The organism is Paraburkholderia sp. GV068 (assembly GCF_003058125.1).
GTDB lineage: Bacteria > Pseudomonadota > Gammaproteobacteria > Burkholderiales > Burkholderiaceae > Paraburkholderia > Paraburkholderia graminis.
Window position 1 is genome coordinate 1 of the sequence record NZ_QBUB01000018.1, and the last position, 57,671, is coordinate 57,671.

The 57,671-nt window shown below is 59.1% G+C and carries 51 protein-coding genes and 8 pseudogenes (1 of these 59 running past the window's edge); 39 read left to right on the plus strand and 20 right to left on the minus strand.

What is annotated here, in order from left to right:
• Positions 1-1,009: 1,009 nt before the first annotated feature.
• The 6 genes from C8K18_RS27865 to C8K18_RS27890 all read right to left on the minus strand — a co-directional run bounded on the left by C8K18_RS27865 (position 1,010) and on the right by C8K18_RS27890 (position 8,464).
• Complete coding sequence (locus tag C8K18_RS27865) at positions 1,010-2,206, minus strand: M24 family metallopeptidase (protein WP_107710526.1); 1,197 nt, start codon at positions 2,204-2,206, stop codon at positions 1,010-1,012.
• A gap of 128 nt (positions 2,207-2,334) precedes the next feature.
• Complete coding sequence (locus C8K18_RS27870; protein ID WP_107710527.1) at positions 2,335-3,030, minus strand: dienelactone hydrolase family protein; 696 nt, start codon at positions 3,028-3,030, stop codon at positions 2,335-2,337.
• Positions 3,031-3,072: 42 nt separating this feature from the next.
• The gene (locus C8K18_RS27875; RefSeq protein WP_107710528.1) at positions 3,073-4,149 is read right to left on the minus strand and encodes a porin; all 1,077 of its coding nucleotides are present in this window, start codon (positions 4,147-4,149) and stop codon (positions 3,073-3,075) included.
• A 14-nt stretch (positions 4,150-4,163) separates the two neighbouring features.
• Entirely contained in the window at positions 4,164-5,450 is a 1,287-nt protein-coding gene (locus C8K18_RS27880; RefSeq protein WP_165919867.1) for an MFS transporter, read from the minus strand.
• Positions 5,451-6,671: 1,221 nt separating this feature from the next.
• Positions 6,672-7,433, minus strand: coding sequence for a class II aldolase/adducin family protein (locus tag C8K18_RS27885; protein ID WP_258196204.1), 762 nt, complete (start codon positions 7,431-7,433; stop codon positions 6,672-6,674).
• A gap of 29 nt (positions 7,434-7,462) precedes the next feature.
• A complete protein-coding gene (locus C8K18_RS27890; protein ID WP_107710532.1) occupies positions 7,463-8,464 on the minus strand; it encodes a 4,5-dihydroxyphthalate decarboxylase in 1,002 nt (333 codons plus the stop codon).
• A 168-nt stretch (positions 8,465-8,632) separates the two neighbouring features.
• On the opposite strand from C8K18_RS27890, the gene C8K18_RS27895 reads away from it, so the two are divergent.
• Positions 8,633-9,931, plus strand: coding sequence for a citrate synthase (locus C8K18_RS27895; RefSeq protein ID WP_181324952.1), 1,299 nt, complete (start codon positions 8,633-8,635; stop codon positions 9,929-9,931).
• A gap of 177 nt (positions 9,932-10,108) precedes the next feature.
• Positions 10,109-10,798, plus strand: a pseudogene (locus tag C8K18_RS27900) (IclR family transcriptional regulator); the annotation flags it as partial.
• On the opposite strand, the pseudogene C8K18_RS34170 reads toward C8K18_RS27900, so the two are convergent.
• Both C8K18_RS34170 and C8K18_RS33870 read right to left on the minus strand, forming a co-directional pair.
• Positions 10,795-11,179, minus strand: a pseudogene (locus tag C8K18_RS34170) (alpha-hydroxy-acid oxidizing protein). The pseudogenes C8K18_RS27900 and C8K18_RS34170 sit on opposite strands and share 4 nt — an antisense overlap.
• A gap of 54 nt (positions 11,180-11,233) precedes the next feature.
• Positions 11,234-11,692, minus strand: a pseudogene (locus tag C8K18_RS33870) (alanine racemase); the annotation flags it as partial.
• A 1,355-nt stretch (positions 11,693-13,047) separates the two neighbouring features.
• Between C8K18_RS33870 and C8K18_RS27915 the strand changes: the two are divergent.
• Both C8K18_RS27915 and C8K18_RS34175 read left to right on the plus strand, forming a co-directional pair.
• Positions 13,048-13,803, plus strand: a complete 756-nt coding sequence (locus C8K18_RS27915; RefSeq protein WP_165919869.1) for an IclR family transcriptional regulator — start codon at positions 13,048-13,050, stop codon at positions 13,801-13,803.
• Between the two features lie 112 nt (positions 13,804-13,915).
• Positions 13,916-14,164 (plus strand): porin, encoded by a 249-nt coding sequence (locus tag C8K18_RS34175; RefSeq protein WP_107710537.1) that lies wholly within the window; start codon positions 13,916-13,918, stop codon positions 14,162-14,164.
• A gap of 146 nt (positions 14,165-14,310) precedes the next feature.
• Here C8K18_RS34175 and C8K18_RS27925 read toward each other — a convergent pair.
• Positions 14,311-15,110: pseudogene (locus C8K18_RS27925) on the minus strand (transposase).
• A gap of 139 nt (positions 15,111-15,249) precedes the next feature.
• On the opposite strand from C8K18_RS27925, the gene C8K18_RS27930 reads away from it, so the two are divergent.
• Positions 15,250-15,534 carry a hypothetical protein gene (locus tag C8K18_RS27930; protein WP_107710538.1) on the plus strand — a complete coding sequence of 95 codons (285 nt, stop codon included), beginning with the start codon at positions 15,250-15,252 and terminating at the stop codon, positions 15,532-15,534.
• Between the two features lie 275 nt (positions 15,535-15,809).
• Here the strand turns inward: C8K18_RS27930 and C8K18_RS27935 are convergent, their stop codons facing one another.
• The 3 genes from C8K18_RS27935 to C8K18_RS27945 all read right to left on the minus strand — a co-directional run bounded on the left by C8K18_RS27935 (position 15,810) and on the right by C8K18_RS27945 (position 18,006).
• Entirely contained in the window at positions 15,810-16,301 is a 492-nt protein-coding gene (locus C8K18_RS27935; RefSeq protein ID WP_107710539.1) for a MarR family winged helix-turn-helix transcriptional regulator, read from the minus strand.
• A 319-nt stretch (positions 16,302-16,620) separates the two neighbouring features.
• Positions 16,621-17,607 carry a TAXI family TRAP transporter solute-binding subunit gene (locus C8K18_RS27940; RefSeq protein WP_107710540.1) on the minus strand — a complete coding sequence of 329 codons (987 nt, stop codon included), beginning with the start codon at positions 17,605-17,607 and terminating at the stop codon, positions 16,621-16,623.
• A gap of 27 nt (positions 17,608-17,634) precedes the next feature.
• Entirely contained in the window at positions 17,635-18,006 is a 372-nt protein-coding gene (locus C8K18_RS27945; RefSeq protein ID WP_107710541.1) for an antibiotic biosynthesis monooxygenase, read from the minus strand.
• A 578-nt stretch (positions 18,007-18,584) separates the two neighbouring features.
• Here C8K18_RS27945 and C8K18_RS27950 point away from each other — a divergent pair.
• The 6 genes from C8K18_RS27950 (at position 18,585) to C8K18_RS27975 (ending at position 23,903) form a co-directional block, all read left to right on the plus strand.
• A complete protein-coding gene (locus tag C8K18_RS27950; protein WP_132384625.1) occupies positions 18,585-19,064 on the plus strand; it encodes a flavodoxin domain-containing protein in 480 nt (159 codons plus the stop codon).
• Between the two features lie 10 nt (positions 19,065-19,074).
• On the plus strand, positions 19,075-20,346 hold the full coding sequence (locus C8K18_RS27955; protein ID WP_165919870.1) for an NAD(P)/FAD-dependent oxidoreductase: 1,272 nt from the start codon (positions 19,075-19,077) through the stop codon (positions 20,344-20,346).
• A 10-nt stretch (positions 20,347-20,356) separates the two neighbouring features.
• Positions 20,357-21,049, plus strand: a complete 693-nt coding sequence (locus C8K18_RS27960; RefSeq protein ID WP_165919871.1) for a dienelactone hydrolase family protein — start codon at positions 20,357-20,359, stop codon at positions 21,047-21,049.
• 9 nt (positions 21,050-21,058) lie between these two features.
• Positions 21,059-21,706: a hypothetical protein gene (locus C8K18_RS27965; RefSeq protein ID WP_107710545.1), complete on the plus strand. Its 648-nt coding sequence runs from the start codon at positions 21,059-21,061 to the stop codon at positions 21,704-21,706.
• Positions 21,707-21,768: 62 nt separating this feature from the next.
• On the plus strand, positions 21,769-22,281 hold the full coding sequence (locus tag C8K18_RS27970) for a hypothetical protein (RefSeq protein ID WP_132384626.1): 513 nt from the start codon (positions 21,769-21,771) through the stop codon (positions 22,279-22,281).
• A 455-nt stretch (positions 22,282-22,736) separates the two neighbouring features.
• Entirely contained in the window at positions 22,737-23,903 is a 1,167-nt protein-coding gene (locus C8K18_RS27975) for an OmpP1/FadL family transporter (protein WP_165919872.1), read from the plus strand.
• Between the two features lie 192 nt (positions 23,904-24,095).
• Here the strand turns inward: C8K18_RS27975 and C8K18_RS33415 are convergent, their stop codons facing one another.
• Entirely contained in the window at positions 24,096-24,260 is a 165-nt protein-coding gene (locus C8K18_RS33415; protein ID WP_165919873.1) for a hypothetical protein, read from the minus strand.
• Between the two features lie 146 nt (positions 24,261-24,406).
• On the opposite strand from C8K18_RS33415, the gene C8K18_RS27980 reads away from it, so the two are divergent.
• Positions 24,407-24,787, plus strand: a complete 381-nt coding sequence (locus C8K18_RS27980; protein WP_107710548.1) for a molybdopterin cofactor-binding domain-containing protein — start codon at positions 24,407-24,409, stop codon at positions 24,785-24,787.
• A pseudogene (locus C8K18_RS27985) lies at positions 24,699-25,734 on the plus strand (IS110 family transposase). The gene C8K18_RS27980 and the pseudogene C8K18_RS27985 overlap by 89 nt, the downstream one beginning before the upstream one ends.
• A 369-nt stretch (positions 25,735-26,103) precedes the next feature.
• On the opposite strand, the gene C8K18_RS27990 reads toward C8K18_RS27985, so the two are convergent.
• Positions 26,104-26,844, minus strand: a complete 741-nt coding sequence (locus tag C8K18_RS27990; RefSeq protein WP_308810923.1) for a helix-turn-helix domain-containing protein — start codon at positions 26,842-26,844, stop codon at positions 26,104-26,106.
• Between C8K18_RS27990 and C8K18_RS27995 the strand changes: the two genes are divergently transcribed.
• Both C8K18_RS27995 and C8K18_RS28000 read left to right on the plus strand, forming a co-directional pair.
• Positions 26,843-27,841, plus strand: coding sequence for an XdhC family protein (locus C8K18_RS27995; protein ID WP_107710549.1), 999 nt, complete (start codon positions 26,843-26,845; stop codon positions 27,839-27,841). The two genes, C8K18_RS27990 and C8K18_RS27995, sit on opposite strands and share 2 nt — an antisense overlap.
• A gap of 53 nt (positions 27,842-27,894) precedes the next feature.
• Positions 27,895-28,902, plus strand: coding sequence for a helix-turn-helix domain-containing protein (locus C8K18_RS28000; RefSeq protein WP_107710550.1), 1,008 nt, complete (start codon positions 27,895-27,897; stop codon positions 28,900-28,902).
• A gap of 233 nt (positions 28,903-29,135) precedes the next feature.
• On the opposite strand, the gene C8K18_RS28005 is transcribed toward C8K18_RS28000, so the two are convergent.
• Entirely contained in the window at positions 29,136-29,465 is a 330-nt protein-coding gene (locus tag C8K18_RS28005) for a hypothetical protein (protein ID WP_132384628.1), read from the minus strand.
• 455 nt (positions 29,466-29,920) lie between these two features.
• Here C8K18_RS28005 and C8K18_RS28010 point away from each other — a divergent pair, with 455 nt between their 5' ends.
• The 13 genes from C8K18_RS28010 to C8K18_RS28075 all read left to right on the plus strand — a co-directional run bounded on the left by C8K18_RS28010 (position 29,921) and on the right by C8K18_RS28075 (position 44,738).
• The gene (locus tag C8K18_RS28010; protein ID WP_107710552.1) at positions 29,921-31,072 is read left to right on the plus strand and encodes an iron-containing alcohol dehydrogenase; all 1,152 of its coding nucleotides are present in this window, start codon (positions 29,921-29,923) and stop codon (positions 31,070-31,072) included.
• Complete coding sequence (locus C8K18_RS28015) at positions 31,069-31,506, plus strand: thioesterase family protein (RefSeq protein ID WP_107710553.1); 438 nt, start codon at positions 31,069-31,071, stop codon at positions 31,504-31,506. Before C8K18_RS28010 ends, C8K18_RS28015 begins: the two co-directional genes overlap by 4 nt.
• 50 nt (positions 31,507-31,556) lie before the next feature.
• Positions 31,557-33,149 (plus strand): enoyl-CoA hydratase-related protein, encoded by a 1,593-nt coding sequence (locus C8K18_RS33525; RefSeq protein ID WP_207909695.1) that lies wholly within the window; start codon positions 31,557-31,559, stop codon positions 33,147-33,149.
• An 11-nt stretch (positions 33,150-33,160) separates the two neighbouring features.
• Positions 33,161-34,039, plus strand: coding sequence for a xanthine dehydrogenase family protein subunit M (locus C8K18_RS28030; RefSeq protein ID WP_107710554.1), 879 nt, complete (start codon positions 33,161-33,163; stop codon positions 34,037-34,039).
• Complete coding sequence (locus tag C8K18_RS28035) at positions 34,036-34,572, plus strand: (2Fe-2S)-binding protein (RefSeq protein WP_107710555.1); 537 nt, start codon at positions 34,036-34,038, stop codon at positions 34,570-34,572. The genes C8K18_RS28030 and C8K18_RS28035 overlap by 4 nt, the downstream gene beginning before the upstream one ends.
• Positions 34,569-35,330 carry an N-acyl homoserine lactonase family protein gene (locus C8K18_RS28040; RefSeq protein ID WP_107710556.1) on the plus strand — a complete coding sequence of 254 codons (762 nt, stop codon included), beginning with the start codon at positions 34,569-34,571 and terminating at the stop codon, positions 35,328-35,330. Before C8K18_RS28035 ends, C8K18_RS28040 begins: the two co-directional genes overlap by 4 nt.
• Positions 35,323-37,749, plus strand: a complete 2,427-nt coding sequence (locus C8K18_RS28045; protein WP_107710557.1) for a xanthine dehydrogenase family protein molybdopterin-binding subunit — start codon at positions 35,323-35,325, stop codon at positions 37,747-37,749. The genes C8K18_RS28040 and C8K18_RS28045 overlap by 8 nt, the downstream gene beginning before the upstream one ends.
• Complete coding sequence (locus tag C8K18_RS28050; protein ID WP_107710558.1) at positions 37,750-38,502, plus strand: SDR family NAD(P)-dependent oxidoreductase; 753 nt, start codon at positions 37,750-37,752, stop codon at positions 38,500-38,502.
• A gap of 79 nt (positions 38,503-38,581) precedes the next feature.
• Entirely contained in the window at positions 38,582-40,162 is a 1,581-nt protein-coding gene (locus C8K18_RS28055) for a class I adenylate-forming enzyme family protein (protein WP_107710559.1), read from the plus strand.
• A 25-nt stretch (positions 40,163-40,187) separates the two neighbouring features.
• A complete protein-coding gene (gene gabD, locus C8K18_RS28060) occupies positions 40,188-41,669 on the plus strand; it encodes an NADP-dependent succinate-semialdehyde dehydrogenase (RefSeq protein ID WP_107710560.1) in 1,482 nt (493 codons plus the stop codon).
• A gap of 58 nt (positions 41,670-41,727) precedes the next feature.
• Positions 41,728-42,327, plus strand: a complete 600-nt coding sequence (locus tag C8K18_RS34180) for a chorismate lyase (RefSeq protein ID WP_107710561.1) — start codon at positions 41,728-41,730, stop codon at positions 42,325-42,327.
• A 183-nt stretch (positions 42,328-42,510) separates the two neighbouring features.
• Entirely contained in the window at positions 42,511-44,166 is a 1,656-nt protein-coding gene (locus C8K18_RS28070; protein ID WP_107710616.1) for an MFS transporter, read from the plus strand.
• A 38-nt stretch (positions 44,167-44,204) separates the two neighbouring features.
• A complete protein-coding gene (locus C8K18_RS28075; protein ID WP_107710562.1) occupies positions 44,205-44,738 on the plus strand; it encodes a phenylacetic acid degradation protein PaaY in 534 nt (177 codons plus the stop codon).
• Between the two features lie 32 nt (positions 44,739-44,770).
• Here C8K18_RS28075 and C8K18_RS28080 read toward each other — a convergent pair.
• Positions 44,771-45,243 (minus strand): annotated as a pseudogene (locus tag C8K18_RS28080) (IS3 family transposase); the annotation flags it as partial.
• 221 nt (positions 45,244-45,464) lie between these two features.
• Positions 45,465-46,193, minus strand: a pseudogene (locus tag C8K18_RS28085) (IS3 family transposase); the annotation flags it as partial.
• Positions 46,194-46,273: 80 nt separating this feature from the next.
• On the opposite strand from C8K18_RS28085, the gene C8K18_RS28090 reads away from it, so the two are divergent.
• The 5 genes and pseudogenes from C8K18_RS28090 (at position 46,274) to C8K18_RS28110 (ending at position 50,536) form a co-directional block, all read left to right on the plus strand.
• Positions 46,274-46,753 (plus strand): transposase, encoded by a 480-nt coding sequence (locus C8K18_RS28090; protein ID WP_107710563.1) that lies wholly within the window; start codon positions 46,274-46,276, stop codon positions 46,751-46,753.
• The gene (gene tnpB, locus C8K18_RS28095) at positions 46,734-46,916 is read left to right on the plus strand and encodes an IS66 family insertion sequence element accessory protein TnpB (RefSeq protein WP_107710564.1); all 183 of its coding nucleotides are present in this window, start codon (positions 46,734-46,736) and stop codon (positions 46,914-46,916) included. Before C8K18_RS28090 ends, tnpB (C8K18_RS28095) begins: the two co-directional genes overlap by 20 nt.
• A gap of 28 nt (positions 46,917-46,944) precedes the next feature.
• Positions 46,945-48,717, plus strand: coding sequence for a recombinase family protein (locus C8K18_RS28100; protein WP_207909696.1), 1,773 nt, complete (start codon positions 46,945-46,947; stop codon positions 48,715-48,717).
• A gap of 8 nt (positions 48,718-48,725) precedes the next feature.
• Entirely contained in the window at positions 48,726-48,947 is a 222-nt protein-coding gene (gene tnpB / locus C8K18_RS28105; protein ID WP_107710566.1) for an IS66 family insertion sequence element accessory protein TnpB, read from the plus strand.
• 33 nt (positions 48,948-48,980) lie between these two features.
• A pseudogene (locus C8K18_RS28110) lies at positions 48,981-50,536 on the plus strand (IS66 family transposase).
• A gap of 151 nt (positions 50,537-50,687) precedes the next feature.
• Here the strand turns inward: C8K18_RS28110 and C8K18_RS28115 are convergent.
• Together C8K18_RS28115 and C8K18_RS28120 are read right to left on the minus strand one after the other, a co-directional pair.
• Positions 50,688-50,870 (minus strand): transposase, encoded by a 183-nt coding sequence (locus tag C8K18_RS28115; protein ID WP_107710567.1) that lies wholly within the window; start codon positions 50,868-50,870, stop codon positions 50,688-50,690.
• Positions 50,871-50,927: 57 nt separating this feature from the next.
• On the minus strand, positions 50,928-51,227 hold the full coding sequence (locus C8K18_RS28120) for a transposase (RefSeq protein WP_165919874.1): 300 nt from the start codon (positions 51,225-51,227) through the stop codon (positions 50,928-50,930).
• A 577-nt stretch (positions 51,228-51,804) separates the two neighbouring features.
• Here C8K18_RS28120 and C8K18_RS28130 point away from each other — a divergent pair.
• The 4 genes from C8K18_RS28130 (at position 51,805) to C8K18_RS28145 (ending at position 54,384) form a co-directional block, all read left to right on the plus strand.
• Positions 51,805-52,239 (plus strand): nuclear transport factor 2 family protein, encoded by a 435-nt coding sequence (locus C8K18_RS28130; protein WP_107710569.1) that lies wholly within the window; start codon positions 51,805-51,807, stop codon positions 52,237-52,239.
• Between the two features lie 82 nt (positions 52,240-52,321).
• On the plus strand, positions 52,322-53,407 hold the full coding sequence (locus tag C8K18_RS28135; RefSeq protein ID WP_107710570.1) for an FAD/NAD(P)-binding protein: 1,086 nt from the start codon (positions 52,322-52,324) through the stop codon (positions 53,405-53,407).
• Positions 53,368-53,763 (plus strand): hypothetical protein, encoded by a 396-nt coding sequence (locus C8K18_RS28140; protein WP_107710571.1) that lies wholly within the window; start codon positions 53,368-53,370, stop codon positions 53,761-53,763. The genes C8K18_RS28135 and C8K18_RS28140 overlap by 40 nt, the downstream gene beginning before the upstream one ends.
• A 72-nt stretch (positions 53,764-53,835) precedes the next feature.
• Entirely contained in the window at positions 53,836-54,384 is a 549-nt protein-coding gene (locus C8K18_RS28145; protein ID WP_181324953.1) for a glutathione S-transferase family protein, read from the plus strand.
• 146 nt (positions 54,385-54,530) lie between these two features.
• Here the strand turns inward: C8K18_RS28145 and C8K18_RS28150 are convergent, their stop codons facing one another.
• Positions 54,531-55,286, minus strand: coding sequence for a helix-turn-helix transcriptional regulator (locus C8K18_RS28150; RefSeq protein ID WP_107710572.1), 756 nt, complete (start codon positions 55,284-55,286; stop codon positions 54,531-54,533).
• A 131-nt stretch (positions 55,287-55,417) separates the two neighbouring features.
• Between C8K18_RS28150 and C8K18_RS28155 the strand changes: the two genes are divergently transcribed.
• Positions 55,418-56,794: an MFS transporter gene (locus C8K18_RS28155; RefSeq protein ID WP_258196205.1), complete on the plus strand. Its 1,377-nt coding sequence runs from the start codon at positions 55,418-55,420 to the stop codon at positions 56,792-56,794.
• 113 nt (positions 56,795-56,907) lie between these two features.
• Positions 56,908-57,671, plus strand: the 5' portion of a protein-coding gene (locus tag C8K18_RS33875; protein WP_258230483.1) for a lysine N(6)-hydroxylase/L-ornithine N(5)-oxygenase family protein. 13 nt of this gene lie beyond the right edge of the window; only the first 764 of its 777 coding nucleotides appear in the window; the start codon lies at positions 56,908-56,910; its stop codon lies off the right edge, out of view.

Sequence of the window (57,671 nt, forward strand, 5' to 3'; positions counted from 1 at the left end):
TTAAACGTTTACCGCGCGACCGCAGTACTCTTGAGCGTCACCCTCGTCGCCTGTAGCAGCAAGTTGGACGCAACAAAAGAAAACTATGCCGCGGCAGTGCAACGGCATCTCGATAGCACAGACGCTGTTGCGTTTGGAGCGCGGCCCCCGCGCCGCTCGAATATGCGAACGTCCGCGTACATGAGCAGCGGCAGGCAGACCAGCTTGTGAAAGTCGACTTGCTGACGAAGGAGCCGACGACCGTGCGCGATTTCTGGCAGGCGCTGCCCGGCGCCCGATACACGCTCACTCTTGACCGATGTGCTTGGACGGACAGCTGATCCGTACTGTTTCGCAGTAGGCGACGTGGCGCATCGGGACTAGGGGTTATCGACTCACCCGTCCTACACACGAAGATCGAAGGCTTGGGAGCCCGCAATTGAGCATGCGATTGCAACGGCGAAAGTGATGCATGGACAGGCAGGAGGCTCGATTGGCGTTCCATGGATCTGGTCTGATCAGTTTGACTGGAATATCCGGATTTCGGGATACGGAGAGCTCGCAGACGCAACTCTCGTACGTCGACCGTCTTCGATTCGGAAAAGCGGTCGAAAACACCCTCGTGACGGCTCCGAAAAGTCCGCAGAACCTTCTGTAGGGCGGGATAAGGAACTCGCGCTGTGCGAGATGTGCGTGAGCTTGAGGTCGATTAATGGAGGCCATCGACGCCTAGCTCTCTCAGTCAGGCGGCCGGTAACACCGGTCGCAATGAAAAGCGCGCCTATCGCAGGCTTTTGGAATTCTCTGACCGGTTCTGCGCTGTATGCCATGCGTAAGCGCTGCAGCGTGGCCCTCACTTTCCCTCGAGGGGCGCGACGATAGATGTTGCACATAGTAGCGCCACGTTGAAGATCGCTGGTAGAAAGCGAAGTGCCCAACGCCAGCTCCCCGGTTGGCAGATGGACAGGCAGCAGCGACCAGAGGTAGCGCGCGCCACTTGCAGGACGCGCACTGATCCGTCTAACGCAGGCTACTCCAGCTCCATAATCGAGGGCGGCCGCGTGCCAAGTCGTTCTGCGCCGTCTGCGGTACAGACGACGGTATCGCCCCAATAGATTCTTTTTGACCGGTCTCGATTGCTTACCTGCGGCTTGACAATGAACACGGAGTTTTCCTGCAATCGCCAGTTGGCCATCACCTGATCTCGCGGAGCATAGATGCAAATCGGCGAATCGTCACCAAGCCCACGAGCGTGAATCAGAATAGAACAGTCGAACCGGTAGTCTGACATGGCAGCGATTTTTGCAGAAATATTGCCTATAGTTTCGCCGGGGCGCAGAAGGCTGTAACAAAGGGCGACGGCTTCCTGCTGTCTGGCAAACATTGCACGGTACTCATCGGGCGCCTTTCCAATGAAGAAAGGCTGCGTGTTCTGAGCAGCGTATCCAGCCCAACGAGCTTCCGCTTCCACTTGAATCATATCGCCGGACTTCAAGCGCCTGCGAGTCGGCATATACGCATTGGACGGTGGTTGCGGCCAACCAGCAGACCACAAGATCATGGTTGGAATCTCGCCGCCTGCTTCGATCATCGAGGCGAGCATACGGGCATAAACGACATTTTCAGGAACACCGGGGCGCGCTTCCCGAGCCAAAACGTCGATTGCCTTTTCAACAAGGGAATCCGCCTTCTTCATAAAGGCGATTTCCTCTTCAGACTTGACGAAGCGCGCTTCCTCCATCAGCAGGTTGGCATTCACGAGCTCAACGTGCGGTAGTTTCTGCCTCAACCGTTCAACAATCCCATGCGATGTTACCCCTTCCGGAAAACGGGTGTTCCCAGACAAACCGGTCACTCCTAGTCGCTTCAGACCGGGCATTTCTTCAAGCCGCGCGATAACTGTGTCGGTGAAGCCCCATCCGGATGTGATATTCCGGATATCATTCACCCAGTGCTGCCTTTGCAGCCAGATGTCTTTAGCAACGTCGGGACTTGTGATCGCGGTGACTTCTCCTTCGATCGGAAAGATTGCTGCGACCATGCTGTGATTTCCGCCCAAGCCTGTCAAATAACGCACATTCGCCTGGAACATGTCGAACATCCCGGTGTTAGGCGGCGCAAAAATCGCGTCGATGCGATCTCTCGCCATGAGAACGCGGACACGGGCCCACCGACGAGTCCGCTCATCCAGCGAAAACTTTGGAACTTCGTAATCTTCTTGCAACACTAACGTCCTCCAATGAGGAAAGAGCACTCCATTCACCGGTGTGATCGATTCGACCTTTCAAAGAAGTACTCGCGCTCAATTTGCTTCCACTCAGGAAGAGTGGGTCTTGAGTACCACAGGGCGGGGATCTACTCCCGCAGTATGTCCTTTAAAAATGCAAACGTTGCGGCGTCTGCCTGCACGGCCGTACTCTCGACGTAGCTCTTGGCATTGAGCCTGGCAAAAGCGTGACCTACACCGTCGTAACTGCGAACATCTACGTTCGGTGATGATGCAACGGCACTGGCAATCGCAGCTACCGTCTCCGGCGGGTTCAACGGGTCGTCCTTACCGAAGTGCAGTAGCAGCGGTGTCGTTTGATCTGCCACTCGGGAGGTCAGCGCCCTAATGCCAACCCCATAGTAGCTCACGACTGCATCAACATCGCATGTCAGCCAGCATTGGAAGGCCAGATTGCCACCGAGGCAATATCCCATGACACCAACTTTGCCGTGCTCGCCACGCAGTTTGTCAACGATAGACCTCAGGTCAGAAAGTGCGGTCGGCAAGTCGGCATTGTATGCATCCGTCAACGACATGGCCTGTTCACGAGCGCCTGGATCGTCCGGGTCGAGTTCGGCTCCCCGTACCTGGCGCCAGAATAGATCAGGTGCGAAACCGCGATATCCCATTGATGCCAGCCTATCTACGGTCTCACGTATGTTTTTGTTGACTCCGAAAATCTCATGAAGGACCAGGATGACCGGTGTCTCGCGTGATGTAGGGCCAGCCGCATAGCAACCGACGTTCATGTCGTCGATATGCACTGTTGTATTGAAATTCATACGATTTCCTTAATATTGCACTTATGTTCAATCTTCCAGTCATCAGAACCGCTGCCGGATTCCGACCATTGCCCCTGTTTGCGCGACATTTGCGCCCACAAGCTGCGCCGGCACGAGACCCAGCGTCGCGCCTCCACGATTGCGGACGTAACCGGCGTTGAAATAAACGTCAGTCTGCTTTGATAGGCTGTAGTCCACCAACACTGCAACATAATCGGAAATAGCTGAATTACTGCCCGCGTTAAACGTACGGTAATACGAGGCGCAGGTGGTCAACGCGGGAGTAATGGTGTACACCTCGCCTGCCCAGACGATCTTGTTGATCGCAATAGCCTCGCCTACCGTGCTTCGCAGGTATCGGAAGCCGACGATTGTTCGCGATGGCCCGAAGGTAAGCGAAGCGGCAACTATGCCGCGATCGTTCACATCCGATTGGGTTGTAACGGTGGTTCCGTTTTGGTGGTCGTAAGCAGCGCCGACGGCAAGGACAGAGCCAGCATAGTTGACACGGAGTGACTCTTCCTTGCCGACCTTGTAGACGCCGGGTACTTGCCCATTCACACCATCGGTCCCCGTGTAGCCGAAACTGTAAAGCGCGGAGAGGGTGAATGGACCTGCGCTGCTGATGTACTTAACCGAGTTGTTTGGACGACCAGCGAAGGCCGCATCGAACGGACTCAACGAATATCTCGCGACCAAGCCAGGATCGTAGTAAAACTGGAAATCATAGAATAAGCCTGGGTTGCGACCAACTTGTAATTGACCGTATGGACTATTAACGCCTACCCACGATCCGCCATAGTATTGAATGTTTCTCCACAATGCGCCGTTGTTTATCGTGTAATACGTTTCGAGCTTGAAAACGGCTGCCCATCCGCCACTAAGATCTTCCCGTCCCGTTACACCGACCCGCGGAAACATGAGTCCTCCGCTAAACATGTCAACTTGGGTTGCTGCACCACCACCTGGGGCGCCTGTCGGAACATGACTGATCACTTCAATTCCGATATCTGCCACTCCATAAAGAGTTACGCTGGACTGTGCTTTGGCCAAGGGGCTGACCGCTGAGCATACAGCCATCAAACAAACTGCACGGCGAACGTTGAATCGCTGTTTCATCGCCAATCTTCCTTTTAATTTTTCGCGTAGCGGGAATTGCGCTTCAGCAAGTTGAAGCAGAGCAGGGCGCACAGAGCTGTGAACGCTGGCACCACGCAGGCACCAAGCATTGACTTCGGCGACAGTCCAGCCCCGAGCATCGCCCCTCCGATCAGCGGCCCGACGATTGCGCCAATTCGGCCGACCCCGTTCGCCCACCCGCAGACGGTGGTAAGTATCGAGCCGGGATACGTTTCCACGACGATTGCGATCAGGCCGGCTGTTGCTCCCGTGACAGAGAAACCGGAGACCAGACCGAAGATCTGCAAAGCCGTAGCATTTAATGCGAACGACGTCACGCAGACGACGCATGCGATGAAGATCAGGTACTCGAGCACTAGCATGCGCACACTTCCGATCTTAGCCATGAAAAAACCCTGCAAGAGCGTGCCGACGGTACCTCCAAGGCTAAACATGGAAATTGCGATGAACCCTACGTTTTTTTCGAGGTTGGCATAGGCAACCATAGATGGAAGCCAACTAGAAATCGAATACATCAAGAGCATGTTGCAAAAGAACGCGAGGAACAGAACTGGAGTAAGGAAGCTCAAAGCCCCGCTGAACATCGTGGTGATTGGCGTCAGGAGGTTGGCCGTTCTTCTACTGGACGCCTCACCGCCCTTGTCCGCGAATGTTTCATCGTTCCGAGGCATCCACCGCGTGAGCGGCAAACAAAGGATTACTGGCGCTGCGCCAATAATGAAAAACGCCGCCTTAAACCCTAAGCGTGAAACGATAGGCATCGCGATAAGCGCACCTAGAAAACCTCCGATACTGATGAACCCGACCATCACCGTAACCATCTGTCGACGTATTTCGGGCTCACACTGAGAGGTGGATATTGCAATTACGCTAGGAATCACAGCGCCAAGCCCCAGTCCGATGAAAAATCGCAGGCCGGCCAGCGCGGAGAGGGTATGTGCAAATGGAATGAGTAGCGTGAGCGCGCCAAAGAGGAAAGTACTGGCGATTATCGGACGGCGCCGATCACCCAAGCTGTCGGCGATGGGGCCAATGGATAGAGCACCGATCATCATTCCAAAGAGGCCGGCAGAAAACACGCCGCCCATGTTTGCGAGGGGCAGGCCCACTGCGTTGGCAATGGACGGAGCGAGGAGACCGACCGACTGGGTGTCCATTCCGTCAAGTGCCGCAACCAGCGCGCAAAGGAAGAGAATTCGCTTCCTCGAAAAGGATAGCTCTTTAAATGCTGAGCCTACGGAGGCGGATCGCTCTGGTACGACTGCGCTGTTTGCTTTCACGCCTGTCTCCATTTAAGTGCATTCTTTGATACCGCTGCTAGCGCTTGAAACCCAATAGAATTTGATGCGACGTTTTCTTTCGGACGAACTCAACCGAGCCTGCATCAGCGACGAGAGAGTGCGGTTTCAGGTGTCCACCTTATGCCTCGCTCTTGTCTAGACTCTGATAGTTACCGCATGTCAGCTAACGACGACATCGAGTAGTCCTGATCATCCATTTGAGTCCGCCTGCGGAATGCGAGTTGTGCCTTGGTGTAGAGAAGAGGTGCCAGGAGTGCACATTTGAAAGGGTCATTGCGGTGTCGCGCAATTGTCCCGGAGGGGGCTTCGGTGTTGTGAATGACGTTTCACGGAACCGGCGGCCGCGGATGCAGCGAATCCTCGGGAGCAACTCGCCTGCAGGCAATTCGTGATGCTCGGGGACCTCGCCAATCATCCGCACGGCGTCGCCCTTAAGCGCACCCTGCGTTGTCTTGCCGTTCCGTTCAAAGCTCACCCACCGCATTTCTGCCTCCTTTCGTGCACGCGTGCATGGCTCCGGCCGCTTGTGAAATGACAATTCCGTCAAATCAATTCTATTTGATTTGATGAGATCGTCAACCAGAATCGATATAGGAAAAACCCGGATGTGGTCCAAATGTTCTGCAGTTCCTGTCGGACTACTGACGAGTTGCTATCGGCGATCGCTGGGGCGCCGATAGCCGGATGTCCGGAACCGCCCAGGACCATCTTTATGCGGTCCCGCAGCGCGAGAACCCAGTGGATGCGGAATAGACGGAGCGACCGCCTTATGGTGGGTTTGGATATCATTGGGAATCGTTGCGGGTCGCCGCTGAAACACCCCGAACACCGCCAGTACGTATCGAGATGGCCTACGCGTTTTGCGCAAACTTGATGGCAAGGCCGCAGTCAGAGCCGTACGTAAAACTGCATCCCTGTTACGCCGCTTGAGGAGACCTTCGCCGTCAGAACGCAAGTCGGCGATTACGGATCGGTCTCGTTGGTGTGCTATGACGTTTTCGTAGTGTCGTCCTGCCGCTGGGTTCGGCTTGAAGCGGATGACGTCTTTATGCCACTCAGCTTTCGCACCGACTAGGAACACTCTGCGCTTCCGATATCATCGGAGTGCGGTCCGCAGGTGTCCGGGCCGCTCCTGCTGCCAGATCCGCGTCTTGCTTACGGATGCAGATTGCGAACGTCAGGCGAGGCCGGGCTCCGACTTCAGCCGCGACGCAGTGTGTCGACCTGCCGCTTCCACAGAGTCCAGGGGCGCTCCATTACACCGAGGAGCGTATCGTCGCTGGCTTTGCCTTCACCGTCGTCGAGGTACATGACTTCGCCGCCCAACGCGATGGCTTTCTGCTGCATGCCGGCGTTGAGCTCTGTGTAGATCGCGCGATAGACCGCTGCCGGCAGTGTCGGGCCCGTCGCCACGAAACCGTGACCTCGCATTAGCGCGACGTCCGACGTGCCGAGCGTCTCGGCCAGCGCTTTGCCGTGATCGCTGGTGCGCACCAGCATGTCGGTGCAACCGAAGCATTGGCGGATGTCGAATACCGGGGAGCCCGACGAGAGGAAGCCGGCCATGTGATAGATCGGGCGCAGCCGCACCGACGAACCCGCAAACGGAATCACCGATGGAGAATGGCTATGCACGACGGCCTGCACATCGGGGCGCGCCCGATAGATCTCGGCGTGGATCGAGGTTTCCAGATAGCGCTTGCGCGTATCGCCGTCGACCGGCTGGCAGTCGAAGTCGAGCGTGAGGATGTCGCCGGGCTGGACCAGCTCGGGCGCCATCGACTGCGCGATCAGGAAATGTTGCGGATTACGCGGATCGCGCACGCTTACATGGCCGAAGCCATCGAGCACCTCTTGCTGCGCGAGTATGTGGTTGGCTGCGGCGAGGTCGTCGAACAGGCGCGGCATGTCTTGCGCATCGTGTGTGGTTGCGGCAGCAGTATAAGGTGTGTTCTGCGTCATGGCGTATATCTCTGTGGGTAGGGACGAGGTCAGACGCGTATGGCGGCCGCAACCTCGGGTGGAAACAAGTCTTCGGGCGCGAGGCGGCGATGACATACGCCCTGCTCGTGCGCGAAGCGCAGGAAGGCATCTAGCGTGACGCGATTGGGTTCGACACCGTATGGCCACGGATCTCCGCCGAACAGTGCGCGCGCCTTGGCTGCGCGCGCGTTCATCCATGGCAGCGGGAAATGGGAGCCGCTGATGTCCCTGAGGCGCTCAAGGCTATTGTCTTTTGCTTGCGTGAATGCCTTGAGCAGGTTGTTGGCGATCCAGCGATGGCGCTCAAAGACCTCACGCCGCATCACAAGCAGATGCATGATTGGGAAGATGCCCGTGGCCTGAAAGTAAGCGCGTTCGACCGGCTCGAACTCTTCGAGCAAGCGCACGATGTCGTCGTACTTGCCGACCGGCGGCCCGGGCGGCCGCGCGCTCAGGATCGCGTCGATCTCGCCCGCGAGCAGCATCGCCGTGAGCGAGCGGTCGGCCACCGGCCGGTACCGCACGCCATCCGGCACGCGTACGTCGACCTGCTCGCGGCGTCCGGCCTGATTGACCCCAGCCTGAACCCATTCGACCTCGCTGAGCGGTACTCGGGTGTCGTGCGCCAACCAGCCGCGCGAATAGATCGAGGCCGTCTGCGCCCACTCGGGCACGCCGATGCGTTTGCCGCGCAGGTCGGCCGGCCCGGTGGTGCCGCCGCCGCGCCGCACGTATAGCGACGAGATACGGAATACCCTCGGCGAAAACACCGGAAGGCCGATCAGCCGGTCATCGCCTTGCGAACGTAGCGACGCGTACTTGGCGTGCGACATCTCTAAAACGTCCCATTCCTGATAATGGGTCGTGCGATAAAAGATTTCCTCGACGTACCAGAGGATCGGTGGGAGCAGGATCGCGAGACGAAAGTGGAACGCGCCAATGGGCGCGGCGTGCAACGTGTCGCACAAGTCAAGCCGATTGCGATGCAGGGGCGTCGTGTCCAGGGTCATGCAGTGTCTCCGGATGTGAGTAGCCTGCCGCTGTCGCCGATCGGGTCTCGCGGTGCCTTTTCTGTTGTCTCGGAGCTCACTCTACTGGTAGTGTTTGTATCTATCAATATTGAGTTTTAAAATCAATATAACGGTGCCTTGACGGGCGAGGGCGCAGTCGGGAAGAACATGAGTGAGCAAAACTTGAACGATGTGCTGACGTGCGAGGAAGCACTTGAGCAACTGAACATCAAGGCCGCGACACTGTATGCCTACGTCAGTCGTGGCCTGGTGCGCGCCACGCCGCATGAGGACGGCCGCAAGCGTCTGTACCTGCGGCGCGACGTCGAACGGCTCGCGGCGCGCAAGCGCGGGCGCCCGCCCGCTGGCGCGGTGGCCGAATCGACAATGCGTCTCGGCGACCCTGTGCTGCACACGGCGATCACGCAAATCACGCCGCACGGTCCGCGCTACCGCAACCGCCTCGCCGTCGACCTGGCGAGCTCCGGAGCTGCGTTCGAATCGGTTGTGCATCTGCTTGCGACGGGCATCTGGCAAAACGGCCTCGCGATCTGGGCGCCGCTCGAGACGCCGCCTGACGTGCTGCGCTTCCTGTCGGGCTACGAAGGCAGGGTCGCGAGCGGCGACATCGGCGCGTTACTGGGAATGGTGCCCTTCGCGCTCGGGATGCAGGGACGGGGCACGAGAGAGATTGCTGACGGCGGCGCCGTGCAGGCCGCGCGCCTGATGCTGCAGAGCATGGCAGGCTGCGTGGGATTCCTTGGGCCGGAGCGTGTCTTCTGCCCACGCGCCGACGATGAAAGCATCTCCGGGCAGATCCTGCACGCCGCGGGCTCGGTGGTGACGCCCGAGGCGCTGCGCGCGGTCAATACGGCGCTTGTCGTGCTGGCCGACAACGAACTGGCGCCTGCCACCTTTTCGGCGCGCGTGGCCGCGTCGACCAATGCCGATCTATTCAGTTGCGTGGCGGCGGCTATCGGCTCGCACATCGGCTTTTCTACCGGCACTGGCACCGAAAAGGTGGAAACCCTGCTGCTGTGCGAGCCGTTGTCGGCATTGGATACCCGCGTCGAGCGCGTGCGCGAATACGGCGCGAGCCTGTTCGGATTCAACCATCCGCTCTATCCGGGCGGCGATCCCCGTGCGGATCTGATGCTGCAGGCCGCTGCGGGCATCGCGGAACATCGCGATTGCTTACCTGCCGCCCGCGAGCGCACAGTTCTGACTGTCGCGTTTCTCGAGCGCATGCGGGGAGAACTGGACGCGCATCCCGGGGTCGCGCTCGGCCTGGTGACTCTCGCCCGCGCACTTGGCTTGCCCGACGGTTCGGCAACCGCGATCTGGGTTGTCAGCCGCACGGCCGGGTGGGTCGCGCATGTGATGGAGCAGCGCACGCAGGCTTTCTTGCTACGTCCACGGGCGAAGTACGAGACGACACCTTCCGCTGAAATTGGCACGGCTTCGTGACGAAACGCGGCCGAATTTCGCTTCAAAAGTTGGGCACGTGGAGCGCGCCTTACCTGTTCACTGCAGAAAAACGGTGGCATTGCGCAAACTCGCGTCGGGCAGTTTTACTCGTGGGCTGCATAAGCTATCCTCACCATATCTAACCTCCTCCCCGCGCATTTGTTATTGCGACAAAACCGGCAATTGTCGCTCTCGGAGATCGCCGCGTTGATCGGCTCCGATATCACCCCAGCGCTTCACGTTCAGACTGACGGCGCTCGGTATCTGTTCAAGGAACCCGAGAGCCGTAAGTACAAACTCCCACCGAAGCTGGTCGATTTCACGTATCACTATCTGACGTCGAACGAGTTGGTCAGTCGCGTCAAGCCTTATCTGCAGCAACACGGCTCAGAGACGGAGGAGGCAACTAACCTCACCGTGCTCGACGGGACCGACATCATCTTCGTGCTGCGCATTGTCAGTCGGAATGTTTTCAATCCGTACGTCATCATCGGCTCGCGCTTGCCTGCTTATTGCACGGTACCCGGGCTTGCGATTCTCGCCCCGTTCGAGGACGGCGAGATCGACGACATTCTGGCCCGCACCAAGCTGGTCGCTTACAGCGCGGCGACGGTCTATCAGCCGCGCAAGATCAAGGACCGGATTGCGCACGTCCGCAACGAGGGCAGTGCACATACCGAAGACGAGTACTTCGTCAGCGATATCTCGACGGCGGCGGCCATTACCAAAGCGCAGGGCCGAGCGGTCGGCACCGTCAACATTGTGGTTGCCCGACCGCGTTGGCAAGCGGAGCGTGATCAGCGGCGCTTCGCGGATCTCTTGATATCAGCCGCATCCGCGATCTCTTCACGAAGAAGGGCCGATTAGACGGCTGCCGGCGTGTCCGGCCTGACTGTCGGCGCAGCACTGCCGGCGGCGAGTCCATCGTCCCGACCGATGAAACTCTGCTCCAGATCCGCGATCCTTTCACACCCCAGCAGCTGCATTGCAATTAGCATCTCGCTCATCATGAGCGCAAGGACTTCACGAGCCCCGGCTGCACCCCGCGAAGCGAGCCCATACAATGGAGCGCGCCCCAGCAGAATGCCGCGCACCGAGTGCCACCGCTTTCAACGCATCGCTGCCGCGTCGCACGCCGCTGTCGATAAATCTCTCCGTCCGACTGCCGACCGCATCGACGACCGGCGGCAATATTTCGAGCGGCGCAGACGTGCTGCCGAACTGCCGCTCGCCGTGATTGGACAACATGATGCCATCGGCACTGTGATGCACGGCGAGTGGTGCATCGTCGAGACCCCGGACAACGCCTGCACGGACTTCCGTCACGCGTTCCAGATGTTCTGCGGCCAGCGCCGTTGGCGTCGATCCGATGCTCACTACGTCACGCCGTAAGCCCGTTGCCCGAATGCGTTGTGCGGCGCGCACGCAGTCCGCACGCTCCTGTTCGGCTATGCAGACCAGTTCCTCATGCGTTTCGTAGTCTCGACTGGAACCTGCATGCGCAATTAGACCGGCGAGGTGCATGCCGCCGTCCGAGATCGTCACGGCGACTGTGAGGAGCAGGTCGTCGTCGGGCGCGATACCCGAACGATGGCCGTCCAAATCGATCTTGATCCAGACTTCGAATGCTTCACCATGTTCCCGGCCGAAAGCGCCGATGGCCTGCGTGCATGCCACGCTGTCGGCGACGATCTTCAGGGCGCAGCCTTGCTGCCGCAGCGCCAGAGCCTGCGGCAGCTTCGTCGGTGCTATACACACTGCCGCTGTTCGCAAGCGATCCGCAGGCGTCCGTAACGGGTCCAGCTTATGTGAAAACGCACGCTCATCGCCTAAACCTAACTTTGACTCGCTCACAAACATTAGCCATTGATTTCACGGTGTTATGCGTGCGAGCGCAGGATGGCTACTGGGTACAGGCAGCGCTGACGTTCAGCGCGCGGAATGCCTTTTCTTGAATGGGCGTGGGCCGAGTAGTCATCACGATCTTGGCGTCTGGATTGAGCGGCGTGTGGCAGACGTTGTACGTGAGCGTAGCCCGATCGTCGAGTATGTGCGAAAGCTATGTTCCGGCAAGCCATCCTCGGTGCGCTTGGAGGTGTCCTTGGCGTTCGCCTGTTTCGAACGCTGCGCCTTTGCCACGGGCGAAGGCCGGGCCACGCGCGCTTGCCCGACGGATTGTCATTCAATGCCATAGAAGCGAACGCCTGCGGAGCGGTTTAGCACAAACGTTTTTTTGATTACCGATCGCGGGCTGGCTCCGACCGGCCTGTTCATGCGTCCGTGGCCGCGATCGCCAATCAAAAACCTCTGCTGTATGGAAACCTTTGCATAGCGACCCGTTGTTGCCGTTCGACATCTCACGAGTCAAGTGGCGGATTCCGGAGTCATCCGGACATTTGTTGTGTACGGCGTCGGCAGGGACCTATCGTCTCAATGAGCAGGCCGTCCGAAATCAGATTCAGCATGACTGCCCGCTTGTCTCGGGCAAGAAAGAAGACGCGGTAGTATCGGTCACTGCCGGCGAGCCGCCCCATTCCGCGTTCCGGTCACCCCGCGGCCGGAGTCAGCGCAGCACCGGCGTCAGCACGCCTATCATCAGCATCGTGGCATGCCTCCAGTTTCAGCCTGATCAGCGCCGAGACCGTTCGAAGCTTGGTTCGCATTGCCGGCAAGCCTCTGCAACAACGACAGTCCGTTACGCTGCCGGGATTCTCATAATTGTCGTTCTCAGTGCCAACAAGAACTACCGGCGACAGAGGGGATCGCGGTCGAGCCGTCCGCAATATTTATCAACATGTCGGTGCGGAAGCGACAACCAACCTCACTTTTCGCATCAGCAGCCCTCAGGCGAACACCGCTGCTGAATGTAACCGGCACGCGCGCGTCCGCTCATTGATGCCGGCTTACTAATCAGTGGCGCGCTGGACGAACCAAGCCGACTTCAATTGATGGATGCGCAGCATGCAAGTCGTTGAAACGGTCGAATGGGTTTCTGAAATTCCTTTCATGTGAGAAAATGAGAATTCGAGTCTCGGCGGGGGCGTTGCATCAGTCGAACTTTCGCTTCCCTACGCTAACAAACTGTGACCGTCCTTATGTCATCAAGTCTGAGCAAGATGTTGAGCGTACTAGAGCTGTTTGATGAGAGCACGCCGACGTGGACGGCGGACGCTGTTTGTCAGCGGCTGAATTTCTCGATATCGAGCGGCTATCGGTACCTCAGAGAACTTTGCGATGCGGGCCTTCTTGCGAGGCTCACCGGCGGGGTTTATACGCTGGGTGTGCGGATCGCCGAGCTTGAGTACGTTTTGCGAACTGCGGACCCCGTAGCCAAAGTAGGCAGGCCGGTCCTGAAAGGGCTGGCAAGTTCCACAGGATGTGATGCTCTTCTGTCCAGCCTCCACGGGTTGCACATCATCAATATGCATCACGAACGTGGGGTCGAAGATCTCAATCTCACGTACGTCCGCGGCAGACAGCACCCGCTGTTTCGAGGTGCAGTAGCCAAAGCGATATTGCCCTTCTTGCGTCGCCCGCAGCTGGTAAAACTTTACGCGACCCATGCTGAGACGATAGCGAACGAGCAGCTCGGAACGGACTGGCTCAGCTTTTGGCGGACATTGCAGACGATGAAGCAGCAGGGGTTCAGCGAAAGCCGTGAGGAGCTTGATCCGAACTTGCATGGTCTCGGTGTTCCCGTGTTTGTAGCGGAAACCTTAGTGGGCAGCCTTACAATCGTCTATTCCAGTGCAAGAGCACGAGTCTTAAGTCGTGATGGCTTGGTCGAACAACTACAGGCCGCGTCACGCGAGATGAGCAAAGCTCTTGAGGAAATCACCACTGCCGAAAACGACGATGCGACGCAGGTCTAGTGTCCCGTTCCGTTGTAAACGGATCTACGTTCACGTAGCATGCTGGTATCAGCGGAACGGGAGATAGCAGCATGCCCACGGGACGACCGAAGGCCGAACTGGTGTTGAGTGCATGCTGCTGTCCGTTGGCTACGTGTATACGAACGGACACTATGGCGGCCTCGACGCGAATCCCCACTGGCACACCGTGCAATTGAGCGCCGACTACGCGCTTTCCAAACGCACGGATGTGTATGTATTTACGGATTACATGCGGTCGAGCGGGCCGCTTTCATTCGCGCCGGCGGTGATTTGGCTCAATGCTCCGTCAACTACCCACATGCAAGCGATTGTACTCGCAGGCATCCGACATCGGTTCTAACAGGTCCTGTTTCCACTCGACATGACGGTTAGCTCGCAGTCACGATCACACGACCGAGCGTAGGTCCAGTCATAGAAGAAGCATTCCCTCCTTCGCTGCGAGATAACGTCAAGAGTGGTGTATGAGCAGTTTGATGGCCATCGATTTCAAGCGGCGAGTTTCTGCTGAGCCGGTCGATCGTCTTGCACCGGTTCGCGGTCCTCGAAGGCGATGCCCTCAGGCAACAGCTTGATCTTTTCTGGGCCGTTAATGCGGTGCCACGTCTTCTCAGCTTCCTCGATCAGCTTGAATGCCATGCCAAGGAAGGTCGGGCGCGACACGCAATTGCGCGTACGTGTTGTGCGGTGTGGCACCAACGCAAAGGTCGATTCGGTCGCCGTGAAGTGCAGCGCCATCAGCCGCCCGGCCGACTCGATCGCGTTAGTCGTGCGCAAATACTGCCAGTGCTCGGATGCAAAGTCAGAGAACGCCAACAAGTTCTCTCGACCCTTTTTCAGCGTCTCGGCGGCGTTCGGATATTTCGCCGCATAGATCGCCACGGAACGATCGAACGCGGTATGTGCCTCGGCGCGCGTCGCGGCCATCCAGATCGCCTGCATATCCGCCTTCGCGCGCCCCTGTTGCGACTTCGGCAGCGCATTGGGCACGTTGCCCATCTTGTGAAACCAGCAGCGCTGGCCACGCGTCGCCGGAGACATTTCTTCCGGGCCGCCCAGAAGCCCATTGCGCCGTCGCCAATAGCCAGCAATGGCCCCGCCTGCAAGCCACGCGCTTTCAGGTACAGCAGCAGATCCAGCCACGACGCCTTCGTCTCACGGTAGCCGTCGCCGATCACCACGCGCTCTTTGCTTCCATCCGGCCTCACGCCGATGATCACCGGCAGGCATTGACCGTCCGAATTCTCGCTGCGCAGGCCGGTGTGGATGCCGTCGACCCACCAGTACACATAGCGCGATTTCGACAAGTCTTGCTTTCTTCAGGCCACGCGTTCTTCGGTCCATTGCGCCTTTAGCCGGCTCACCGCATTCGCCGACAAACCCTTTGCATCCTCCCCCAACAGCACGCTCAGGACTAGCAGCGCCGCCATGAAGCGGCTCATCGACGCCGAAAACCCGCATGTGCTAAGGCCTGAGCTGGGCACCCGGCCGCGCGTGTGCTACAAGAATCTCCACCGCTTCACGCATTGCTTCAACGGCGGAAGTGTCGTGGCGCGGCAGGGGAGGGGGCTCGAATGCGTGAAGGGGGCGCTCGTCACGTTGCGCCACAACGGCGCCGTGGTGGCGACCTGCGAAACCGATGCCTTTGGTGATTTCAAGTTCGACGGACTGGCACCGCAGTCAGGCCGTTATCGGGTTGACGTCACGCGCTAAGGACTGGGATCGGCGGAAATCGAGGCTGTCGTGGAAGACAGTGTCGTCCCGCACACTCTCGAACTCGGTACCGGGTTCGACAAGGCCTGATGCAACGATCGCGCGCGTGCTGGCCATGATCGCAGTGCGTAATGAACGGTCGCAAACTGCAGTCGTCGCGACTTGCGATTGCGATTGCGATGAGGTGCGATCTTCGTAAACCGGAGTGGCCGAGAACGGGCTCTCGAAACTGGCGGACATGGCGTCGCTAAGGCTCCACTTGCGCCTGGTTCCGGTCACTCGCTGCTCCGGAGGCCGACCGACGCCATGACAAGGTCGCGTAACTGCGTGACGACCCGCAGCGCATCGGTCATTTTGGCGTTGTCGAACTTTTCGGCCAGCTCATTCGCCCACGCGTATTGAATCCTGTTGATGGTCTCGAGCTTCCTTCGTCCTTTTGCCGACAGTGCGACGAGCCTGGCCCGCCGGTCTTCCGGATTGTCTTTGAGCTCAATCAGTTCAATGTCCTCGAGCGCCTGCACGTTCCACAGCGCGCCTTGCCGCGACAGCCCAAGCTCCCGTCCCACCTGGGCCGCCGTCTTGGGCGCCTTGGATACGGTGTTGAGAATCTGCCACCTGATCGCGCTGATATTCGGATCACGTGCGACGAGCGGGCCGGCCTCCAGAAAATCCGCGTTGGCCTTGAAGATGAGCAGGATCAGGTCGGTGACCAGGTCCCCCCCTAGGGTGCGTGCGGGAGTCGTGCGAGAACGCGGTTGGTTTGCCATCGGCTTGATCGGTGCTGTATCTGCCTGAGACGCCGCCTGTCTGGAAGAGATGACAGAGATCCGCGGCCATTGGACAGACTGTTAGGAACGGTTTGGAAACGACGTTGCCGCCTTAAAATCGGCAAGTATATGTCAAAACGATCTCGCTATCAGACCGGCCTGCGCTGCCGCGCCCATGCCGCGGCAGACCTTCTCGCAACGGCATCGGCTGTCTCACGGGACATTCGAGGCGGTCCCGGGCCAGCGTCGCTGGTCCGCCGGCATACGGCTGTGTGCCGGGGAGACAGTCTCGCGTTGTCAGACAGGCCAGCAGCAGCCCTTAGAGGTAACCCAGATCACGGTAGCAGCTCGCCGCGCCGGGATGCAGTCCGACGGTGGTCTGAAGCATTTTCTTCGGGTCCAGCGGATAACCCATCGGGGTGCGGTTCTTCGGGAAGCGATGGAACTGATGCTCAATCGTTTCCTTCGTTTCGCACAGACACCACGTGATTAGATACGCGACGTCATCCGGGAGGTCTGCGGACACAAGCAGCTGGAAGTCGGAAAAGTCGAGCGTGGCGACCGGCTTTTCGAGACTGGCGAAGTAACCCGCCTCGATCACCGCCGGGCGCCAGCCATATGACCTTGCAAGTTCGCCCAGCGCGGCGGTTTCGAAGGAGAGCAGGCTCATGTTGCGCGATTGCATGACGTCAATCCACCAGTCGGTCATGATCGCTTCCTGAATGACGCCGTCGACAAGCCCCTGGGATGCGTCGGCGAGGCATTGCTCGGGGCGCTCGCGTTCGACGAAGCGGCCGCCGCGCGCTTGCAGCCAGGTTTCGGTGATGCCATGTGCGGCGAGCACCCGCTCACCGGCATACCCGATGTAGTTCAACCCGTCGCGTTTGCCGATGCCAAGTTTCAGTGGTAGGTCCGAGGTGCGCAACTGCTCGAAGGTCTCGATCCCGTACTTGCTGTCGAGCGCGAGCGTCATCCGGTCGTCCTGAGGCAGTACGGCCAATGCGCGTAGCGAACTGACGGCGTTGCCTGCAAACGGCCCAACGCCCGTCACAGCCATGCACGAAAAAACCGCGGGCGTGGAAATGGCGAGATCGGCCGTCCCCTGCTGGATGGCAAGCGCCGCATCTGTGCCGCCCACGCCGTTGACGATTTCAATCTGCGTGCCGCTTTCGCACCGGTCACCAATTTCCTGCGCCAGCCAACTGCAGATTCTGTGGAAGTTCGCCTGCCCCCAGTCGCCTCGCATCCTGAGTTGGACCTTTCTGTCGATCCGGGGGCCGCGGTCCATGCCTGGAATGGTAAACATTGTCGTGCCCTTCGACGTCTTGCGCGATCACGCGACACAGAGGTTCTTCACCGTGAGCTTCTGGAACAGGTGCGGCGACGCGACGGCGCTGTCCGGATAGTGGGCGAGCTTTGCATGGAAGACGGGGTTGTTGAACGCCGCGCGGAACGTTTCGATGTCTTCCCAGATTGCGTAGTTCAGAAACGTGCAGCTGCCCGCGATGCCACGATGCAGCTGCGTCGAGATGAAGCCCGGCTGCGCCTTAAAGTAGGTTGCGTCGTCTTCCCACGCGACCAGCAGGGCATCGACATCTTCCGCGGCCACATGGAACACGTTCGCCAGAACGAGCGGCCCCTGAACGTCGGCGGCGAGCTGATCGCGGATGTCGACGCTACAATCCATTTCTTCAAACTTGACCATCTTCATCTCCTTTCAGTAGATACGGATGAACCCGGGAGGAAGTCCCCCGGTTCGTGAAAAACAGCTTCATACAACGGGTAGCGACATTCGCGACGCCACTGATGTATCCGGCCGGTCGCGCACAGGCTTACCTCACAGGCTTACGTCACACGCGTGATCCGTCAGGCAGTGCGCCTGCATCCTCGCGCTTCATTCGTTCGCTTGATGCGCTTACTTCGCGCGTTCACTTCATAGAACGTACGCCTAACCAATGTGAACATGCACGGCCGGCATGTCCGTGCCCTTCCGTCAGATTCAACACACGGCTCGTGACGCCTGACCAACGCCAGATGCCGTGATTGCAACGCCTTCTGGAGGCCCGAACTATCGCACGTGTGTTATCCCGATCGCGCTCCCAGTTTACCCTAGTTTGACAAGTGCTTGTCAATCAATGATGATCCGGATCATGCAGACGCAGCTACCGGAATCGCTCCGGAAAAAAAACGTCTGATTCAGAAAGCTGGCCAATCACGCGCAAGTGCGTTCTGCGCGCTGTCGCCGGGCCATGCAGGTCTTTGTGTTCGTAAGGGAGCAGGTTGGTGAGCCAAGTAATCAGGGTACTCGTCGCGACCATGAGCGGCACCGCAGAACTGGTCGCGGAAGAAGTCAGTGCGCTGCTTGAAGATGCAGGGTACGCATCGAAGATTCAGCTCATGGACAGGATGAAGGTCGAGGATCTGACGCCCGGGGTGTACGTCATCTGCACGTCAACGTACGGAACGGGCGAGGTGCCGGATAACGGCAAGCCGCTGTATGCTGCGCTTGAAACAGGCAAACCCGATCTGCGCGGGATCGTGTATGGCGTGATCGGGCTTGGAGACAGCATTTACCCCGGCACATTCTGCTTTGGGGGTAAGCGCTTTGACGAGCTCTTCACATCGCTTGGCGCATCGCGCGTCGGCGAACGGCTCGATCATGATCGCCGCTGCGGCGGTTACCCGGAAGACACGGCGCGCGAGTGGATTCTCGAATGGTTGCCGCTTCTGGCGCAACGCACTTCCTCCGACCAGACCTCCTGACGGATCCAGCATGCAACATTTCGATTACGTCGTGATCGGGGGCGGTCCCGCCGGAGGGGCCGCCGCGATCGAACTGGCCCGTGGCGCGGATCGACCTTCCGTCGCCCTGATTGGCGAAGAACCGTACGCGCCTTACAAGCGGCCGCCGCTTTCGAAGACCACGCTGGTCGAGCGCGACGAACAGCGTGAGCCATCGCTTCTGTTTGGCGGGGTCGCCGAGCTGCAGCTCAGCGGCGTGACGCCATTCATACCGCACCGTGCGGCTCGCGTCGACAGAGGCGCGCGTGTGGTGCAACTGGAATCGGGCGAGTTCCTGTCCTACCGGAAGGTGCTCTTCGCGACGGGTTCGGCGCCGCGGCGGTTGCCCGCGCCAGGCGCTGAGCTGGAGGGCATCCATTACCTGCGCACCTATGACGACGCGATCGCCCTGTCACGGGAATTCGCACCGAAGCGCAAGGTCGTCGTGGTTGGGGGCGGCTTTATCGGGCTCGAGACAGGCGCCACGGCGCGCAGGGCCGGTTGCGAGGTGTCCGTCGTCGAAGCCGCGCCCCGGTTGCTCGCGCGCGGCGTGCCGGAAGTCATCTCACACGCGGTGGCGCACAAGTTTCAGCTCGAAGGTGTGCGACTGGTTCATGGACAGTCGGTGCGCGCGTTTCGGGGAGACGGGCACGTTACTGCGATCGAACTGGATGACGGCACGCAGCTCGCAGCCGACTGCGTCGTGATTGGCATCGGCGTGGTCCCCAATACGGAGCTGGCGGGCGCCGCTGGCCTCGAGATCTATGACGGGATCCTGACTGACGGGCGGGGGCAGACCGCCGACCCATCATGCTTCGCCGCGGGCGACGTCGCCTGTCGCGTGCAAGGTTTGTCGAGCCATCCCACCTACATGCGGAGACTTGAAGCGTGGGAGCCGGCCATCGAGCAGGCCGTCGCGACCGCACGCGAAATGCGCGGCGAGGCACCGGCGCCGGCGGGTACGCCGTGGATATGGTCGGATCAGTTCGACTGGAACCTGCAGATTGCCGGATACGGTGAGCTTGCCGATACGACGGTGGTGCGTGCGTGCGCGACGCCCACGCAGATGATCGTGTTCCAGCTGTGGCGCCAACGTCTGATCGGCGCGATCGCGCTGAACGATGGTCGCAGCATGACGCTGCTTCGTCGCGCAATGGAGCGCGGCGAGCCGCTTGACGCTGACAGTCTCGCCGATCCCTCCGTACCCCTGCGTCAGGCGCTGGCTACCCGGCCCGCCACCGACGTTCGCACAAACGTACAGTGAGGACATGAATATGGGTTTCAACGAAGTAGTGAAGCTGTCTGACGGCGAGATGAAGTGCTATGCATCCGGTAGCCAGGATGAATCCACCCCGGCTGTCATCGTCATTCAGGAGATTTTCGGGGTCAACGCGAATATCCGTGCGACAACCGATCGTCTGGCGGCGGCCGGCTTCCGGGCCGTTGCACCCGACCTGTTCTGGCGCCTTCGTCCCGGCGTCGCGCTTGACCCGGAGCAGCCGGACGCGCGCGCAGAAGCGATGCAGCTCGCGCAGCGCTACGGCGACAACATTGACCAGGGCATCGCGGATCTCGCCGTGTTGGTGGCGGCACTGCGCGAGCGTCACAGCAAGGTCGGGATGGTGGGCTACTGCCTGGGCGGCCGGGTCGCATTCCTGGGCTGGCTCAGGCTCGATGTCGACGCCGCGGTCAGCTACTACGGCGTGGGGATCGCACCGTTACTTGAGGACATGGATGCGCCGGAGAAGCCGTTGCTGATGCACCTGGGCGCTGACGATCCGCTGAACCCGCCGCAGGTGCAGGGTGCGATCGCCGAACGTCTCGCTCGCGAGGCGCAGGCCGACGTGCGCGTCTACGAAGGCGCCGGTCACGCGTTTGCCCGGCTCGCCGCGAGCACCTATGTCGAGTCTGCTGCGAAGCCCGCCGACGAGGCGACGTATCAGTTCCTTCAAACCCATCTTGGATAGGAGAGCGCGATGACATCGCAACGCATCCCTGAAACGACCGGCGGGCGTGAGCCGCTGAAGGCGAACGCCTTTGAACGCGCGCAGATCTCGAACACCCAGCTGCTGCCGCTTTTCCCCTACGCCCATCCCGGCGCAATCGTTCCGTGCTGCGCGGCATTCGAGAGCGACGGCGGAGAAACCGACACCGGCTACTTCATTCACGAAAACTCGGTCGACGAACTGGCTCTGTGCTTCGGCTCGAACGGTCAGATGCGCGTCGGTGATGTGTGGGTGGGTCCGCGTCGCCATGGCGTCGGCGACTGGCCCGGCGGCGATCACTTCTTCGCGATGATGACCGTCACGCAGCGACAGCTGGAAGAGGGCGAACAGACCGAAAGCCTGACCTTCCAGTGCGAGGCGTGCAATGCCGAGGTCTTCCACTACGCATTCGGGCAGGCCGAAGGCGAGGGCGGCCATTTCGGCGGCATGGCGACCATCATGGCGGGTGACCCGTTCGTGCTGCCCTACAACGGCTCTGAAGAAATGCGGACGTGCAAGTCCTGCGGCCACGTCAACAAGATCTTCCCCTACTGGATCTGGGGATGGGGCAACTACATCCGCAACACGCGGATCGTCGAAAACGCATGGAATACGCTGACGAAGGAGACCACAAAGTGAACGCACCACTTCGCATGCGACGCAAGAACGCATTCAACCTGTTGCGCGAAGCCGAGAAACTGATGTCGTTCGACGAGTTTCCGCTGCTGCGCTCTGACGTCGATCCCCAACTGCACGCAAGCCGCAACGAGATCGACCAGCCCTTTCACGTGGTCTGTGCAAAGGACTGCGTCGTCGTCCAGATTTCGGGTAAGGCCCGGATCACGTTTGCTGCAGGTGCGGTCCGCTATTTTGACCTCGAGCCGGGCGATCACATCTATGTGCCCGCGGGCAGCGTCCATCGCATCCTGACCGTCGAGAAGGGCATCCAGATCCGCTACAAGGCGCGCGATCCCGGCCATGAACGCGTCATGTGGCTGTGCGACTCATGCGGGCACCACGTCGGCCATCACGAATTCGATGCGACCTCGGCGCCGGCCCAGGCCGGTTATCACGCCGCAGTGGAGTCGTACAACTCGGACCCGAAGAACCGGACGTGTGAGGCCTGCGGTCATGAACATGCGCCTTTCGACCTGTCCGCGGTTCGCTGGGATCAGGTCGCGCAGATGCTGCTCGAACGCGACGAAGACGAGTAACAACGTGATCTGGGCAGGGCATGCCGTCTGTTGAAGGGCATTCTTCGCGAAAGCATGACTGACCACCGGCCCGCTTTCCAGGCTCGCCGGCCGGCTCTGCCGTTGCGGAACGGGTCAGCCAGCCGGCCGTTTTCGTCCGGTACGCAGCGCCCACCTACGGGCGCACACGCGAGCAAACTGGATCTGTTGTCTGGCTCGCCAGCTAGGCGACAGAGCAGGGGCGACAGGCGCCGGGGCGTGCTGCAGCCGGTTGGCGCACTTTCAGCTGATCAAGAATGACCGCCTGTTTTTATATAAGAAATACGCTGCCAGGTTGTTTAGGTGTCCGTAAGTTAGTAGCGAGACTTTTGTCTCGATAGTGCCGGCGTCACAGTGCTGCGTGCAACGAATGCCAGCAACTGCAGACGTCGATAATACAAGTACAGATTGGAGACGATATGGATCAACGGAGAGTTATGCCGCTGGTTGTAGCATTGTCGGTCGGCGTTTCTACATTTTGCTACGGCAGCACCGGTATCTATACGACAGGCTACGGCACGCAAACGGAGGGGATGGGCGGCGTATCGGTCGCGACGGGGGAATCATCGCTTGCGCCAGCCGAGAATCCTGCCGGCATTGCGTTTTCCGGAGACCGCCTGGACATGGGGAGCGGCGTCGTTATCATTCATGCCGGATCGACGAGCAACGGCGTGTCATACGACGGCAAGACGGCGATTGTCCCATTGCCGGAATTTGGCTACGTGCATTCGTTCTCGCCGTCCTGGGTGTTTGGCGTAGCCTCGTGGACATCCGGCTCACAGATCAGTTACGGACAGGCCTTCGGGGGGGTGCCGGGAAATTCGAATACCTTCGGGCAGGCCATCTTTCTGCATCTGGCGCCCACCGTCGCTTATCGGTTCGGCCCTGAAAAGAACCATGCGATCGCGTTTTCCGTGGTCGGCGCGCTCTCGACAATCAATGTCGAAGGCATCGAAGCGCAGACGGGCCAGCCCAACCCTGGACGCAACACCACACCGGGCTACGGTTTCAAGATCGGCTGGATGAGCCAGTTCAGCTCGCAGCTGTCGCTGGGCGCGTTCTACGCGTCCAAGATCAGGTACCAGCCTTGGGACAAGTACCAGCACATCTTCCCGGACGGGGGGCGGTTCCAGGAGCCCGAGCAGTACGGCGTCGGCATCGCGTACCGGCCGACTCCGCAGTGGCTGCTGGGATTCGACTGGATCCGCTTCAATTACGCCAAAACCCATGTCCTGGGCAATCCGCTCAATTTCTCTGCGCCGCTCGGCGCGGTCAACGGGTCAGGCAATGGCTTCACCAATGTCAACGCTTACCGGTTCGGCGTTCAGTATGCAGTCACCGATCGCCTTACCGTTCGCGGTGGTTTTGAGATTGCCGACCAGGTGATGACATCGGATAACACTAGCTTCACCTTTATCGTTCCCGTGACGGACAACCGTACCTACACGCTCGGCGCCACCTACCGGATGGGCAAGGATTCGGAGCTCTCCTTCTCTTACGCGATATCGCCGCGCGTCCAGGCCCATGGCACAGGCGCCAGCACGGGCGTCGATCCGTATGCGCAGAACAACGTCGTTTCATTTACCTACACGAAGAAGTTCTGACCGTCGACTGACCTGAGCTCTTACCAGGTCATCACCAATCTGACTTCTGGAGGCTGGCTCACGCCGGCCTCCGTCAGGTCACGTCTCTCGACATCCTTGATGCAGTCCTGCGCCGTCAAGGGCGGCAAGAGGCCGCTAACCGGCTAGATCCTGACTCACGGAACAGGGTGCTGATGGTGTTGCGCAGCCAGATCACGGCGGGATCCTTCGATAGCGTTCATGCCAGTGCTGCATGACGCGATAGCGGGGGACCGCGAAGGGCATTTCCATCACGCTGATCTGATTCGCTTTGGCGATGATGCGCGCGAAACGCTCCGGAACGATCGCCAGGTAATCGGTGCACGTGATCGTCGACATGACGCCCAGAAAATTGGGGATGCGCAGCCGGACCTTGCGCTATATGCCGTGCCGCTCGAGCGTCTGCTCGACAATGACATGCCCGGTTCCCTGCGTGGCGACGATCATATGCGGTTCCGTCTGGAACTGCTCGAGGGTCACTTCACCTGTGCGCAGACGCGGATGGCCGAATCATTAATCCGCTCATCGTCACGGGCGAGACGCCGGGTGCGCTTGCGCAGGGGATCGGCGCCGCGTTACTTGAGCAGATCGTGTGCGACGCAGACGGTCAGTTGCTTACCGCGAGCATGGGGGACTACCTGCTGCCGTCTGCGCCTGACGTTCCAGAACTGGAGATGGTTCACCGTAAGCAATGGGATGGACGCCCCCACCCGATAACGACATCGATGTGCCAAAGTGGAAGTGTCATCAACCACTTAAACCGGAAGGGGCGCCACCATGCAGATTACGACAATTGGCATCGACCTGGCCAAGAACGTATTTCAGGTACACGGGGCGAACGAGCGTGGGAAGACGGTGCTGCGTAAGCAACTGCGGCGTGAGAAATTCGTGGAATTCTTCGCGAATCTTCCGACCTGCCTCATCGGGATGGAAGCGTGTGGCAGCTCCCACCACTGGGCTCGCAAGCTGCAGGCGCTTGGCCACACGGTTCGGCTGATGGCGCCGGAATTTCGTAAAGCCCTACGTGAAAAGCAATAAAAACGACGCAGCCGATGCGCAAGCCATTTGCGAGGCTGTGACGCGACCGACGATGCGGTTTGTCCCGGTAAAAAACGTCGAGCAGCAGTCCGTACTCCCATTGCATCGCGCGCGGCAGAGCTTCATAAAGGCTCGTACGGCGCAGGCTAACCAGATTCGTGGCCTATTGGGCGAATTTGGTCTCGTTGTGCCGCAGGGCATTGCTCACATCGCCGTGCGAGTACCTACTCTGATCGAAGACGCGACCAACGAGTTGCCCGGGGTATTTCGGCAACTCATCGACCGTCTGCTTGAACACCTGAAGTTGCTCGACCGACAGGTCGATGAGATCGAGACGCAGATCAAGGCCTGGCATCGTGATAACGAGATCAGCCGACGACTTGAACAGGTGCCGGGGATCGGCCCGATCACGGCGAGCGCGCTGGCCGCGACGGTTGGTGATGCAAAGAACTTCGACAACGGGAGACAACTCGCCGCGTGGCTGGGGCTCGTACCACGGCAGCACTCCAGTGGCGGCAAAGCAAAGCTGCTTGGCATGAGTAAGCGAGGTGATGCGTACCTCAGAACATTACTCATCCATGGAGCACGCTCGGTGATTTACCGAGTCACGCAAAGGAACGACCCAGACAGTTGGTTAGTAAAGTTGACCGCGCGTCGAAACGCAAATGTCGCAGCAGTCGCGCAGGCCAACAAGACAGCCAGAATCGTCTGGGCTCTGCTTGTTCACGACCGTCAGTTCCGGCCTGGCTACACGCCTGCTCTCGCAGTCGCGTAGCCAGGTCGGCCAGGCAAAGCAAACTTCATCGAAGCACGATCACACCACAGATTGCACAGGCAATCACGAAGTGATGGCAAGGCAGGTAAGACCGTGGTTGGCATAACCCGCGCCGGGCGAGGCACCAAGAGTGCGTGTAAGCGATCGAGGCGCCGACCAGCAAATCCCATCAGGGACAGCGAGCAGGCAACGCTTGTATCAAAAGTCCGGATGTACGGGAGCAATCTTCCTCTTCACGTCGTCATGAACTGAGAGCTTGGCAAACCGGGGGCGTCCATGTACGCCCGGTGATGGCCTCTTGAATCGACGTAGCAGCCTTGGGAGCATCGTGTCCACTTAACGAATAGGTGGACAAGTGAACACTATTGATCAGGATGCCCTCTTGGGTCGCCGCAAACGGCGGCGATACCCCGACGAATTCAAAGCGGAAGTAGTGGCAGCCTGCCAAGGACCAGGCGTGTCGGATATTTCCGGAACCGGGCACCCGGCTATTTCTGCCACCAGACGGCTGAGCTCGACAAAGGAACATTTCCTGTCTTCAGCAAGCATGCGTCCCAATGTGGATTTGCCGGCACCTCGAAGGCCCACTAAAGCGATTCGCTCAGTGCGATCCTGGTCCTTCTCCTCAGATTTGCTCGTGAGGTCTTCGAGAGCTTGACGGAACGCGCGAAGTTCTTCGCTATTCTTGCCGCTAAGCAAAGCTCGAAGCTCAGCCCATTCCTCGTGGCCGGCCGCATCGGCGGGAGCAGGAAGATCAACCGGCTCGCAATGAAGCGCAACGGCAAGTTTGCGCAGTACAAGGATAGACGCGTTGCCTGAACTTCCTTCCAGCTTCGCCAGATAACGCTCAGATACGCCGGCATGCTCCGCGAGGGCCCTCCTGGTAAGCGCATGCCGCGCTCGCAGCGCCCGCACACGACTTCCAACAGTTCGGAGGAAAAAATCCTGTCCATCTCTGTCCGTCGGGGACAAAATGACCGCTCGATCGCCCGCTAGTTCTGGGCTGGCCGCGCATGTCCGCCCAGCTGAGGAAGTCGTTTTCATCGCCTGTCCTATGACTTGCATAAATAGACTATACTGCAGATGCGGAGGTCTTGGCGAGGAGATCATGGACAGTAGGGATAGGGAGGTCCTGAGTGTGGCGGTCAAGTGGCACCGGACGGGGGAGACCGTGGCGTTAGGAACTGTGATCCGGACCTGGGGTTCAGCACCACGACCGGTCGGGTCGATAGTTCTCATTCGAGGCGACGGTATCCTGAAGGGGTCGGTATCAGGCGGCTGCATCGAGGACGATCTGATTCTTCGGGTCAAATCGGGCGAATTACCGAAATTGTTGCCTTGCGAGGTGACGTGTGGCGTATCGGCTGATGAGGCGCATCGCTTCGGTCTTCCTTGGGGCGGCACATTGAAACTGATCGTCGAACCTGTCGGGCCTGCTTCCGGTCTTGAGCGACTATTGGAGTTGACCGGGCGTGGTACTGTTGTCGAGCGCACGTTGGATATGAGCAGCGGGCGCGCCGATGTCCATGAGTGCAACAAGTCTCAGGACGTCCAATTCGACGGGCAAAGCTTACGAACAGTTCACGGGCCTCAATACCGTCTGATAATCGTAGGGGCGGGTCAGTTATCAGAGTACGTCGCGCGTATGGCGGTGCCCCTTGGGTACGACGTCATCGTGTGCGACCCGCGGGAAAAATACGCGTCCGAGTGGCCCGTTCCGCATACGCAGATAACCCGAGAGATGCCGGACGATCTGTTGATTCGCATTGGACTGGATCGCCACACCGCCGTTGTTACACTCACACACGACCCAAAGTTGGATTATCTGGCGCTCATCGAGGCGCTGAACTCCAGCGCGTTTTACGTCGGAGCCCTCGGCTCCCCGGCGAACAATTCGAAGCGGCGTGCGCGGCTACGCCTGTTTGATCTGCGCGACGACCACGTCGCAAGGCTTCGAGGGCCAATCGGGCTTCACATCGGCGCACAAACGCCCCCGGAGATTGCGGTATCCATTCTCGCGGAGATGACAGCGATGCGGCATTCCGTACCCGTTGTGCAGGGACACGAGATGCGGGAAAGTCCGGCTCAATCGATCCACGCAGCGTGAACTAAAATATCGGATTGCGCTGGTCGGCATACAGAAGGAATCGATAGGTTTTTATGGCAAAGCCCGCAACACTTGAAGCTGACAGTCACCGCGCCTCTGACGCCCGTTTCGCTTCCGTTGAGCGCTACTCGTCCGTTGCGCGCACTGTTGAAATCCTTTCGGACCCGTGGGGATTTCTCGTTTTGCGCGAGTGTTTTTTTGGCGTACGACGGTTTGAGCAGTTCCAGAGCCTCCTGCAGGTTCCACGGACCACGCTTGTAGAGCGACTGAAGAAATTCACCGGCCTAGGATTGTTGCGAAAACTGGTTCCTTCTACGGGCGGGGCTCGTCATGAGTACCGCCTGACGGACAAGGGACGCGACCTTTACGCGACCATGATTGGACTCCTCGCCTTCGGGGATCAGTGGCTAAGCGGCGACGCGCTCCCCCCGTTAAAGCTCATTCACAAATCCTGCGGATGTGAATGCCATCCACGGGTGGCATGTTCACATTGCCACGGCGAGATCAATCCACGACAGGTGCACTATCGCGATGGTGTCGGCGCGGGTGAATCAGCGCGGAATGGAGATCGCAAGCGCTCGCGCCGTGCGTCCGACCCTACCGTGCTTGAGCGGGTACGGCCGTGCTCTGTAGCCCGAACTCTTCAGATCATTGGAGATCGTTGGAGCTTTCTGGTTATCCGCGAGTTCTTTTACGGGGTTCGACGTTTCGACGAATTCCAGACGCGGTTGGGCATCGCTACCAACATACTTGCTGACCGGTTGCAGCGCCTGGTGGAGCAGGGGATCGCGAACAAGACTCTTTATCAGGAAGGCCCGAAGCGCTACGAGTATCGCCTCACGGAGATGGGGCGAGCGCTGTACGGTCCGATGCTCATCATGATGCACTGGGGCGATAAGTGGCTCTCCGGCGGTAAGCCGCCCCTCAAGCTTCGGCATCGGGAATGCGACCACGACTTCCACGCAGTTGTGGTCTGTGACGAGTGTGGAAACGAGCTGGATGCGCGAGAAATGGGCTATGTCCTGCGATATATGCTTCCGCCTGAACTTGATGCCGCATAACAAGGGTGGCTTATCTGGCGCGTCTTGCCCAGAGCGGCCGACGATTGAACGGCTTTACTTCGCTTCGACGCCGGCGAGCACTCCCGAAACAAGGTGGTCGACGCCGGACACGATGTCCTGGGGGCAAATATTGCTATTCCTCCCCGCCGTCAATCAGCCGGTGGATTGCAGCTCTCCGCAGCTGCGCGCACACCGGGCGAAAGATATCAATCCACAGATGATATGGGCTGCTGCTAGCGGACTTGCGACGTCGAGGTACCGTGTGCGTCAACGTCGGGTACGACGCACTCAATGCCGCACACGTCGAGAAGGTGCCAACCAGTGGCCGGCACGTCCACGACTTCGAGGCAAGCATCGCCTCCGCTTGCCGAGGGTCCCATCTTCTCTACCACTTCGACCAGGACTGGGTCGCTGCGGCGCGCATATTGATGGACGAATTGACGCGATAATGTCGCGCTGGACTCACTGTCTATCTCGCCTCGCCCGCTCATCCGCAGATAGCGACGCGCGGCCTCGTCACTCAAGCTAAATGTGCCCACTTCCCTGTTGATAACGATCTTCACAAGGGTCTCCATCTAGACGAGTAGGTAAAGCGCCAGGGCCATATCTTTCCGGCCCGCCGCCCCGTCTTGTCGAACCAATCATTCTGGCCTTTTTGGCAGGGTTCCCTCCATTCTCGCTCGCAGACGTCAGAACGCGAGCGTCTCCATGGTGTCACGATTGTAACGACTAGTGCAAGTTACCTTTGCGTGATCAGGAGCAGTGCGTTGCCAGGGCTTACCGAAAGCCGTTGCTCCGACGCCACTCCCTGCGCTAATGCCCGTCTGCACAGGTGTTTCGAAGGGAGGATCATTTAAACGGACGGATCGACAATCGAAAGGTCTGGCATGTTCTCTGGCTCCCACGAGAGGGAAAACCCGCTTGCAAAGTGAGTCTCGGCTCACTATAGTCTAGTTACGCAAGTTACAAGGCGACAGTCGGGGAGAATTGGAGACGGTCGCACAGCCAGGGAGACATCGTGATTAGCTTTGAATTCCAATCGACCCGTTCCACCGTCGTCGAGACCGGCGCTTCCGGTCGCTTAGGCGAACTTGTGAAGCGCTTGGGGTGCCGGAACATTTTTCTGGTGACGGATAAAGGGGTGGTCGACAACGGCTTGATCAAGTCCGCGCTGCGCAGCTTTGCGAGCGAGGAGATAGCGGTAACTGTCTACTCGGACGTGCAGGCGGATCCGCCCGCACACGTGATTCTTGCTGCAACAGACGTCGCGGTCCGATCAGGTGCTGACGGCGTAATCGGGCTCGGCGGCGGAAGCTCGATGGACGTAGCCAAGCTTGTTGCGCTTCTGGCACACGGGACGGAGCAACTCGACGAGATCTATGGCGTCGGCGTCGCGAAAGGTCCCCGGTTGCCACTCATTCTGGTGCCGACAACCGCCGGCACAGGGTCGGAGGTGACGCCTATTTCCATAGTCACGACAGGCGCGGGCGAGAAGAAAGGCGTGGTGTCTCCCGTTCTTTTGCCTGACATCGCCGTGCTGGACGCCGAGCTGACGCTGGGTCTTCCTGCTGCTGTGACGGCAGCGACGGGCATTGATGCGATGGTCCATGCGATTGAGGCATACACGAGCAAGCGTTTGAAAAATCCCATGTCAGATTGCCTGGCCCGAGAGGCTCTGCACCTGCTCAGTTTGAATATTCACGAAGCCTGCTCAAACGGAACAAACTGCGAAGCGCGTCAGGGAATGCTGTTGGGGGCGCTGCTCGCAGGGCTGGCGTTCGCCAATGCTCCGGTTGCTGGCGTTCACGCGCTTGCATATCCGATCGGCGCTCGTTTTCACGTGCCACACGGCTTGTCGAATTCTCTTGTTCTGCCAGCGGTCATGCGCTTCAACCTTGAAGCTGCTGAGTCGCTTTACGCAGAGCTGGCTCCTTTGGTGATAGCGAATGTCCAGGGAACCCAGGCCCAAAAGGCTCAGGCGCTCGTCGAGCGTCTTGCGGTATTGCCGGCAGAATTGGCCTTGCCGACCCGTCTTCGGGACGTAGGCATCGCGACCGCCGACATTCCCGCACTGGCCGAAGATGCGATGCGTCAGACGCGGCTCCTCGTGAATAACCCGAGAGAAATAGCCATCGAAGACGCAAAGTCGGTCTACGAGGAGGTCCTGTGAGCGAAAAGGCCAGACCGACGCGGCGGGAAGCATACCGTCACTTCACGATATTGCCGACTCGCTGGGGGGATAACGACGTGTACGGTCACGTAAACAACGTTGTCTATTACGCGTTCTTTGACACCGCTGTGAACCGCCATCTGATCGAGCAAGGCGTTCTCGATATCGCGAACAACAAAATCGTTGGCCTCGTTATCGAAACGAAATGTACGTTTTTCTCTTCAGTGGCGTTTCCAGACACCGTCCACGTTGGCTTAAGGGTAGTACACCTTGGCAACTCAAGCGTTCGATACGAAATTGCTCTGTTCCGCAACGAGTCCGACGAGGCCTGCGCGGTCGGCCAGTTTGTGCATGTCTATGTGGAGCGCGCAAACAATCGCTCCGTGCCTGTTCCGGATGCGGTGCGTGCTGTTCTGGAATCGGTAGCCGCATAAGCCCAGTTCATCGCAGGCGCAAAACACACAGTGAGACGGAGGAGTCAACAATGGAAATGGTCGGCGAAGCGAGGCTGGAGGCTGCGCGCGAAGTCATATGGGAAGCGCTGAATGATCCCGCGGTCCTGCAAGCGAGTATTCCAGGGTGCGAATCCCTCGAAAGCACAGCTGCAAATGAGTTCACAGCAACCGTCGTATCAAAGGTCGGGCCGATCAAAGCGCGATTCGCTGGCAAAGTCAGCCTCTCGAATATTGCCCCGCCGCGTAGCTATACGTTGACCGGGGAAGGTTCAGGCGGTGCAGCGGGCTTCGCGCGCGCCGATATTGAAGTGTCGCTTGACGCTCTTGAGCCGGCGGTGACACTCCTGCGCTACGGAGTGAAGGCAAACGTGGGCGGCAAGCTGGCGCAACTCGGCTCCCGCATGATTGATGCGGCGGCACGTAAATCAGCTGATGACTTCTTTGAACTGTTCCGTAAGCAGGTGGATGGCCGCTCGTCAGACTCCGCTTCGGTCCGTGCCGCACAACCGGCTGGCATGCACGCTTTCATGCAGGAACTCTCGGCCCCAGTAGCCGAAGTCGCGACCATGGAGGCCCCAGGACATGCGTTTGCAGCCGCTGTTGCCCCTGCTGCAGCCAACGGGAAAGCGTCGACGCTGGAGGCGGCGCCAGCGCCAACCATGCCCGAGCGTGCTGCGGCGACGCGGGACGTCCCTGCGCAGCCTGCGCCGGTACCAAGACCGGTGTCACCAGTGCCGGCCGCCGAAGCGCAGGCTGCGGTGATGGATGTCTTGACTTCCGAAAAGATCAAGGTCTGGATTTCAGATCAGGTCGCCGTCGTCACGCTGAACCGTCCTGACAGCCGCAATGCCATGACTTACGGGATGTGGCTTGCGATGCCGTCGATCATGGCCGCACTCGACCGCAACCCGGAAGTGCGCGCGGTGATTCTAACTGGCGCAGGCGCAGACTTTTGTGCCGGGGCCGACATCGCCGAATTCGAAAAGGTCCGCGCTGACGTCGCACACGCGACGACGTATGAAGTCGCCGTTGACGCCTGTTGCGACGCCATTGCAAACATCTCAAAGCCAACGGTCGCAGTACTGCGGGGCTACTGCCTCGGCGGGGGAGCCCATCTGGCCATGTCCTGCGATTTCCGTTTCGCGGCCCAGGACGCAATGATGGGGATACCCGCGACGCGTCTGTCAATCATTTACGGCGTGAAGGGAACGCGCAAACTTCTGTCGCTGGTTGGGCTCTCCGAAGCAAAGAAGATTCTGTACGGCGGCCAGCGGTTTGACGCCGCTCACGCGCTGGGAATCGGTTTTGTAGATCAGGTCGCCGGCCTTGGCGCGGTGGCTTCTCGCCAATCTTTTTGGGAGCGCCTGATTGGCGCGAAGCAGCAGGTTGCCAAAAGCGATCCGATGGCTGAAGCCCGTGCTTTCGCCACATCGCTCGCGGGCAATGCGCCGCTGAGCATGGCAGGCGCCAAGTATCTTCTCAACGGAATGGCGATGGGGACGGGCGCTCTCGATCTGGACAGGTCCGAGGCACTGATTGCGGCGGCGGCGGCAAGCGACGACTACCGCGAAGGACGCGCCGCGTTCGGTGAAAAGCGTTCGCCAAAGTTTCAGGGCCGCTAGACGGGATCACTATGAAACCTGCTCCTTTTGACTACTGTTGTCCCGACACCATCGACGAAGCTGTTGAGGTGCTTGCAGCTAACGTCGATGATGCCAAGCTGATGGCAGGCGGGCAGAGTTTGACTCCAATGTTGAACTTCAGGGTCGTCCGGCCGGCGCTCATCATCGATATCAGCAGGCTGCTAGAACTCGAGTACGTCCGCGAACGCGGAGACGGCGGACTCACGATCGGCGCTCTGACGCGGCATCGAGTTCTTGAAACTTCGGCGTTGGTTGCAAGCCGTTTTCCTGTCATTCCGGAAACGATGCACCACGTTGCCCATCTCGCGATCCGGAACCGAGGCACCATTGGCGGAAGTCTGTCGCACGCTGATCCCGCGGCAGAGTTGCCGATGCTGAGCCGTCTTCTCGACGCCGTGATCGTTGCCCGTTCGGTTCGGGGGGAACGGCAAATACCGGCATCCGAATTCTTTGTCGCGCCGCTGACGACTGCGTTGGATGATGACGAAATTGTTGTCCGTGTCGAGCTCCCGGGATTGCCCGCTGGCATGGGATGGTGCTTCCAGGAGTTTGCGCGGCGCGCAGGCGACTTCGCGCTTGCAGCTGTTGGCGTGTTACTTGATGTGCAGGGCGGTGAGATCCACCAGGCCCGCGTCGCGATGATGGGTGTCGGTGATACGCCGATGCGCCGTCCCGAAGCCGAAGCAGTACTGACCGGGAAAGCGCTCTCCGACGAGGTGATCGCCGACGCCGTCCATGCAGCCTGCGATTCGCTGCAACCGAATACCGATCTGCATGCTTCGCCTGAATTCCGCCGTCATCTTGCCGGCGTATTGATGGAGCGTGTAACGCGCAAAGCGTGGCAGCGCGCCGCTGGAGTAGCTCAATGAGTGATTCTGAAATCCCCCTCAAACCCCTGTGGGTCCTGGTCAATGGGAAGGTCCACGAGGATCATGTCGAACCACGTCTTCTACTGTCCGATTATCTGCGACGCACGCTTGGGCTCACGGGAACCCACGTTGGCTGCGAACACGGGGTTTGCGGTGCATGCACGGTGATGGTTGACGGCGACAGCGTGCGGTCGTGTCTGATGCTCGCGATCCGTGCAAATGGTTGTGAAGTCCGCACGGTCGAGAGTATGGGCACCGTCGAAGCCCTCAGTCCTTTGCAGGAAGCTTTTCGGGAGCATCACGGCTTGCAGTGCGGTTTCTGTACGCCAGGCATGCTGGCCAGCTGTGAAGATGCGCTGCAAAAATATCCGCTCGATAGCGATGAAGAGATCAGGGACGTTCTCTCGGGGAATCTCTGTCGCTGTACGGGCTATCAAGGCATCGTTGAGGCGGTTCGCGTCTGCGTGACCGGACGAAACGCACTTCGTGATGCTGCAGGAAGCCAGAAAATCAGCAAGGACGATACACCATGAAAATGCACATTCTCAACGGTGGTCGACTGCGTATGCGCAGGAGCGTTTATCTACCGGAAGCGGAGCGCACCGAGGCAATCGATTTGCCGGTTTCCTGCATTCTGTTGCGTCATGCACAGGGCAACGTCCTTTTCGATACCGGATGCCATCCGGATACCGCGGTAGATGCGACTGGCCGATGGGGTGCGATGGCGAAGGCAATGATGCCTTTGAGCGGCCCCGAGGACAACGTTGTTTCACAATTGGCAACGCTAGGATTGGCGCCGGATAACATTGACGTCGTGGTCAACTCGCACCTGCACTCCGACCATTGTGGGTGCAACGGGTTTTTCAAGCGCGCCACGTTCTTCTGTCACTACAAGGAACTGGAGGCCGCTCAGGGTCCAGACGCCGTCCAGAAGGGGTATATCCCGGCCGACTGGGAGCATCCCATGCCGACCGAAGCCATTGACGCTGAGCATGACGTCTTCGGCGACGGGAGGTTAGTCCTGGTACCTCTGCCCGGACACACACCGGGGAGCCTTGGTGCGGTGGCGACCTTGAGCCGGGATGGCAGTTTCCTGCTCGCCGGAGATGCAGTCGCCATGAGGCCCAATCTCGACCGCGAGGTCATGCCGCGCAACACGTGGAACCCTGATCTGGCGATGGCTTCACTGCGCGAGGTTCAGCGTATTGCCGCGACAGGAGCAAAGGTCTTATTTGGGCACGACCCGGAGCAATGGGAGGAAGTGCGCAAGGGGGAAGACCGATATGAGTGAGCAAAACGATCCGTTGGGCCATCCCGTTGCGCCGAATCCGGATGTGCGCGAAGAGACCCGCGACAAGTTGGTCGGGCAAGCGGTTCGCCGTGTTGAAGACGCCCGACTCCTGACGGGACTGGGTCGATACGTCGATGACCGTCCGAGTGGTCATGCCTTGCATATGGCTATCCTGCGCAGTGACCAGCCGCACGCACGAATCGTGGCGGTCCGCGCGGACGCCGCCAAGGCGTTGCGGGGGGTCTACGGGGTCTACACGTGGCAGGACATTGAGGGGCTTATCAAGCCCGCGATCGCTGTATCCCGTATGAGCGGCTATCAGCCGACGCCAATCCATGCCCTCGCGAATGGGAAAGTGCATTTCGTTGGTGAGCCTGTCGTTGCGATCCTGGCTGAGAGCCGCTATCTCGCGGAGGACGCCCGGGACGCTATCGAGGTGGAATACGAACCTCTACCGGTCTGCACAGATGCGGAGCTCGCCGCATTGGCGGACGCTCCGCTGCTGCACGAGGGATTCGCAAGCAATGTCCTTGTCGAACGCAGCTTTGTTCGCGGTGAGATCGAACAGGCGTTTACTAATCCTCCTGTTCTGGTTAAGGGCCGGTTCCGTTTTCACCGGAAAACGTCAGCTGCAATGGAGCCGCGTTGCTATCTGGCAGAAGTCGATGCTGGACGAGACTCATTGACGTTATACACCTCCAGTCAGGTGCCGGGCATCATCCGTGACGCCCTGGCCGATCTGCTTGACATGCCGGGCAACCGGCTTACAGCAATAGCACCCGACGTCGGTGGAGGGTTTGGCGGTAAAACGTCGCTGTACCAGGAGGAGATGCTGGTATGCGTGCTAGCGAGGAAAATCGGCAAAACTGTGAAATGGACGGGCGACCGCCTCGAGGATCTGCTCTCCACCAGTCAGGCATTTGATGAACTGGTGGCTGCGGAGCTGTCGCTCGACGCTCAGGGCAAGATCCTGGGTCTGCGTGCCGACGTCGTTGGGGATGTGGGCGCCTATTCCATTTACCCTTGGACTTGCGGGATCGAGCCGGTACAGGTCATCAGCTTTCTGCCGGGCCCTTATCGCGTGCCCGCATATCACGCCCATGTCAGGGGCGTCACCACGCCGAAGGCGCCTACCGGGCCTTATCGCGGTGTTGGCAGACCGACTTCCACCTTCGCGATGGAGCGCCTCATGGACATGGCTGCCAGACAGCTGGGTCTTGACCCGGCTGAAATTCGCCATCGCAACCTGGTTCGGGATGAAGAGTTTCCTTACCGTACGCCGGTCGGCATAGTGTGGGACAGGTCTGCTTTCATGGGCGGTCTCGAAGGCGCGATGGAGCGTTTTGACTACAATGCTGCCCGCGAGGCGCAGAGGAGGGCGCGTGCTGAAGGTCGATGGATCGGCATTGGCGTCGCCTGTTATGCGGAACTCTCTGGAATCGGATCGCGCATCTCAGCATCTCCCGGCATGCCTATCAACACGGGAACTGACACGTGCGTCATCCAGCTCGATTCGACGGGCTCCATCACTGCTTCGTTTGGTTGTGCCTCTCATGGCCAGGGCCATGAAACCACACTTGGGCAAGTGCTCGCCGATGAGCTCGGCGCACGCCTCGAAGACCTTCGCGTTATTACGGGCAACAGCTCGACCGTGCCACACGGCACGGGTAGCTATGCCAGCCGCACTGCAGTCATCAGCAGCGGCGCGGGGATACTGGCCGCGCGCGAGCTTCGCGAGCGCATGCTGCGGGTCGCTGCTCACTTACTCGATAGCCCTGTCGAGTATCTCGAATGCGTCGACAGTACGATTCGTGTGCAGGCAGGGGACGGACGGATCACTTTTCCGGAGCTTGCCCGTGCGCTGTACTCGCAGATGGGACGGGTCCCGGCCGATGTACGTGAAGAAATGTGTGTCACGCGCGTGTACGACCCGGTCGTCGGCACAACCAGTTCGGCCACGCACCTCGTGCAGGTTGAGGTCGACCCGCAAACGTTCGCAGTGCACATCCAGCGATACGTCATCGCCGAAGACTGCGGGCGAATCATCAATCCTCTCATTGTCGCAGGCCAGACGCGGGGCGCGCTTGCGCAGGGAGTCGGCGCGGCGCTGCTCGAGGAGGTCGTGTACGACGCAGACGGTCAGTTGCTTACCGCGAGCATGGTGGACTACCTGCTGCCGTCCGCGCCAGAGGTTCCAGAGCTGGAGATGGTCCATCTAGATACTCAAGCGCCGAATACGCTCGGCGGGTTCCGCGGAATGGGCGAGGGCGGAACCATCGGTTCCCCAGCGGCGATTGCCAACGCAGTGGCCGACGCCCTTTCGCCGCTAGGCATTGAGATTAGCGAACTGCCCGTCACGCCGGAGCGCATTTTCCAGCTTATCCAGTCAGGATCGCTTAAACGCAAAGAGGAGAATTAAATGAAGTTTGAACTGCACGGGAAGGTTGCGCTCATCACAGGTGGCGCTCGCGACGTCGGAAGAGAAATCGCGCTTGGGCTCGCTGCCGAAGGCGCGAGCGTGGTAGTGAATTATCACGGTTCCCGGCAGGGGGCCGAATCGGTTGTTGCAGAAATCAGAGCTGCGGGCGGTAAGGCTCTAGCCATTGGCTGTGACATCTCCGACCGCCGCGCAGTAGACGCGATGGTGGCGCAGACCCTTGAGACGTTCGGCGGTCTCAACATCCTCGTGAACAACGCCGGCCTTGTCATTCGCAAGCGGTTTGCCGACAGCACGCCTGAGGAATGGCGCAGGCAGATCGACGTGTGCCTGTACGGCACCTTGAACTGCACCCACGCGGCGCTGCCCCATCTGGAAGCCCAGAAAGGCAGTGGCCGGATTATCAGCATCATGGGCGACTCTTCGCGTGTCGGCGAGTCAGGGCTGGCTATTGGTGCTGCAGCGCGTGCCGCCAATATCGCCTTGATGAAATCGATTGCGCGTGAAACCCGTTCGGGAACGACCGCCAATGCGCTCGCGCTGGGTCTGATCGAGACGGCGCACGACCCCGAATTTCTCGAAGCTAACCGCGAAAAGCTCACCAGGCTGTACCCATTGCGTCGGCTGGGGCAGCCGGGCGATGTGGCACCAATGGCTGTGCTTCTTGCGTCCGACAAGGGCAGTTGGATTACTGGCCAGGTGATTAGCATCAGCGGCGGCTTCAGCATGGTCTGAAGTCCGCAGCACCAACCCATCAGGACAGGGATGCTTGCCTTGCGACATCGTCGTTGGCTACATCGCTTAGGAGACAGCCATGATTCAAACAGAGCTCATCGTACCGGTTCACGAACTACTCAAGCGGCACGCCGAGGAACGGCCCGATAAAATCTCATTCGAGGACGAAAGGTCGTCCCTGACGTACCGGCAGCTCGAGGAAGTCACCGCCCGACTTGCGGTGCATTTTCAGGCCTCAGGCGTAGAGCCGGGAGATCGCGTAGCCGTCCTGCTGCCCAATTCGGTTGAATGGGTTGTAAGCTGTCTGGCTATCGTGCGGGCGGGCGGCATCGCCGTACCGGTCAGTCACGAGGCCACCATTCCTGAAATCGAGTACAGGCTGACGGACGCATCATGCGTGGCTGTCGTCACGAGCGATTCCAGAGAGCTTGAAATCAGAAAGCTTGGTGATGGTATCCCGTCGCTCAAGGAATACGTCACGGTACAGTGGAGCTCAGCGCCTGTAGTTGGCACTGAGTACAGAAAAGTAGTTGAAGAAAGGGCGCACGGTAACCCTGTGGACGCAGACACACTCGATCTGCCCGCGTTTGTGGTCTATACCTCCGGCACTACAGGAAAGGCGAAGGGCGTGCTGCTCTCAATCCGTAGCATGCTGTGGGTTACCGCGTCCTGTTGGGCGCCAATCGCCAGCCTGAATCAAAACGATCGCGTATTGAACTGCCTGCCGCTTTATCATTCTTACGCTCTTAATTTTGCAGTGCTTAGCGTACTGGCGGTGGGGGCATCGGAATATCTGATGGACCGATATTCATCCAGGGAAATTCCAAAGCTCCTCGCGAACGGCGGCTTTTCCGTAATGCCCGGCGTGCCGACCATGTTTCACTACCTGCTGGAGGGGGCGCAGACCAGCACCGCAAACGTGCTTCCCGGCATCCGTCTCTGCGTGTCAGCCGGGGCGATTCTGCCAGCGGCTACCAATCGGGCATTTGAGGAGCGGTTTGGCGTGAAGCTTCTGGATGGCTACGGAATAACGGAGACGTCGACCATGGTGACCATGAACTGGCCGACGGGTTCTCGTCCCTACGGTTCATGTGGTCTGCCACTACCAGGGGTGGCAACCCGCATTGTTGAACCAGTAGCCATGCGCGACGTTGACGTGGGTGAGGAGGGCGAGTTGCTGGTTCGGGGGCCGAACGTGATGAAGGGTTATCTGAACAAACCTGCCGAGACCGATGCTGCACTTCGGAACGGGTGGTACCACACCGGAGATCTTGCGCGCTTTGACGCGTCTGGCTACATCACGATTACCGGCCGATTGAAGGAAGTGATTATCCGTGGCGGACAGAACATTGCGCCTGCGGAAATTGAACAGCTCATTTCGGTGTTTGACGGGGTGCTGGACTGTGCGGTCACAGGGTCGCCGCATGAGCACCTTGGAGAAGTGCCAGTCGTTTTTGTCGTCCAGCGGGAGGGCGAAACGGTGGACGTCGAGGCGTTGCTTGCGCACTGCAGGACGCAATTGTCGGCGTATAAGGTGCCGCAAGCGGTGCACATCGTTGATGAAATTCCGCGCACAGGCTCCGGCAAGGTGATGCGCTACAAGTTGCGTGAGGCTCTTGAAGTGGTTGCGATTACGCCCACGACTCAGGCATCTGGTTAATCTGATTCATAGGATGGGAAAATCCATGGCAAACAACAGTTTCGCGGTCTCCGTACCGATTAAGGATATCGGTCTCGTCAGAAACAGGTGTCTCATCGGCGGCGAATGGCTTGACGCTGACAGCGGCGCGACAATCGAAGTGACAAATCCAGCGAACGGACAGTCGCTCGGCACGGTCCCGCTGATGGGCGCGGACGAAACACGGCGTGCCATCTCTGCAGCAAATGAAGCACTCAAAGACTGGAGCGCGCACACTGGGAAAGAGCGCGCTGCGATTCTTCGTCGCTGGCATGATCTCATGCTCGAAAACAAAGAGGACCTCGCTGTAATCATGACGGCCGAGCAGGGCAAACCGCTGACCGAAAGCCGTGGCGAGATCGCCTATGCGTCCTCGTTCCTCGAGTGGTTTGCGGAGGAGGCCAAGCGCGTCTACGGTGACACTATTCCGAGCCATGGCCGAGACAAGCGCATTATCGTTCTCAAGCAACCGATTGGCGTGTGTGCGGCGATTACGCCGTGGAATTTCCCTGCCGCCATGCTGACGCGCAAGATCGGCCCGGCGCTCGCCACCGGTTGCACGATGGTATTGAAACCGGCTAGCCAGACGCCGTTTTCGGCGCTTGCACTATGTGTGCTCGCTGAGCGCGCAGGTGTGCCGAAGGGTGTCATTTCCTGCGTTACGGGTACGGCATCCGCCATCGGTGGAGAGCTGACTTCCAACCCGACGGTCCGCAAACTGTCGTTTACCGGCTCGACGGAAATCGGCAAGGTGCTGCTGGCGCAATGCGCTGCCACGGTCAAGAAAGCTTCTATGGAACTGGGTGGTAATGCACCGTTCATCGTGTTCGACGATGCTGACCTGGACGCTGCCGTCAAAGGAGCGGTCGCCTCGAAGTACCGCAACGCTGGCCAGACCTGTGTTTGCGCGAATCGCCTGTTAGTCCAGGACGGCGTCTACGAAAAGTTTGTCCAGAAGCTGGTCGCAGAAGTGGAAAAGCTGAGTGTCGGCGACGGTCTGGAGCAGACGACCTTGATTGGGCCGCTCATCGATGACAACGCGGTCGCCAAAGTCCACGAGCATGTGACGGACGCCGTGGCCAAAGGAGCAAGAGTAGTGGTCGGCGGACGGCACCACTCGAAAGGGGGCAACTTCTATGAGCCTACCGTTCTTGCTGATGCGACGCCTGATATGCAGATTTTCCGCGAAGAGACATTTGGTCCGGTGGCGCCGATCTTCCGGTTCCGGACGGATGAAGAAGCCATCGCGCTCGCGAACGATACTGAATTCGGCCTCGCATCATATTTCTACGGACGTGATATCGGGCGCATCTGGAAGGTAGCCGAGGCATTGGAATACGGCATCGTCGGCATCAATGAAGGCCTCATTTCGACGGAAGTCGCGCCGTTCGGCGGCGTAAAAGAGAGTGGCCTCGGTCGAGAGGGATCGAAGTACGGTATTGAGGACTATATGGAAATGAAGTATCTCTGTATGGGCGGTATCGCCTGATCACTGAGTTGAGACGCGCCGGATTGTCAGGCGCGTGTCCTTCCGTCCGAACGAAACAATGCGACCAATTACGGCAGTACCGCGCGGGGGACGTTGGCGGTCCGAGCCGCCAGCTTCTGCGCCTAGAATATGTACGCAGTGGCTGCGTCGCGGCGGTTCTCTTACTCGCGCGCTACAAACACTGGGCAAGGTTGAGGTACAGGTCAATTTCGAGGGTGTTGTCTGCCGGCGAGACAGCGAGACGAGACCACGAAGCGAGCATATTGCTGCGCGCCGAAGCGCCTACAGACCGGTCGGGCAGGGGTCTTCCGTGTGGGTGCGCGACATAGCGCTCACTGTAGATGCAGCGGCTGTGGTTGCGGCCCGCAGTATCGTGTCGGCGCGCGATAGTCGCGCCAGTTGGAAATCTCTTCGCACACTTGCCGCGCGTCCGCTTGGCAGCCTCCCTTATAGCGACCCGGCAATCAGCCGTTCCAGGTTCGCTTACGCGTCTTTTCTCCTGGCTGCTACCCCATTTATTGAGCGCCAATACGTCGACGATGCCCCCCAATGTGGCCGGGCCTTGGCGCGGGTTTCGGAATTTCGCCGAGGGCAGGCGTCGCTTGCTTTGACAGAGATCTTCCTGCCAGCGTTATGGTCGATAATTGGCCAGAAGTGACATGTTATACAAGTAACCCGCTCTCAAGCCCCCGTGCTTTTAGATTTTGGAGTGGTTCATTAAAATTAAGTTAGGTAGGTGAAAACGTGGGTTTTTATATTCTTGAAAGACCGTCGTTTACTTCGTATAGTCTGCTAATGCAAGTCACTATAACGGGCGTACTTCAGGTTGGAGGAGATGGACATGTCAGTCACGAATCAGGCATTACCCGCTGTGCGAATGTCACAGGACGAGCGGCTTGTCGTATTTGCGTCGTCCCTTGGGACAGTCTTTGAATGGTACGACTTCTTTCTGGCCGGCTCTCTGGCCGTGTTCATCAGCCGAAACATATTCGCGGGAGTAAATCCGACCGCAGGGTTCATCTTCACTCTTTTGAGCTTTGCGGCCGGCTTTGCGGTCCGGCCGTTTGGTGCTGTTGTCTTTGGCCGCCTTGGCGACCTGGTGGGACGCAAATACACGTTCCTCGTCACCATCCTGCTGATGGGCACGTCGACGTTTTTTATTGGACTGCTGCCAGGTTTTGCGACGATCGGGATAGCGTCCCCTGTCCTGTTCATCGCCATGCGCATGCTTCAGGGGCTCGCACTTGGCGGTGAATATGGCGGTGCCGCGACCTACGTTGCGGAGCACGCTCCCAGCGATAAGCGGGGCGCGTGGACTGCATGGATTCAGATGACGGCCACGCTCGGTCTGTTTCTGTCTCTCATCGTGATTCTCGGCGTCAGAACCGGGACCGGTGAGGGTGCTTTTGCAGACTGGGGATGGCGCGTTCCCTTCCTGCTCTCGATAGTTCTGCTCGCGATCTCGGTGTGGATTCGCCTCAAGCTCCACGAGTCTCCCGCTTTTGAAAAGATGAAGGCAGAGGGAAAGGCGTCCAAAGCACCTGTCGCTGAAGCCTTCGGGCAATGGAAGAACCTCAAGCTCGTCCTGGTTGTGCTGTTTGGTCTGACGGCGGGGCAAGCAGTGGTCTGGTACACGGGACAGTTCTACACGCTCTTCTTCCTCACCCAGACGCTCAAGCTGGACGGTCCGATAGCGAACGTGATTCTCGCGATTGCGCTGGTCATTTCAACGCCGTTCTATCTGCTCTTTGGTTCATTGTCAGACCGGATTGGCCGTAAACCAATCATCCTTGCGGGCTTTGTTCTCGCGGCTGCTACCTACTTTCCTCTCTTCCAGGGACTGACACACTACATCAATCCCGCACTTGAAAGTGCGCAGCGCAGCGCGCCCATCGTAGTGAGGGCCGCCCCGTCTGAATGTTCGTTCCAGTTCAATCCGGTCGGAACGGCGAGCTTCACGAGTTCGTGCGATATCGCGAAGGGCGCGCTGTCGAAGGCGGGTCTGAACTATCAAAATGAGGCAGCCCCAGCCGGCTCGACAGCGTCGGTGACCGTCGGATCGGTGACGATCTCGGCGTACGACGCAAAAGCTGCCGACGCAACGGCCCTAGGTGCGAAATTTGATAGCGGACTGAAGTCGAACCTCCTGCGTGCTGGATATCCGCTCAAGGCAGACCCGTCCCTCATGAACAAGCCGATGGCCATCCTCCTTCTCGCCATCCTCATGATTTACGGAACCATGGTGTATGGCCCGATTGCGGCGATGCTCGTCGAGTATTTTCCAACGCGCATCCGTTACACCTCGATGTCTTTGCCATACCACATCGGAAACGGATGGTTTGGAGGTTTTCTGCCAGCGTCGGCATTCGCTATCGTCGCCGCACAAGGCAACATCTACTCCGGACTGTGGTATCCAATCGTAATTGCGGTAGCCTCGTTCGTGATCGGATTGATCTTCGTTCGCGAGACACGTGGTGTCGATATTAGCGCAGGCTAGTCTTAACACACAGGGGCCGCTTCAGGCTTAGGTGCAGCATGCCGATCTACGAATTTCAGGGAAAGGTACCTAACATCGATTCCACCGCGTTTGTTCATCCGCTGGCGTCGGTTATTGGTGACGTGCGGATAGACGCGGGCTGCTACATCGGGCCGTTCGCGTCGATCCGCGGTGACTTCGGTACGATTGTTATCGGGAAAGGCAGCAACGTGCAGGATAGCTGCACATTGCATGTTGGACATGGCCGCCGCTGTGAGCTTGCGCCGGCCTCCCATATCGGGCATGGGGCCGTCGTTCACGGTGCTTTCCTGCGACGCAACACCTTGATTGGTATCAATGCCGTCATCATGGACGACGCTGTTATCGGGGAGTCGTCGATCGTAGCTGCCTGCGCATTTGTGAAAGTTGGCTGGGAAGTACCCCCTGATTGCCTTGTTGCGGGCATTCCGGCACGGGTCGTCCGTCAGTTGGAGGATGGCGAACTGCGCGGAAAGGTGGAGGCAACCCGTAAATATCAGGAGCTTGCTGTTGCATGTCTTTCCACTTTGCGCGAAGTGAAGAATGGGCGCTAGGGAGAGGGGGGGCGGCTAGAATGTTGGACTGTTTATGTCGCGATTCCGAGACTTTCCCGGTATTCGACAGGGTTGAGAGAACCGAGCGATATCTTGATTCGCGTTGTGTTGTACCAGCGGATATGAGAATCGAGGACCTCAATGAAGTGATCAACGGTCGTCGCCCGCCAGTGACGAGGATAAAACAGTTCCGTCTTGAGCCGCCCGAAGAAACCCTCACAGGCTGCATTTCGGGCGAGCATCCTTTGCGTGACATGGAGCGAACGAGCCCGGCATCCTTTATCCGGGACAGCCATTCCGGCCAGCGATAATGCGCACCGCGATCGGAGTGGACCACTGGCCGCTCACCACTATCAGCCACCGACTCGATGGCCGAATCCAGCATGGTATTGACGAGTTCAGCATCTGGTCGCGTGCCGATCGATCAGCTCACAACGAGACCGTCGAAGCAGTCGATCACCGGCGACAGATACACCTTGCCGGCCGGGATCCGGAGTGGAGTAAGAGGCAGGGCGTAGTCGAACTATCTCCCTAACCCAGCTGTCTGATGGTCGCCCGGATGCGCTTTCCCAACTTCATATAAAGCCGTACCGCTCGACGGCGGTCTTCGTATGAGTACATGAATGTAAGCGCGCAGAAATGGGCGTCTAGCACTCAGCGATCTGAGCGTGCAGGCTATGTCCACTGATTTTTTGAACCGACCCCCGAATGTTGGACACATTGACGTTAGTGCTGCTTATATTTCATTCTGTATTGGACTGGGCTAAGTCCTCGTAATCTTAGCTTGTTTCGATCATGGTTGTAATAGTGGATGTAGTCTTTGATGCCGGCTTGCAGCTCGTCGAGGTTGCGAAATCTGTTCAGGTAGAAGAACTCAGACTTGAGCGTTCCGAAGAAGCTCTCCATCGTGGCGTTATCGAGGCAATTTCCTTTACGCGACATGCTCTGTCTGATTCTCTGCTGTTTTAGCCGACGGCTATAAACAGGCATCTGGTACTGCCAGCCTTGATCGGAATGCAATATCGGCTTGTCACGTGGCCCAAGCTTCGCGAAGGCCTTATTCAGCATCGTGTTGACCATGTCGAATAGCGGACGTCGTGCCATCTCGTAGGCGATGATTTCGCCGTTGTAAAGATCGAGAACCGGAGAAAGATAGAGCTTCTGGCCGCCGACGTTAAACTCAGTCACGTCCGTCACCCACTTCTGGTTGGGGCGCGACGCACCAAATTTCCGCTTCAGTACGTTGGGAGCTATCTTGCCGACGTTCCCTTTGAACGACTTGTACTTCTTTGGTCGAATGCATAACTTCAGGGACAGCTCGCCCATGAGACGCTGTATCCTCTTGTGGTTGATTCTGTCGCCCTGGCACCGAATGGCAGCCGTGATTCGACGATACCCACAGCGGCCCTTGTGCTGCTCAAAGAGCGCACGGATACGTTCCTTCAGGCTCGCATAGTAAGCCCGCAGAAATGGGCGTCTAGCACTCAGCGATCTGAGCGTGCAGGCTATGTCCACTGATTTTCAGTGGACACCTTATGATAGAACAACACTCAGAAACGTCGGGCCTGAAGGTCGTCAGCGTTGGCATACACGGTAAGCGTCGATTCGATCGGCATACCAAACGCCGACTCGTCGAGGCTTGCCTGGAGCCGGGAGCATCAGTCGCAGGACTCGCACTGCAGCACGGCGTTAATGCGAATCTCCTGCGCAAATGGATCAAGCTGCATCAGCAACGGCTCTCTGAGGATTCGACGCAGTCGTCGACCGCAGAGTCGGCATTCGTGCCGGTCGTTATGGTTAGCAGTGAACAGGCGCTCGTCGAGCACAATTCCGTCAGGTCTTCATCGTTGGCCGCGACCGCTAGTTCGCCAGCAAATGCAGCGGCCGCGTCGACGCTGACGGCGCAGATGCCCAACGGCATCACGCTTAAGCTCGAATGCGGCAAGAACGACGCAGCGCTTCTATCAGTGATGATCGAAACACTGGGACGGTGTGATGTTCCGGCTAAGCGATGAGCTGAAGGTCTATGTGCACCGGGACGCCGTTGACTTCCGTAAGAGCATCAACGGTCTTGCAGCCATAGTCGAGCAGTCGATGAAGCTCGGTCCATTCGAGCAGGCCGTGTACGTATTCAGCAATCAGCGCCGGGGCATCGCGACTTGCGCGCAACGGCCGTGACTGGCATCACCTTGTCGACCTGTGTGCCTTGACTGGTACGTTAATTATTGATCCCGACGGCGCACACGATCCGCGGCTGACGAATGATCGCCTTTTACTGGGCCTGAAAGGATCAATGTCGGAGTATGAGCTGAGTCTGTTACGTGAGCGTGGAATTGCTGCACGCGATGCGAAAGCTGCACGAGGGGAACTTCAATTCTCGTTGCCACCCGGATACTGCTGGAATGAGTTGGGGAAAATTGAACTGGACCCGGATGAGCGTGTCACGGAAACAATCCGCCTCGTGTTCCGTCGGTTTCGAGAACTGGGAAGCGCCCGTCAGGTGTTCCTGTGGGCCAAGCTGGAGAAGCTCCAATTGCCCGTTCTGAGGCAGAGCGCGGTTGGCAACCGGATTGCGTGGCAGTTGCCTGCCTATCACAACGTAATCAAGCTATTGCAGCACCCGGTCTACGCTGGAGCTTATGTGTTTGGCAGGAAAAGTTCTGAGACTCATGTTGTTGATGGGAGAGCGAGAAAAGGTAGTGCCCGCAGTAAGCCCATGCAGTCGTGGAACGTCTTGCTGAAAGATCACCATCCAGGCTATATCACATGGAATGAATTCGAGGAAAACCAGCGGATGATTGCCGAGAATGCGCATATGCAAAAGCGAATGTCTCGCAAATCTGCGCGGGGTGGCCGCGCATTGTTGGGCGGCCTTGTAAGATGTGGTCGATGCGGCCGAATAATGCGGGTCTTCTACGGGATGAGATCGGGGCAAGCGCACCGCTACCAGTGCCGGGGCGACGACAGTCACGTCGGCGCCGGACTTTGTATCGGCATCGGCGGCGTACGTGTCGACAAGGCCATAGCGACGCAACTGCTGGAAGCGGTTTCGACATATGCAGTAGACGCAGCAATAAGAGCGAGTGAAACGCGGTCCCACGCGGATGATGAGGTACGAAAAGCATTGACGCGCGAAGCGGAGGAAGCGAGTTATGAAGCGTCTTTGGCAGAGCGTCGCTACGAGGCAGTCGATCCTGGCAAGCGGCTGGTCGCACGTGAGTTGGAGGCGCGATGGAACGCCGCACTTGAGCGCGTCGCTGAACTCCAGAATCGCATCGAACATCTTGACAAGAAGCTCCTTGCCAATCCGGGAATCGACCGGGAGCGACTGATGTCACTCGCACACGACTTGCCGACTGCATGGAATGCATCAGGCGCAACCCCGAGAACCAAGCAACGGATAGTACGGGTTCTGATCCAGGAAGTGGTGATCGATCTGGACGACTCGTCCAATGAAGCGGTGCTTGCAATCCATTGGACCGGAGGGCGACACACTGAGGTCCGCATCGCTCGGATACGCGGTGGCCGCTACCCGGACACCGAAGCCCAGACGCAATACGGGTCGGTGGAAGTCATGCGTAAACTCGGTGGCAAATGGCCAGATCGCGACCTGGCCGTGACAATGAACCGGATGCGCTGTAAATCCTCCGACGGCAAGACGTGGACGACCGTCAGGGTACGCGAGCTGCGCGAGAGGCTGGGAATAGCAGCCTTCGATCCAGCATCCAACGACGGCGAATTGATTAGCGTCGAGGAAACTGCACGGCGCCTGCAGATCTGCGTTGGCTCCGTTCATCGTCTCATTGATGAAGGGATATTGCCCGCCTCACAGCTCATGCCGTGTGCCCCATGGCAGATACCGGTGGCGTCGCTGGGTTCTGACGCCGTGCAGATAGGCGTGCGGAGTGTGATTGAGAGAAGGCCACGGAACTTCGAGGCGCTGCAAGACGAGAAGACGTTGAGACTACCAGGATTCTAACGGGAGAGATGCATTATGAAACTCGGTCGCGCGATCGCATCAAGATGCTGCTGTGGGACCGTAACGGCTTCTGGCTGTTGATGAAGCGGCTCGAGCAGGATCGTTTCGTTTGGCCGCGTAAGGAAGCGGTGCTCAAGCTCAGAACCGAGCAACTGCATTGGCTGCTCGACGGCATCGATATTGAAGCGATGCGGGCGCACCCGACACGCTATTATCAGCGCGTGACGTGAAACGCGAGCCAGCATCGCTGGTCTAATCCGGCGATGCTGCCATCATCCTCATCTCCCACCGACGAACTGCAGGCGCTGCGCGCAGAACTCGCTGCCATGAAGAGCGAGTTGCGTGTGGTGACGGTCGAACGCGACTTGCTGCGCGAGAAGCTCAAGGCCTTTCAGCGGCAGTTGTTTGCCGCCAAGAGCGAAGTGCGCGGCGCCGAGCAACGCGACCTCTTCTTGAACGAAGCAGAGGCGGGCGCAACGGGATCTGAACCGGCGCAAGAGGTGCAAACGGAACAGAGCATCGAGGTTGGCGCACACGAGCGCAAGAAGCGTGGACGCAAACCGCTAGATCCGATGCTGCCTCGCGAGGTTGTGCGTCATGAATTGCCGGAATCAGAACGCGTTTGTGCACACGACGGGCATGCGCTCGTCGAGATCGGCGCCGAGATCAGTGAGCAGCTCGATATCGTGCCGCAGCAGGTTCGCGTCATTCAGCACCAACGAATCAAATACGCGTGTCCTTGCTGCGATCTCGGCATCAAGGTGACGCCTGCGCCGGCTCGCATCATTCCGAAGGGGTTACTCACTGAATCGGCGCTTGCATGGGTAGTCGTGAGCAAGTTCGCTGACGCTCTGCCGCTGTATCGAATCGCCGCGTTGCTACACCGTTTCGGCGGCGATCTCTCGCGTGGCACGCTGGCAGCCAGCGTGGTGCGCGTCGGTACCGCAGTGCAGCCGCTCATCAACTTGATGCGCGATCACTTGCTTGAGGCCGACATCGTCTACGGCGATGAGACAACGGTGCAGGTGCTGAAAGAGCCAGGCCGTGCCGCACAACGCAAGAGCTACATGTGGGCACAGATGAGCGGCACCGGCCCACCGGTTCGATTGTTCAGTTACAGCTCGACGCGCAGCGCGGCACAAGCCGCGGCGCTCTATGCTGGCATCAAGCCCGGCGCGGTGTTGATGACGGACGGCTATGAGCCGTACAACGATGTCGCCGACACTAACCAACTGGTGCATCTTGGCTGTTGGGCGCACGCGCGTCGCTACATGATCGAGGCCGAGGAGAATCTCCCAAAGGCGCAACGTGGTCGCGACCATCCCGTCAGCGAATTCATTCGACTGATCGGGCAATTGTTTGCGATCGAATCGCGCTGCGAAGGGCTGACGCCAGAGAAACGGTTGCTGACGAGGCAACGCGACAGTCGTGCGATCCTTGGGCAAATCGAGGAACTGCTTCTGCGTCAGTTGCATGCAGTGTTGCCGCAAAGCGCCTTTGGCAAAGCGCTTCACTACATGCAGGGTCAATGGCCGAAGCTCCTTCGCTATGTCGAGAACGGCGCTTGGCCGCTCTCGAACAACGCCTGCGAGAACGCGATCCGGCCATTCACCGTCGGGCGAAAAAACTGGCTCTTCTACGACACTGTCGCTGGAGCGAATGCTGCTGCCAACCTGTATTCGCTAATCGAAACGTGCAAGGCGAACGGCGTCGAACCGTACGGCTATCTCGTCGCGCTGTCAAGGCACTGCCTCTCGCAAACACCGGCGACGACTACGAGGCGCTATTGCCTTGGCGCCTCATCCCCTCCGCAGACTGACGCACAGCCGGTCGCTGAGAGAAGCCACGTGGTTTATTGCGCGCTTACCTCGCATATTTGTCCCCGGCCTGCAGTACCTTCTGCTGGTAATAGAAAGTGCTGCGCGCCAAGCCGGCCACTTTAAGGACGGCTGCGAGGGGGTAACGCTGCCTTAGTTCAAGCACGATTTGCGCTTTTTCTGCCGCGCTGCTTCCGTCTTCGCTTGAACCAAGGCGTCGAGCTTTTTTAGATATTCGTTCTCCATGCGCAGCTGCTCCACTTCCGCAAGCAGATCCTCGCGGCTGCGGTCTGCATCCGCAGCCGGCTTCTTTTTTGATGTCGGTGGTTTCGGCATTCTGAGGGTAGAAGTTGCAGGCCGTGAACGTCCCGCGGCCAAACTGCCGTCATCATACTACTGCTCCCACACTGCGATGATATTGAAATTGCGAACATTCGCGAGCGCTGCGACCTGACGGAATGAAAGGCCTTCCTTCCGCATCCGCTCCACAACTGCGTCCTTGAATTCAGCGCTATATCGCACGCGGCTGGTTCTTGTGCGCAGACCTTCCTCGCCGTGCGCTTGATATGCCGCTATCCATTTCCGAAGTGACGAAACGTCCACGTTGTGGCGGGCCGCAACTCTCTTCAGCCCGGCATGGCCGGCGCAGTAGTCCTTCGCCGCCGACAGTTTCTTCTTCTCGCTGTATTTCACCGAAAAGCTCCAAAAGGGGTGTCCAACTTCGTGGGGTCGGTTCATTTTTCAGTGGACACCTTATGACAGAACAACACTCAGAAACGTCGGGCCTGAAGGTCGTCAGCGTTGGCATAGACGGTCCAAGGAGACAAGTTGAGAATAAGGAGCGAATTTTGTCCGGGTGCGAGGTGACCAATCCCTTTGAGCCTCAGCACCACTGCTGAGGTCTGTTCGCCACCATCAGTGCTCGTTCTTATGACCCACGTTGCTTTACGCAATGAAAGCAGTCGTCGCTGCGAAAGACAACGCTTCGTCAATCGCCCTCGACCTTCCCCTGTTTTGGTCCGTGTCGCTCATTCACCTACCGCCACCTCATCGTACGTGGCCGTTGGTGGACCGTTGTAATGCATGGTTCATAAAGATCACCTGTAAATGGCGATCCCGAAATTCGTGCGAGGAACCGAATGCGTTAACTCAGATCCGGCACACTTCGATACGTAGCGAAGCATTCGCGGACCGGGTGCCGTTATAGTTGGCTTCGGCGTGCCGGTAATGACATAGTGCGGCGCCTTCATTATTCGAATGCGGACGTGCAATGAACCAGACTATCGATCCCTCCATCTCCCATATCTATGAGGCTTGGCACGACACCGTGCGCAAGAAGGATCTGGCTGGCACTGCCGCGCTCTATGCGAAGGATGCTCTTCTCGAAACACCGCTTGCGCTGGCCGTCTATCCTGAGCGTCAGTCGGGCCTGATCCGTGGACGCACTGCAATCAAGACATTCTTCGAAGACAGTCTTCGCAAATTCCCGAGCGATCTTGCGCAGTGGTATCGGACCGGCACATTTTTCGCAAATGGTCAGCAGTTGACGTGGGAGTACCCTCGCGAAGCGCCGAAGGGTGAGCAAGTCGATCTCATGGAGATGATGAAGATTGAGCACGGCCTGATTCAATGCCATCGTGTTTATTGGGGCTGGTATGGCGTGCGGCTGTTGACGCCTGCGTTCGCACGTATCAAAACGACCTAGTCCAGGGCGAGCCGGCGCGGGAGCGAACGAATCACCCGCCGTTGCACTAAGGCAATCATCCGTTCCGAGCAAAAGGAAGGCTATGTTCGATGCGATGTGCAAGCGCGAGGTCGTGATTATAGGAGCAGGCGTAGCGGGAATCGCGGCGTTTGTCAGCGCAGTCAGGAACCGGAGCGTTTCTCGTATCGATATCGTCGATCCGCGAGGCATCGGCAACGGGGTCGCCTTTGCGACGTCTGAGCCGGAGCTCCTCTGCAATGCATCCGTCGAAACGATGTCCCTGCTCGACGACGATCCGTACGATTTCTTGCACTACCTTCGCGCGAAGGCAATCGACGTTTCGCCTGACGCGTTTGTTCCGCGTTTTCACGTTTCGCGTTACCTTGCCGACCGCTATGCAGACCACCGGATGCTAGCTCGCGACGCTGGCATCCAGCATCGTCATCTCATGGCGACGGCGCGGACAATCGAGAAGCAGCCCACGGGCGGGTATCGCGTGTTGCTCGAGGACGGTACTTCGCTCGAAGCGAGCGACGTCGTGATCTGCACGGGCAGCGGCGCGCCGTTCCTGCCGGACGCGCTGCGACCGCATATTGGCGCGCCGGCGTTCTTCGAATGCCTGTACCCCGAGCGGCGCGTGATGGATTACCTCGCGATGCCATCCCGCGTTCTGATCGTCGGCAGCCGGCTGTCGGCGGTCGACGCGGCACTGCTCGCATGCGGCGCAGGGGCATTCCGTGGTGATGGCGTCGCCATCGGGCCGGTTGCCCGCCGTACGCACCGCGACACCGCGAGAATGTCCCGTTGCAATCGACGAAGCAGCATTTGCGCGGCTCGATCTGTCGAGTCCACTGCTTTACCGGCGTCTGCTGCGGCAGGTTGCACGCTCGGCCGAGGCGGTTGGCGGTTGGCGGTCGGCCGTTGCGCGACCAGATCGATCGTTCCACCAATGCAGCGGAACGGCTCGCACGAGAAGCCGGTTTGGCCCGGCATGGTGCGACGGATTGGCAGAACGTCCTCGTGCGCTACATGGACCTTGCCGAGCAGCTATTACGCCGCGGCACGCCCGAGACGCGGACCCGAGCGCTTGCCAACTGCGCCACCGCAGTCGGGCGTTATCTGTTTGCAATGCCGCTCGGCACCGCAGAGAAGCTTCTGGCTTACATGAACGATGGACGGCTGCAGGTGATGCCGGCCGTGCCAGAGCGTTTGCGTCGGGATGAGCTTTGGCGTGTTCAGTGGAGCAGCGGCGCGTTTGACAGCTTCGACGCCGTGATCTGCGCGACAGGGTTCCACAGGCAGCGTTTCCATGCAACATACAATTCGCTCGCGTTGACGGCAGATACTCCTCTCGCAGCACCGCGCGTATCGCCGGATCTTCGCGTCTGGCTGCCGCAAGCAGGCGAGCCGGAACGTATCTGGACTGCGGGCGTCGCCTCCTACCTCGCAGCGCCGATGGTCAATGCGGTCTACCAGTCGGTCCGCCAGGCTAACCAAATAACGGCGGCGTGGCGCTCGAGCTAAAAGGGTTCAGCTTCAAGGCTCATCAAACCGCAGACTGCAGCCAGCTAGCAGCGCGTTTTCCAGGGAATCAACATGCAGCTTTATGGCGATCGGGGATCGAGCAATACGCGGCGCGTGCTGACCGTAGCACGGCACCTGCAGCTCGACGTGGAGTTCATCTTCGTCAATCTATTCGCGGGAGAAAATCGCACTCCGCCGTACCTCGCGCTGAATCCGAACGGGACGATACCCACTTTCGTCGACGGCGATGTGGTGCTGTTCGAGGCCTCGGCCATCATGATTTATCTTGCCGAGAAGGCGGGTTCCACCCTGTGGCCCGATGGCGCCGCCCGTTTCGAAACCCTCAAGTGGATGTTCTGGTCCGCCGAGCACTTTCGTCGTGGCCCCTCCACGCTGATTGAAGAGCGCTTCATCAAACGGATTCAGGGACATGCAGAAGACGCAGCGCTGGTCGGCGACGCGCTGAAATCTATTCATCGCTATGCAGCGGTGCTTGACGCTCATCTGCGCGACCGCCCGTTCGTGGTCGGACACACGTTGACGCTGGCCGACATTGATCTGGCCGCGCCGTTTAGCCATATTCCGCGCACCCGAGCGCCGTTCGACGCCTATCTTATCTGATGGTCTGGCATCAACGTCTGATCGATAGCGTTCCAGCGTGGCGTTCCACCGGCGAAGATCTGGAGCGCCGGATCGCCGAGATACAAAGCGCTGCCGCGGCGCGCACGCGAGCTGCATAGCCGCGCATGGGGTACGCCGCGCCGGGGTCATGCGAACGCGGATTGCTCGTCTACCGTATGGTCAGTTCGGGGCAGCAAGGCGGGGGCTTCGCCGACATCACGCAGGATGCCGAAGTGTTTTTCCAGCGCTTCCCATCCCTTGGGTGTGATGGTGACGGAGCGCGCAACGGGCGACTTGCGCATCCAGTCCCATGCAAGAAAAGCGTCCATCAGCCGCGCGCCCAGCGGTCCCGCGATGTGGTATTGCCGCTCGGTCCAGTCGAGGCACTGTCGCGCATGCCCCGTATGGTCCATGGTCTGGGGGGCTGCATCGACGCCGAGTTGCTGCAGCCATATGCTGCCGCACGCGGTGAGCGCGTACTGGCGATCGCCGGCCTCGACGACGAAACGTCGTCTGAGCATGCTTTGAGTGACCGCGACGCCGATCTGGCCCGCGAGGTGGTCGTAGCAGCAGCGCGCGAAGCGCAGTTCGCGGGCCGAGCGGTTCGGCGTGTTTCGCCAGGCAGGCGTGACGGGGCCGATCGACGCGAGGCTTTCGAGCGCATGCGAAATGTGCGCGCCGGCGAGCTGGAAATAACGATGCCGCCCCTTGCTTTCGACGGTCAGCAGGCCGCCGTCGAGCAGCTTTGAAAGGTGCGAACTTGCTGTCTGCGCAGTCACGCCCGCTGCTTCCGCAAGTGCACTCGCCGACAAAGCGTTGCCGTTTGCTAGCGTAATCAGAATCACGGCCCGAACCGGCTCGGCGATCAGATGCGCAACGGTGGAAATATTGTGCTGGCTCATTTGTTCGGCTTCCGGAATTAATGCGTTTTAGCTAGCGAAAATCGTGAACACACACTTCGATACGCTCCGAAGCATTCTCGGTTCACACCGGTTTATAGTCAACAGAGAAATGATAAATGGGGCTTCGACTCGTGAACAATGAAAATGAAAGTCAAAAACGCGTATTAACGGCGACGAGTCTCAGCTATGTCGTCGTCATATTAGATACATCCATTGTCAATGTCGCATTGGAACCCGTTGCCGCGAGTCTGGGCTCGGATATCACAGGCCTTCAATGGGTGGTCAACGCCTGTACGCTGACATTTGCGAGCCTGTTGCTCAGTGGTGGAGTATTGGGCGACCGGGTCGGCGCAAAATCGGTCTATCTGGCCGGATTGCTGATTTTCGCCTGTGCATCCGCATTATGCGGATTTGCGCCGGACTTACAGGTTCTTATCGCTGCCCGGATTTTACAGGGAATAGGCGCGGCATTATTGGTGCCGTGTTCGCTGACACTCATCAACAGCGCGTTTCCGGTTGCGCAGCAGCGAGCCGGCGCTATCGGCGTCTGGGCCGGGTGCGGCGGCGTCGCCATGGCAGCAGGGCCGCTTGTTGGCGGTTTGCTGATTCATCTGTTGGGCTGGCGGAGCATCTTTCTGGTGAACGTGCCGATCGCGCTGCTCGGCGCCTGGCTCACCACGCGAATCGAGTCCGGGCGTTCGGCTGTGTTCGACCGGCCATTGGATCTGGCCGGGCAGATGCTCGCCATCGTTGCGCTCGGTGCGTCGGTGGCGGTGCTAATCGAAGGCGCGAAGTTGGGGTGGCATGCGCTCGTCATCCGTGTCGGCGTCGTGACAGCGATCATTGCGTGGATTGCATTCGTGCTCGTTGAGTTCAGGCGCCGACAACCCATGCTCCCCCTGTACTTCTTTCGGCACCCGACGTTCTCCGCATCGGCGTTTGCCTCGATGGTCTCAGGGCTCGTGTTTTACGGATTGTTCTTTCTGCTGAGCCTATATTTTCAGTCCGCGCGTGGCTGGCCGCCGTTACAGACCGGCCTCGCATTTTTGCCGTTGACTGTGATGGTGACGATCGGCAGTTTCGCTTCGGGGGCTTTGAATCGGACTTATGGTGCGCACAAGCTCGTGTGCGGCGGCTTTCTGCTCTATGCGCTGGGCTTCGCCGGGCTGCTTGCATTGGCCGACGATGCACCGTGTTGGCGGATCGCACTGTGTTTCCCGGCCGTCGGCTTCGGTGCCGGTGTGATCACACCAGCAGCGACCGCCGCTTTGATGGCAGCGGTGGATAAGGGGCGCGCTGGAGTCGCGGCAGGCGTGCTCAATGCAAGCCGGCAAACGGGGGCCGCGTTCGGGGTTGCGATCTTCGGCGCGCTGATGAGTGCGGTCCAGCCACTAGATAGCGGGGTTCGTGTAGCGGTCTATGTGGCTATCGGCCTGTCGCTGCTCGCAGCACTTCTATGGAGTCTCGCCTCTGTGCTGGCTACCCGTTACGCTGGCGGGACTGCGTAGCCGACATTGCATTGTTATACCAACAGCATGCCGCATGCGCCGCGTTGGCGCCGCATGCGGCGTTTCTGCGCCTTTTCGAAGCTCCGTTTCAGCCAACCAAAGGGATCTAAACCATGCGCCTTACGTCAGCGGATGCGGTAGTGGATCTTGTAGGAATCGGCATAGGGCCGGCGAATTTGAGCCTTGCGGCTCTATTGCGCCCGCATCAGGAAATCAAAGCGCAATTCTTCGACAAACGTAGCGAGTTTCAGTGGCATTCAGGCCTGATGCTCCCGCAAGCCGCTCTGCAGGTGCCGTATCTGAAGGATCTCGTGAGCCTCGTCGATCCGACTAACGAACTCTCGTTCCTTTCGTTTCTGGTCAAGCATAAGCGCCTGCTGTGCTTTATCAACGCAAATTTCACGCAGGTAGCCGCACAGCACACGGCCGACATTTGCGGGTTGATTCTGCTATCAACAGCTGGACGCCCGCTAGGTCATGTTTTAAGGGAACAACTGCGATCTAACCCTGCGAACGCCCGTATTCTGGACAATGGTATGTCGGTCCTTGACTCGCTTGAATCCGTCCGGACCGTCGATGCGACCAGGATCGATCCCTCACTGATGCCGTTGTTCAGGCCTCGAGTGCAGCCTTTCCTCATGAGCGAGCTGGCAGTCGACCCAACGACGCTTCTGACAGGTTACCGGAAGCCCGTACTGATCGTTCAGGGATTGGAGGATCTGCAGGTTGGCCCCGCTGATGCGCAATTGCTAAAGCGTGCGGATCCCTTGGCGAAACTCGTGTTCGTCGCCACTACGGCCACACGGCTGGCCGTCGAATGTTTTGCGTATCCGGCGACGAGTGCCGACGCTTCAGGCGCGGCTCGTCGGGTTGGGCC

Coding starts and splice junctions, on each gene's coding strand:
- C8K18_RS27885 (WP_258196204.1), bottom strand. CDS start 7,433: ATGACGCAGAACACACCTTATACTGCTGCCGCAACCACACACGATGCG.
- C8K18_RS28140 (WP_107710571.1), top strand. CDS start 53,368: ATGCCGCTCGGCACCGCAGAGAAGCTTCTGGCTTACATGAACGATGGA.
- C8K18_RS33525 (WP_207909695.1), top strand. CDS start 31,557: ATGGAAATGGTCGGCGAAGCGAGGCTGGAGGCTGCGCGCGAAGTCATA.
- C8K18_RS28040 (WP_107710556.1), top strand. CDS start 34,569: ATGAAAATGCACATTCTCAACGGTGGTCGACTGCGTATGCGCAGGAGC.
- C8K18_RS28050 (WP_107710558.1), top strand. CDS start 37,750: ATGAAGTTTGAACTGCACGGGAAGGTTGCGCTCATCACAGGTGGCGCT.
- C8K18_RS28135 (WP_107710570.1), top strand. CDS start 52,322: ATGTTCGATGCGATGTGCAAGCGCGAGGTCGTGATTATAGGAGCAGGC.
- C8K18_RS27875 (WP_107710528.1), bottom strand. CDS start 4,149: ATGAAACAGCGATTCAACGTTCGCCGTGCAGTTTGTTTGATGGCTGTA.
- C8K18_RS33415 (WP_165919873.1), bottom strand. CDS start 24,260: ATGTCGACGATCACGTGCACCGATTACCTGGCGATCGTTCCGGAGCGT.
- C8K18_RS28150 (WP_107710572.1), bottom strand. CDS start 55,286: ATGAGCCAGCACAATATTTCCACCGTTGCGCATCTGATCGCCGAGCCG.
- C8K18_RS28035 (WP_107710555.1), top strand. CDS start 34,036: ATGAGTGATTCTGAAATCCCCCTCAAACCCCTGTGGGTCCTGGTCAAT.
- C8K18_RS27955 (WP_165919870.1), top strand. CDS start 19,075: ATGCAACATTTCGATTACGTCGTGATCGGGGGCGGTCCCGCCGGAGGG.
- C8K18_RS28000 (WP_107710550.1), top strand. CDS start 27,895: ATGGCAAAGCCCGCAACACTTGAAGCTGACAGTCACCGCGCCTCTGAC.
- C8K18_RS27995 (WP_107710549.1), top strand. CDS start 26,843: ATGGACAGTAGGGATAGGGAGGTCCTGAGTGTGGCGGTCAAGTGGCAC.
- C8K18_RS34175 (WP_107710537.1), top strand. CDS start 13,916: ATGCTGCTGTCCGTTGGCTACGTGTATACGAACGGACACTATGGCGGC.
- C8K18_RS27930 (WP_107710538.1), top strand. CDS start 15,250: ATGAAGCGGCTCATCGACGCCGAAAACCCGCATGTGCTAAGGCCTGAG.
- C8K18_RS27970 (WP_132384626.1), top strand. CDS start 21,769: ATGTCGTTCGACGAGTTTCCGCTGCTGCGCTCTGACGTCGATCCCCAA.
- C8K18_RS27945 (WP_107710541.1), bottom strand. CDS start 18,006: ATGGTCAAGTTTGAAGAAATGGATTGTAGCGTCGACATCCGCGATCAG.
- tnpB (WP_107710566.1), top strand. CDS start 48,726: ATGCATTATGAAACTCGGTCGCGCGATCGCATCAAGATGCTGCTGTGG.
- C8K18_RS28070 (WP_107710616.1), top strand. CDS start 42,511: ATGTCAGTCACGAATCAGGCATTACCCGCTGTGCGAATGTCACAGGAC.
- C8K18_RS28055 (WP_107710559.1), top strand. CDS start 38,582: ATGATTCAAACAGAGCTCATCGTACCGGTTCACGAACTACTCAAGCGG.
- C8K18_RS28075 (WP_107710562.1), top strand. CDS start 44,205: ATGCCGATCTACGAATTTCAGGGAAAGGTACCTAACATCGATTCCACC.
- C8K18_RS27890 (WP_107710532.1), bottom strand. CDS start 8,464: ATGACCCTGGACACGACGCCCCTGCATCGCAATCGGCTTGACTTGTGC.
- C8K18_RS28115 (WP_107710567.1), bottom strand. CDS start 50,870: ATGCCGAAACCACCGACATCAAAAAAGAAGCCGGCTGCGGATGCAGAC.
- gabD (WP_107710560.1), top strand. CDS start 40,188: ATGGCAAACAACAGTTTCGCGGTCTCCGTACCGATTAAGGATATCGGT.
- tnpB (WP_107710564.1), top strand. CDS start 46,734: ATGTTCCGGCTAAGCGATGAGCTGAAGGTCTATGTGCACCGGGACGCC.
- C8K18_RS27870 (WP_107710527.1), bottom strand. CDS start 3,030: ATGAATTTCAATACAACAGTGCATATCGACGACATGAACGTCGGTTGC.
- C8K18_RS28130 (WP_107710569.1), top strand. CDS start 51,805: ATGAACCAGACTATCGATCCCTCCATCTCCCATATCTATGAGGCTTGG.
- C8K18_RS27895 (WP_181324952.1), top strand. CDS start 8,633: ATGAGTGAGCAAAACTTGAACGATGTGCTGACGTGCGAGGAAGCACTT.
- C8K18_RS27940 (WP_107710540.1), bottom strand. CDS start 17,607: ATGTTTACCATTCCAGGCATGGACCGCGGCCCCCGGATCGACAGAAAG.
- C8K18_RS28145 (WP_181324953.1), top strand. CDS start 53,836: ATGCAGCTTTATGGCGATCGGGGATCGAGCAATACGCGGCGCGTGCTG.
- C8K18_RS28045 (WP_107710557.1), top strand. CDS start 35,323: ATGAGTGAGCAAAACGATCCGTTGGGCCATCCCGTTGCGCCGAATCCG.
- C8K18_RS27975 (WP_165919872.1), top strand. CDS start 22,737: ATGCCGCTGGTTGTAGCATTGTCGGTCGGCGTTTCTACATTTTGCTAC.
- C8K18_RS27915 (WP_165919869.1), top strand. CDS start 13,048: ATGTTGAGCGTACTAGAGCTGTTTGATGAGAGCACGCCGACGTGGACG.
- C8K18_RS28090 (WP_107710563.1), top strand. CDS start 46,274: ATGATAGAACAACACTCAGAAACGTCGGGCCTGAAGGTCGTCAGCGTT.
- C8K18_RS27990 (WP_308810923.1), bottom strand. CDS start 26,844: ATGATCTCCTCGCCAAGACCTCCGCATCTGCAGTATAGTCTATTTATG.
- C8K18_RS34180 (WP_107710561.1), top strand. CDS start 41,728: ATGCGACCAATTACGGCAGTACCGCGCGGGGGACGTTGGCGGTCCGAG.
- C8K18_RS28030 (WP_107710554.1), top strand. CDS start 33,161: ATGAAACCTGCTCCTTTTGACTACTGTTGTCCCGACACCATCGACGAA.
- C8K18_RS27935 (WP_107710539.1), bottom strand. CDS start 16,301: ATGGCAAACCAACCGCGTTCTCGCACGACTCCCGCACGCACCCTAGGG.
- C8K18_RS27965 (WP_107710545.1), top strand. CDS start 21,059: ATGACATCGCAACGCATCCCTGAAACGACCGGCGGGCGTGAGCCGCTG.
- C8K18_RS27960 (WP_165919871.1), top strand. CDS start 20,357: ATGGGTTTCAACGAAGTAGTGAAGCTGTCTGACGGCGAGATGAAGTGC.